The sequence below is a fragment of the Micromonospora echinospora genome (genome assembly GCF_900091495.1).
In the GTDB taxonomy this organism is placed as follows: Bacteria; Actinomycetota; Actinomycetes; order Mycobacteriales; family Micromonosporaceae; genus Micromonospora; species Micromonospora echinospora.
The window spans coordinates 2,622,605-2,680,275 of record NZ_LT607413.1 but is presented as its reverse complement, the minus strand read 5'-3'; the positions used below and the strand labels follow the sequence as shown (position 1 = coordinate 2,680,275).

General features: G+C 73.5%; 45 protein-coding genes and 3 pseudogenes (2 of these 48 running past the window's edge). 21 read left to right on the top strand and 27 right to left on the bottom strand.

What is annotated here, in order from left to right:
- Positions 1-113, top strand: the 3' portion of a protein-coding gene (locus GA0070618_RS12210; protein ID WP_088981742.1) for a hypothetical protein. 487 nt of this gene lie to the left of the window's left edge; only the last 113 of its 600 coding nucleotides appear in the window; its start codon lies beyond the left edge, outside the window; its stop codon occupies positions 111-113.
- Positions 114-119: 6 nt separating this feature from the next.
- Here the strand turns inward: GA0070618_RS12210 and GA0070618_RS12205 are convergent, their stop codons facing one another.
- Positions 120-548: a hypothetical protein gene (locus tag GA0070618_RS12205; protein WP_231931715.1), complete on the bottom strand. Its 429-nt coding sequence runs from the start codon at positions 546-548 to the stop codon at positions 120-122.
- Positions 549-890: 342 nt separating this feature from the next.
- On the opposite strand from GA0070618_RS12205, the pseudogene GA0070618_RS12200 reads away from it, so the two are divergent.
- A pseudogene (locus GA0070618_RS12200) lies at positions 891-3,887 on the top strand (FtsK/SpoIIIE domain-containing protein); the annotation flags it as partial.
- A 118-nt stretch (positions 3,888-4,005) separates the two neighbouring features.
- The gene (locus GA0070618_RS12195; RefSeq protein WP_088981740.1) at positions 4,006-4,731 is read left to right on the top strand and encodes a hypothetical protein; all 726 of its coding nucleotides are present in this window, start codon (positions 4,006-4,008) and stop codon (positions 4,729-4,731) included.
- Between the two features lie 20 nt (positions 4,732-4,751).
- Here GA0070618_RS12195 and folE read toward each other — a convergent pair whose 3' ends face one another.
- From folE to GA0070618_RS34005, 4 genes and pseudogenes are all read right to left on the bottom strand, one after another.
- A complete protein-coding gene (gene folE / locus GA0070618_RS12190; RefSeq protein WP_088981739.1) occupies positions 4,752-5,417 on the bottom strand; it encodes a GTP cyclohydrolase I FolE in 666 nt (221 codons plus the stop codon).
- Positions 5,418-5,530: 113 nt separating this feature from the next.
- Positions 5,531-7,537: pseudogene (gene ftsH / locus GA0070618_RS12185) on the bottom strand (ATP-dependent zinc metalloprotease FtsH); the annotation flags it as partial.
- A gap of 456 nt (positions 7,538-7,993) precedes the next feature.
- A complete protein-coding gene (hpt, locus tag GA0070618_RS12180) occupies positions 7,994-8,569 on the bottom strand; it encodes a hypoxanthine phosphoribosyltransferase (protein WP_088981737.1) in 576 nt (191 codons plus the stop codon).
- A gap of 112 nt (positions 8,570-8,681) precedes the next feature.
- A complete protein-coding gene (locus GA0070618_RS34005) occupies positions 8,682-8,819 on the bottom strand; it encodes a hypothetical protein (RefSeq protein ID WP_170107860.1) in 138 nt (45 codons plus the stop codon).
- Positions 8,820-8,968: 149 nt separating this feature from the next.
- Here GA0070618_RS34005 and GA0070618_RS12175 point away from each other — a divergent pair, with 149 nt between their 5' ends.
- Positions 8,969-9,931, top strand: a complete 963-nt coding sequence (locus GA0070618_RS12175; protein ID WP_088981736.1) for a GlxA family transcriptional regulator — start codon at positions 8,969-8,971, stop codon at positions 9,929-9,931.
- A gap of 7 nt (positions 9,932-9,938) precedes the next feature.
- Here GA0070618_RS12175 and GA0070618_RS12170 read toward each other — a convergent pair whose 3' ends face one another.
- The 4 genes from GA0070618_RS12170 to dacB all read right to left on the bottom strand — a co-directional run bounded on the left by GA0070618_RS12170 (position 9,939) and on the right by dacB (position 15,282).
- Positions 9,939-11,582 carry a gamma-glutamyltransferase family protein gene (locus GA0070618_RS12170; protein WP_088981735.1) on the bottom strand — a complete coding sequence of 548 codons (1,644 nt, stop codon included), beginning with the start codon at positions 11,580-11,582 and terminating at the stop codon, positions 9,939-9,941.
- Positions 11,583-11,621: 39 nt separating this feature from the next.
- Positions 11,622-12,638, bottom strand: a complete 1,017-nt coding sequence (gene tilS, locus GA0070618_RS12165; RefSeq protein ID WP_088981734.1) for a tRNA lysidine(34) synthetase TilS — start codon at positions 12,636-12,638, stop codon at positions 11,622-11,624.
- Positions 12,639-12,648: 10 nt separating this feature from the next.
- Positions 12,649-13,716: a zinc-dependent metalloprotease gene (locus tag GA0070618_RS12160; protein ID WP_088981733.1), complete on the bottom strand. Its 1,068-nt coding sequence runs from the start codon at positions 13,714-13,716 to the stop codon at positions 12,649-12,651.
- Between the two features lie 93 nt (positions 13,717-13,809).
- A complete protein-coding gene (dacB, locus tag GA0070618_RS12155; RefSeq protein WP_231931885.1) occupies positions 13,810-15,282 on the bottom strand; it encodes a D-alanyl-D-alanine carboxypeptidase/D-alanyl-D-alanine endopeptidase in 1,473 nt (490 codons plus the stop codon).
- Positions 15,283-15,729: 447 nt separating this feature from the next.
- Between dacB and GA0070618_RS12150 the strand changes: the two genes are divergently transcribed.
- Positions 15,730-16,236, top strand: a complete 507-nt coding sequence (locus tag GA0070618_RS12150) for an inorganic diphosphatase (RefSeq protein ID WP_088981731.1) — start codon at positions 15,730-15,732, stop codon at positions 16,234-16,236.
- A 38-nt stretch (positions 16,237-16,274) separates the two neighbouring features.
- Here the strand turns inward: GA0070618_RS12150 and eccD are convergent, their stop codons facing one another.
- Positions 16,275-17,678 (bottom strand): type VII secretion integral membrane protein EccD, encoded by a 1,404-nt coding sequence (eccD, locus tag GA0070618_RS12145; RefSeq protein WP_088981730.1) that lies wholly within the window; start codon positions 17,676-17,678, stop codon positions 16,275-16,277.
- Between the two features lie 95 nt (positions 17,679-17,773).
- Here eccD and eccCa point away from each other — a divergent pair, with 95 nt between their 5' ends.
- The 3 genes from eccCa (at position 17,774) to GA0070618_RS12130 (ending at position 24,352) form a co-directional block, all read left to right on the top strand.
- Positions 17,774-21,742 (top strand): type VII secretion protein EccCa, encoded by a 3,969-nt coding sequence (gene eccCa, locus GA0070618_RS12140; protein ID WP_088981729.1) that lies wholly within the window; start codon positions 17,774-17,776, stop codon positions 21,740-21,742.
- 101 nt (positions 21,743-21,843) lie between these two features.
- Positions 21,844-23,211 (top strand): type VII secretion-associated serine protease mycosin, encoded by a 1,368-nt coding sequence (mycP, locus tag GA0070618_RS12135; RefSeq protein WP_088981728.1) that lies wholly within the window; start codon positions 21,844-21,846, stop codon positions 23,209-23,211.
- Between the two features lie 208 nt (positions 23,212-23,419).
- Entirely contained in the window at positions 23,420-24,352 is a 933-nt protein-coding gene (locus GA0070618_RS12130; protein WP_088981727.1) for a hypothetical protein, read from the top strand.
- An 82-nt stretch (positions 24,353-24,434) separates the two neighbouring features.
- Here GA0070618_RS12130 and GA0070618_RS12125 read toward each other — a convergent pair whose 3' ends face one another.
- The 6 genes from GA0070618_RS12125 to GA0070618_RS12100 all read right to left on the bottom strand — a co-directional run bounded on the left by GA0070618_RS12125 (position 24,435) and on the right by GA0070618_RS12100 (position 29,764).
- Positions 24,435-25,613 (bottom strand): MarP family serine protease, encoded by a 1,179-nt coding sequence (locus GA0070618_RS12125; protein WP_088981726.1) that lies wholly within the window; start codon positions 25,611-25,613, stop codon positions 24,435-24,437.
- Positions 25,614-25,676: 63 nt separating this feature from the next.
- Positions 25,677-26,369 carry an NUDIX hydrolase gene (locus GA0070618_RS12120; RefSeq protein ID WP_088981725.1) on the bottom strand — a complete coding sequence of 231 codons (693 nt, stop codon included), beginning with the start codon at positions 26,367-26,369 and terminating at the stop codon, positions 25,677-25,679.
- Positions 26,366-27,037 (bottom strand): TlpA family protein disulfide reductase, encoded by a 672-nt coding sequence (locus GA0070618_RS12115; RefSeq protein WP_088981724.1) that lies wholly within the window; start codon positions 27,035-27,037, stop codon positions 26,366-26,368. The genes GA0070618_RS12120 and GA0070618_RS12115 overlap by 4 nt, the downstream gene beginning before the upstream one ends.
- Complete coding sequence (gene nth, locus GA0070618_RS12110) at positions 27,034-27,822, bottom strand: endonuclease III (protein ID WP_088981723.1); 789 nt, start codon at positions 27,820-27,822, stop codon at positions 27,034-27,036. The genes GA0070618_RS12115 and nth overlap by 4 nt, the downstream gene beginning before the upstream one ends.
- Before the next feature lie 41 nt (positions 27,823-27,863).
- Positions 27,864-29,027, bottom strand: a complete 1,164-nt coding sequence (locus GA0070618_RS12105) for a CapA family protein (protein ID WP_088981722.1) — start codon at positions 29,025-29,027, stop codon at positions 27,864-27,866.
- An 11-nt stretch (positions 29,028-29,038) separates the two neighbouring features.
- Positions 29,039-29,764, bottom strand: coding sequence for an adenosylcobinamide amidohydrolase (locus GA0070618_RS12100; protein WP_088981721.1), 726 nt, complete (start codon positions 29,762-29,764; stop codon positions 29,039-29,041).
- A gap of 217 nt (positions 29,765-29,981) precedes the next feature.
- Here GA0070618_RS12100 and GA0070618_RS12095 point away from each other — a divergent pair, with 217 nt between their 5' ends.
- From GA0070618_RS12095 to GA0070618_RS12065, 7 genes are all read left to right on the top strand, one after another.
- Complete coding sequence (locus GA0070618_RS12095; RefSeq protein ID WP_088981720.1) at positions 29,982-30,659, top strand: Crp/Fnr family transcriptional regulator; 678 nt, start codon at positions 29,982-29,984, stop codon at positions 30,657-30,659.
- A 103-nt stretch (positions 30,660-30,762) separates the two neighbouring features.
- On the top strand, positions 30,763-31,512 hold the full coding sequence (locus GA0070618_RS12090; protein WP_088985476.1) for a metallophosphoesterase family protein: 750 nt from the start codon (positions 30,763-30,765) through the stop codon (positions 31,510-31,512).
- Positions 31,513-32,153: 641 nt separating this feature from the next.
- Positions 32,154-32,696, top strand: coding sequence for a TetR/AcrR family transcriptional regulator (locus GA0070618_RS12085; protein WP_231931880.1), 543 nt, complete (start codon positions 32,154-32,156; stop codon positions 32,694-32,696).
- A gap of 59 nt (positions 32,697-32,755) precedes the next feature.
- A complete protein-coding gene (locus GA0070618_RS12080; protein ID WP_088981718.1) occupies positions 32,756-34,462 on the top strand; it encodes an acyclic terpene utilization AtuA family protein in 1,707 nt (568 codons plus the stop codon).
- Positions 34,459-36,060, top strand: coding sequence for an acyl-CoA carboxylase subunit beta (locus tag GA0070618_RS12075; RefSeq protein ID WP_088981717.1), 1,602 nt, complete (start codon positions 34,459-34,461; stop codon positions 36,058-36,060). The genes GA0070618_RS12080 and GA0070618_RS12075 overlap by 4 nt, the downstream gene beginning before the upstream one ends.
- Positions 36,061-36,130: 70 nt before the next feature.
- Positions 36,131-38,107 carry an ATP-binding protein gene (locus GA0070618_RS12070; protein ID WP_088981716.1) on the top strand — a complete coding sequence of 659 codons (1,977 nt, stop codon included), beginning with the start codon at positions 36,131-36,133 and terminating at the stop codon, positions 38,105-38,107.
- Positions 38,107-39,270, top strand: coding sequence for an acyl-CoA dehydrogenase family protein (locus GA0070618_RS12065; RefSeq protein WP_088981715.1), 1,164 nt, complete (start codon positions 38,107-38,109; stop codon positions 39,268-39,270). The genes GA0070618_RS12070 and GA0070618_RS12065 overlap by 1 nt, the downstream gene beginning before the upstream one ends.
- An 8-nt stretch (positions 39,271-39,278) precedes the next feature.
- Here the strand turns inward: GA0070618_RS12065 and GA0070618_RS12060 are convergent, their stop codons facing one another.
- Entirely contained in the window at positions 39,279-40,373 is a 1,095-nt protein-coding gene (locus GA0070618_RS12060) for a hypothetical protein (protein WP_088981714.1), read from the bottom strand.
- Positions 40,370-41,305: a transporter substrate-binding domain-containing protein gene (locus GA0070618_RS12055; RefSeq protein WP_088981713.1), complete on the bottom strand. Its 936-nt coding sequence runs from the start codon at positions 41,303-41,305 to the stop codon at positions 40,370-40,372. The genes GA0070618_RS12060 and GA0070618_RS12055 overlap by 4 nt, the downstream gene beginning before the upstream one ends.
- A 200-nt stretch (positions 41,306-41,505) precedes the next feature.
- Here GA0070618_RS12055 and GA0070618_RS12050 point away from each other — a divergent pair, with 200 nt between their 5' ends.
- The gene (locus GA0070618_RS12050) at positions 41,506-41,826 is read left to right on the top strand and encodes a hypothetical protein (RefSeq protein ID WP_143740336.1); all 321 of its coding nucleotides are present in this window, start codon (positions 41,506-41,508) and stop codon (positions 41,824-41,826) included.
- 38 nt (positions 41,827-41,864) lie between these two features.
- Here the strand turns inward: GA0070618_RS12050 and GA0070618_RS12045 are convergent, their stop codons facing one another.
- From GA0070618_RS12045 to GA0070618_RS12015, 7 genes and pseudogenes are all read right to left on the bottom strand, one after another.
- Positions 41,865-43,379 (bottom strand): serine/threonine-protein kinase, encoded by a 1,515-nt coding sequence (locus tag GA0070618_RS12045; protein ID WP_088981711.1) that lies wholly within the window; start codon positions 43,377-43,379, stop codon positions 41,865-41,867.
- Positions 43,380-43,409: 30 nt separating this feature from the next.
- On the bottom strand, positions 43,410-43,868 hold the full coding sequence (locus GA0070618_RS12040; protein WP_088981710.1) for a hypothetical protein: 459 nt from the start codon (positions 43,866-43,868) through the stop codon (positions 43,410-43,412).
- A 215-nt stretch (positions 43,869-44,083) separates the two neighbouring features.
- Positions 44,084-47,665, bottom strand: a pseudogene (locus GA0070618_RS12035) (adenylate/guanylate cyclase domain-containing protein); the annotation flags it as partial.
- On the bottom strand, positions 47,662-48,498 hold the full coding sequence (locus tag GA0070618_RS12030) for an MBL fold metallo-hydrolase (RefSeq protein WP_088981708.1): 837 nt from the start codon (positions 48,496-48,498) through the stop codon (positions 47,662-47,664). The pseudogene GA0070618_RS12035 and the gene GA0070618_RS12030, both read right to left, overlap by 4 nt.
- Before the next feature lie 135 nt (positions 48,499-48,633).
- The gene (locus GA0070618_RS12025) at positions 48,634-49,095 is read right to left on the bottom strand and encodes a RidA family protein (protein ID WP_088981707.1); all 462 of its coding nucleotides are present in this window, start codon (positions 49,093-49,095) and stop codon (positions 48,634-48,636) included.
- Complete coding sequence (locus GA0070618_RS12020; protein WP_013289021.1) at positions 49,092-49,247, bottom strand: DUF4177 domain-containing protein; 156 nt, start codon at positions 49,245-49,247, stop codon at positions 49,092-49,094. The genes GA0070618_RS12025 and GA0070618_RS12020 overlap by 4 nt, the downstream gene beginning before the upstream one ends.
- Before the next feature lie 46 nt (positions 49,248-49,293).
- Positions 49,294-49,770: a hypothetical protein gene (locus GA0070618_RS12015; protein WP_088981706.1), complete on the bottom strand. Its 477-nt coding sequence runs from the start codon at positions 49,768-49,770 to the stop codon at positions 49,294-49,296.
- 665 nt (positions 49,771-50,435) lie between these two features.
- Between GA0070618_RS12015 and GA0070618_RS12010 the strand changes: the two genes are divergently transcribed.
- The 3 genes from GA0070618_RS12010 to GA0070618_RS12000 are packed head-to-tail and all read left to right on the top strand — an operon-like array spanning position 50,436 to position 53,191.
- Positions 50,436-50,984, top strand: coding sequence for an Rv0361 family membrane protein (locus GA0070618_RS12010; protein ID WP_088981705.1), 549 nt, complete (start codon positions 50,436-50,438; stop codon positions 50,982-50,984).
- 26 nt (positions 50,985-51,010) lie between these two features.
- Positions 51,011-51,988: an ArsA-related P-loop ATPase gene (locus GA0070618_RS12005; RefSeq protein ID WP_088981704.1), complete on the top strand. Its 978-nt coding sequence runs from the start codon at positions 51,011-51,013 to the stop codon at positions 51,986-51,988.
- 54 nt (positions 51,989-52,042) lie between these two features.
- On the top strand, positions 52,043-53,191 hold the full coding sequence (locus tag GA0070618_RS12000; protein ID WP_172900283.1) for an ArsA family ATPase: 1,149 nt from the start codon (positions 52,043-52,045) through the stop codon (positions 53,189-53,191).
- A gap of 67 nt (positions 53,192-53,258) precedes the next feature.
- Here the strand turns inward: GA0070618_RS12000 and GA0070618_RS11995 are convergent, their stop codons facing one another.
- Positions 53,259-53,576: a WhiB family transcriptional regulator gene (locus tag GA0070618_RS11995; protein WP_088981702.1), complete on the bottom strand. Its 318-nt coding sequence runs from the start codon at positions 53,574-53,576 to the stop codon at positions 53,259-53,261.
- Between the two features lie 400 nt (positions 53,577-53,976).
- On the opposite strand from GA0070618_RS11995, the gene GA0070618_RS11990 reads away from it, so the two are divergent.
- A complete protein-coding gene (locus GA0070618_RS11990; RefSeq protein ID WP_088985475.1) occupies positions 53,977-56,418 on the top strand; it encodes a penicillin-binding protein in 2,442 nt (813 codons plus the stop codon).
- 127 nt (positions 56,419-56,545) lie between these two features.
- On the opposite strand, the gene GA0070618_RS11985 is transcribed toward GA0070618_RS11990, so the two are convergent.
- The gene (locus GA0070618_RS11985) at positions 56,546-57,001 is read right to left on the bottom strand and encodes a GatB/YqeY domain-containing protein (RefSeq protein ID WP_088981701.1); all 456 of its coding nucleotides are present in this window, start codon (positions 56,999-57,001) and stop codon (positions 56,546-56,548) included.
- A 25-nt stretch (positions 57,002-57,026) separates the two neighbouring features.
- Here GA0070618_RS11985 and GA0070618_RS11980 point away from each other — a divergent pair, with 25 nt between their 5' ends.
- A protein-coding gene (locus GA0070618_RS11980; protein ID WP_088981700.1) for a metallophosphoesterase crosses the window boundary here: on the top strand, positions 57,027-57,671 show its 5' portion. Its footprint extends 249 nt past the window's final position; only the first 645 of its 894 coding nucleotides appear in the window; its start codon is at positions 57,027-57,029; its stop codon lies beyond the right edge, outside the window.

The window sequence follows — 57,671 nt, the reverse complement described above, 5'->3', positions numbered from 1 at the left end:
ACGGGGACATCTGCGTACGGGTGACCGCCGAGCTGGACTGGTACCGCTGGGCCTGGCGCGGTCAGCCCCCGACCACCCTCGAAGTGCCTGTCCACCTGCTCTGGATCGAATAGAAAAAATCAGGCCAGTTCGGCGCGACAGACACGCCAGCCATCGAGGTCCCGCAACTCGAAACGCCACCCGTCAGTGAGGCTCTGTTGAAGACCATCGACGGAGGCACTCCTCCTAACCACCGCTGCCACGACTGCGTCCGAGGATCCTGCCTTGGAGACAGTCACCTTCTCGATATTGATCGAGAAGGTGACTTCGAGTTCTCGCTCACGAGTCACGATCTCATCGCGGAACCGTTTGATCGCGCCTAGACCCGTGGAATCTTGGCAGGTGTGAGCCTCGGCTCGCGCGTCATTACGGTCAATCAGAAAGGCCTGCAGGTAGTTCACCACGGTGACTTCTGGCGACGTTCGATCGGGGGCGCTGGCGCGGCTGTAGAGGATGTAGACGGTTACGGCTCCGCTGAGGCAGAGCACGGTGAGCACGACGCCCGCCACCGTCAGAACCGTCCGCAGCCGGCGACGCGGCGGCACTGGGACCGGCTGGACGGGAGGTGGTGCCAGGTCCTCCTGCGGGGTCCGCTGTGCCGGTACGCGGGACACCTGGGAACCGGCGGGGGGCTGCACTGATTCCACCCCCTGAGGTTATCGGCTGGACGCCTGGTACCCAATGCCCCGGAAGCCGCCGATCTTCACCTGGGTCGTCCCGCTTGGCCGGATCAGCACGGTTCGCGATCTCCCTGCGCGCACCGCCGTCGCACCTCCCGGACGGCCGCCCCGACCTGGGATACCGTCTCTGCTCGGGGAGGTTCTTCCGGCCTCGGAAAGAGAGGTGGAGGGGTGGCCGACATCAAGGGGTCCACCGGCCGTGCCGCCGCCCTGCACCGCCGTGCCGCCGCCACCGCGACCGCCGCCGCCACCGTTCTCGACGACACCCGGCCGATTCCCGCCGATCAGCGTCGACAGTACGAGCTGACCGACCGGCTCCGCCGGGCGGCCGAGACGTTGGCGCCGGGCTGGGCGGGCGACGCACTGGAGTCGCTCACCCCGGACGTGCCATCCGGTGACGAGGTACCCGCCTTCGTCCGGGTCGGTACCGCCGGCCCATTGGACGACGCGCGCTTCCCGGCTCTGGTGCCCCTGCCCGGCACCGGCCATCTGGTCATCGACACCGACGTCCGGGACCAACGGGTCGCGGGTCTCCTCCGTGCCGTACTGCTCCGGCTGCTGGCTGCCTCGCCCGCCGGGTCCCTGCTGGTACGCGCGGTGGACGGCAGCGCCGGCACGTTGCGCCACGTGTCGGCTGCGGCACCCGTCCCCGTGGCCTCGGGTGTGTCCGCCCCCGGGGTGGCTGACGTGACGTCCGACCCGTCCGTCGAGGGACGGGCCGGCGGTCCGCCTTGTGACGCGAGGAGCAGACCGGCAGCCGACGTACCCACCGCCGGCCAGGGCGTCCCGGCCTCGGGGAAGACCACTGGCGGCAGCGGACGGGCGTCGACGGGGCCCTCGGACGGCAGCGGACGGGCGCCCGCCGAGCCGGCCGGCGATCCTGCCGGAGGACCGACTGGATCCGGTGCCCGGGTGTCCCCGGCGAGCTCCGGTGGAGCCGGACCGGTCGCGGAGCGGACCAGCGGGACCTTCGCCGGGTTCGCGCCGCTCGCCGACGCCGGTCTGCTGCCCCCGCCCGCCACCGATTCCGCCGGCCTGCGGGCGGTGCTCAGCGAGGCCGAGCAGTGGGTGGCCTCCGGTACCGCCCGTCAACGCCGACACGACCGCACCATGCTGCTGGTGATCGCCGCGCTGCCTGTGGGGGTCGAGCCGAATGACCTGGCACGGATCGAGGCTCTGGCCAGGTGCGGTCACCAGGCCGGCCTGCACCTGGTCGTCGCCGGCTGGCCGCCGTCGGCAGCCGGCCATCCCCCACCGGCAGACGCCACCGACACCACCCGGGACGGTACGCCACGATCCCACGCGACCGACCCGAATTCCGTTTCACGGGACACGGTCCGGACCGGCGCACCGGCGCTGCCGTACGCGACGGAGATCGCGATCCGGAACGCGTACGCGCTGCTGGGCGACCCGCCCGGCACCTCGTTCGCCGGTCCCGGCGCGGAACCGCCGACGGGTCTGAACGCCCCGGTCCTCGTCGAGGAGGATCCGCCGGTCGAGTTGGTCGAGGCGGTCTGCCGCCGGCTGGCTCGCCGGGTGGCCGCCGGTGCCCAGCTCACGCTCGCCACCCTGCTGCCGCCCGCCGACGCGCCCCGCTGGGAGGCGAGTTCCGCGACCGGCCTCGCCACGGTGGTGGGGGACGCGGACGGGCGGGCGGTGACCCTCGGCCTCACCGAACTGACCCCGCACTGGTTGATCAGCGGACGGCCGGGCAGCGGACGGGCGGACTTCCTGACCAACGTGCTGTTCGGCCTGGCTGCCCGGTACGGACCGGACGAGATGCTCCTGCATCTGGTAGACCTGGCCGACAGCGAGTCGTTCACCGAGTTCCTCCAGACGCGGCGGGACCGGTCGTGGGTGCCGCAGGTCGCGACGGCCGCGCTCGCGGCCGACCGGGAGTACGTGCAGGCACTCTTCGGTCACCTGGAGACGGAGCTGCGGCGCCGCGAGGAGGCGGGACACCGCGCCGGTGGACAACGTTTCGTCGAACTGCGCCAGCACCGACCCCTGCCTCGGATCGTCTGCGTGATCGACAACGTGTCCTTACTGTTCCGGGACGGCCGTCCCGGACACCGGCCGGGGCAACGTGACCGGCTCGGCGCCGACCTCGCCGGCCGGTTGGAGACCCTGGCCCGCGCCGGTCGGGCGTACGGGATCCATCTGGTCCTGGCCGGGGAGGGTGACCTCGGTCTCGGTGCCGGGGCCGCCTCCCGGGACTCGGTGCTCGGCCAGTTCCCGGTACGGGTGGCGTTGCCGGGCGGCGGCGCGGTGCTGGAGCCGACCAACGACGCCGCCGCCGGCCTGGCGGTGGGCAGCGCGGTGGTCAACACCGCCGGCGGGCTCGGTGGTCCGCGCGGCGCCACCCGGGGGCACGAGCGGATGGTGCGTTTCCCGGATCCTCTCGACGATCCGGCCGCGCTCGCCGCGCTGCGGCGCGACCTCTGGGCGGCCCGTCCCGCCGGGTCGTCGCCGCCCGTGGTCTTCGCCGGGTACGCCCGGCCGGTGCTGGGTAACGACCCGTGCTACCGGGCCGCCGTGGGCGGCCGGACCCGGACCCCGGCCGCACTGCTCGGTCGGGCGGTGGACGTGTCCCGGACGACGGTGTCGGTGCCGCTCGTTCCGGCGGCCGGCCGGAACCTGGTGGTGCTCGGCACCGGTCCGGAGTCCGCCTCGCTGCTGTCCAGCGCCGTGCGGAGCGTCGCCGCGCACCACAGGTCCGGCAGCGCCCGATTCGTCGTCGCGGCCCTGACCAGAAGCGCGGAGGATGCGGCCGCCGCTCTGGCCGCCGAGTTGGCCACCCGGCACACCGTCGAGACGGTCGACCTGTCCGGTCTGCTCGCCGTCCTGGACGACGACCGCCCCGGCTACCTGGTGCTGTTCGGGGCGGACGGCCCGGGCGGTGTGCCGGACGGACCGCTGCGTGCCCTGCTGCGGGACGGCCCGCCGGGCGGACGGCACGTGCTGGGCTGGTGGCGTTCGGCGTCGGCGTTCGGTGCACTGCTCGACCCGGAGGACGGGGTAGGCAAGGTGGCGTCGGTGCTGGTGATCGACGTGCCCGCCAGCCAGCTGACGCCGATCGTCGGCCGGTCGGTGCAGTGGTCGCCCCGGCCGGGACGGGCGCTGCTCTGGGAGGGCCCGGACGGGCCGGGCACGGTCCTGGTGCCGTTCGCCGCCGACGGGGACGGCGAGTCGGCATGACCAAGGACGGCGAGTCGGGATGACCGGGGGCGGGGAGACGACACGACCGGGGACGGCCAGGCGGGACGAGCGGAGTCGGGGAGGCGGGATGACCGGGGTCGGGAGCGCGCCGACGCAGCGGGCCGCACCGGAGGAGACGCCGTCCGATCCAGTCGCCGCCGCGTGGACCGAGTACCTCGCCGCCGCCCGGCAGCTCGACGGGGTTCGCCGTGGCGCGGCCACCGCCGCGGGCGCGCAGGCCCGGTCGGTCCAGGACGCCCGGGAGGAGTTGACCGCGGTACGGGCCCGCCTGGCGGCACAGCAGTCCCGTCTGCGTGAGCGGGGCGTACCGGCGATGGCGTTGGTGCCGTCTCCGCCGGAGGTGACGGCGGCGGCGCGGTCGATGGCGGCCGGTCCGGCGGCGGCGCTGACGGCGCTACGGGCCGCCGGGGAGTGCGCGGACGCGGCCGATGGTGTGCTCGACGCGCGCGGGTGGGCGACGGTGGCCGGCCTCTGGCGCGGGTCCCGGCCGGAGGGGTGGCCCGCCCGGCTGCGGAACCTCCTGGTCTACGGGCCGGTGGCGCTGGTGACGCCGGTGCTCCAGATCGTCCTCGTGCTGACTGGTTCCGGAGCCCGGACCGCGCTGGCGGCGGTGCTGGTCGGCCTGTTGCTGCCGGCGGTGGCGTTCACGGTGGGCATGGCCGGCGTGGGCCGGCTCTTCCGTCCGGGCCCGGCGGGACGGACGGACCGCACCCCACGTTTCGGGCTGCTGGTGTGCGGAGTCCCGGCGGCGCTGAGCACCGCCGGGACCCTGGTGGTCGTGCTGGCCGGCTGAGTCCTACCGCCGCCGTCGGGTCAGCGGGGGATGATCAGGGCCATCGCCTCGGCGCGGGACTTCGCGTCACGCTGGAGGGTGCCACGCACCGCCGAGGTGATCGTCTTGGCGCCGGACTTCTGGATGCCGCGCATGGCCATGCACATGTGCTCGCATTCAAGCACCACGATGACGCCGCGTGGGTTGAGCCGCTCCATCAGCAGGTCGGCGATCTGCGAGGTGAGCCGTTCCTGCACCTGCGGACGGCGGGCGAAGACCTCGACCAGCCGGGCCAGCTTCGACAGCCCGGTGATCCGGCCGTCCGGTCCGGGGATGTAGCCGATGTGCGCGCTGCCCCGGAAGGGAAGCAGGTGGTGCTCGCAGAGGCTCATCACGTCGATGTCCCGGACGAGCACCAACTCCTCGTGGTTGGCCTCGAAGGTGGTGGTCAACACCTGCTTCGGGTCGACCCGGAGGCCGGCGAAGAGTTCCGCGTACGCGCGGGCGACGCGGGCCGGGGTCTGGAGCAGCCCGTCGCGGTCGGGGTCCTCTCCGACCGCGATCAGGATCTCGCGTACCGCCCTCTCGATCCGGCCGAGGTCGACGGCGTTCTCCACCGGACGACCGGTGAGCTTGCCGTTGATCAGTCGGGCGGCGAGGTAGTCCAGGGCCTCGTCGCCGTCGGGTTCGGTCGACGAGGCGGCCAGCGCAGGAGTGTCCTGGCTGGCCGCCGGTTCGCGCGTGTTCAGTGGGTACCGTCCGAGCTGTTCGCTGTGCCACCGATGTTGTTCGAGGACGTGCCGAGGTTGTTCGAGGACGTGCCGAGGTTGTTCGAGGAGACACCGCCGCCGACCGCGGCGTGGACACCGTCCGCCTCGGCCTGCGCCTTCAGCGCCTCCTGCTCGGCGGGGGTGAGCACGGGAGGCTCGGTGGAGGGCTGCCGCTTGCCGAAGCCGTTGTACGGGGCCATCGGCGGACGCTTCACCACCCGGGCGCAGATCCGGGCCATGTCGGCGGTGGAGAGGGTCTCCTTCTCGATCAACTCGAGGACCAGGTTGTCCAGGACGTCCCGGTACTCGACCAGGATCTCCCAGGCCTCGTCGTGCGCCAGCTCGATCAGTGCCCGCATCTCACTGTCGATCTCGGCGGCCACCGCGTCCGAGTAGTCCCGCTCGTGGCCCATGTTGCGGCCGAGGAACGGCTCGTCACCACTGGTGCCGTACTTGATGGCGCCGAGCTTCGAGCTCATGCCGTACTGCGTGATCATCGCGCGGGCGAGCTGGGTGGCCTTCTCGATGTCGTTGCCGGCACCGGTGGTCGGCTCGTGGAAGACCAGTTCCTCGGCGGCCCGGCCGCCGAGCGCGTAGGCGAGCGTGTCGATCATCTCGGCCCGGGTCTGGGTGTACTTGTCCTCGGTGGGGAGCACCAGGGTGTGTCCCAGCGTCCGGGCACGGGACAGGATCGTCACCTTGTGCACCGGGGCGGCGTGCGGCAGCGCCCAGGCGACCAGCGCGTGCCCACCCTCGTGGTACGCGGTGATCTTCTTCTCCTGGTCGCCCATCACCCGCGTCCGCCGCTGCGGACCGGCGAGGACCCGGTCGATCGACTCCTCGAGCGAGTCGTTGGTGATCGCCCGCTGCTCCTTGCGCGCGGTGAGCAGGGCGGCCTCGTTGATGACGTTGGCCAGGTCGGCACCGCTGAAGCCGGGCGTCCGGCGGGCGACCGAGTCGAGGTCGACGTCGGGCGCGAACGGCTTGCCCTTGGCGTGCACCCGGAGGATCGCCTTGCGGCCCTCCATGTCGGGCGCGTCCACCGGGATCTGCCGGTCGAACCGGCCCGGACGCAGCAGCGCCGGGTCGAGGATGTCCGGCCGGTTGGTGGCGGCGATCAGGATGACGCCGCCCTTGGTGTCAAAGCCGTCCATCTCCACGAGGAGCTGGTTGAGCGTCTGCTCGCGCTCGTCGTGGCCGCCGCCCATGCCGGCACCCCGGTGTCGGCCGACCGCGTCGATCTCGTCGACGAAGACGATCGCCGGGGCGTTCGCCTTGGCCTGCTCGAAGAGGTCACGGACCCGGCTGGCGCCGACACCGACGAACATCTCGACGAAGTCGGAACCGGAGATCGAGTAGAACGGCACCCCGGCCTCGCCGGCGACCGCGCGGGCGAGCAGCGTCTTACCGGTACCGGGCGGACCGAAGAGGAGCACGCCCTTGGGGATCTTGGCACCGAGAGCCTGGTACTTCGCCGGGTTCTGCAGGAAGTCCTTGATCTCGTGCAGCTCCTCGACGGCCTCCTCGGCCCCGGCCACGTCCGCGAAGGTGGTCTTCGGAGTGTCCTTGGTGATCATCTTCGCCTTGGACTTGCCGAAGTTGAGCACCCGGGAGCCGCCACCCTGCATCTGCGACATGAAGAACAGCAGCAGGAGCACGAGCAGGGCGATGGGCAGCAGGTTCACCAGCAGCGTGACGAGGACGCTGTCCGACGACACCTCGGTGTCCGCCGGGCCGGTGATGCGGTTGGCCGCCTTGGCCGCGAGGACCTGCTCCCAGACCCGGTCGCCGACCTCGTACGGGAACTGCGCCTCGATCTTGTCGGTGGTGGTGTCACCGAACTTGGCCTTGTCCTTCAGGTCGATCTGGAGCGTCTGCTCCTTGTCCTGAAAGATGACCTTGTCGATCTGCGCGGTGTTGAGCCGGTCGAGCGCGACCGACGTGTCGACCTTGTGGTAGCTAGGTCCACCTGTAAACAGCTGACTGAGCAGAATCGCGCCGGCGATCACCAGGATGATCCAGACCACCGGGCGGCGGAAGAAACGCGTACGTTCCATACTGTTGTCGAGCGCCGAGGCGCCCGGACCCTCCTGATCGACGTCCTGACCGTCTGATGGCTGTTCGCCGCCGAGGCGGCGGCCGGGGCCGCCGCTCTTCGGGCTGGCCTCGACCCCGAAACGCGTAATCGCCGCGTCGCGGTCATTCGACGGTACACCGTGCGGACGACGAGCGAGCTCGCGAGGGCCGCAGTCGCGCATCGCCGGTATGACACGGCGTGACCGTCGGCTCCACCAGCCCCTCACCACCCACCCGGGTTCCGGGCGAGAGCCGGCGTGACGTCGGCGCCGCTCCCGGCCGCCGACCGGTGGTCGACGAGCCCGGTCGCGGGACTACTCCCACGTCACCGAACCACCACCGTAGTCCGGATACCTGAGAGCGCGCTGTACGTCCGCTCGATGTCGGCCGATACTACCTGCTCAGGGCATCGGCAGCAGCGCCCGGAGGGCGACCGGTCAGGACCGGGCGTACACCTGCGGCTTCAGCACGCCCACGTAGGGCAGTTCGCGGTAGCGCTCCCCGAAGTCGAGGCCGTAGCCGACGACGAACTCGGTCGGGATGTCGAAGCCGACGTACTTCACCGGGACCTCGACCTTGACCGCGTCGGGCTTGCGGAACAGGGCCACCACCTCGACGCTCGCGGCCGACCGCGACTCCAGGTAACGGAGCAGCCAGGAGAGCGTCAGCCCGGAGTCGACGATGTCCTCCACCACCACCACGTGCCGGCCGGCGATGTCGCGGTCGAGGTCCTTGAGGATCCGGACCACGCCGGACGAGGTGGTGCCCTGGCCGTACGAGGAGACGGCCATGAACTCCAGCTCGGCGGGGGGACCGTGCCGTCCGAGCGCCCGGGCGAAGTCGGCCATGAACATGACCGCGCCCTTGAGCACGCAGACCAGCAGCAGCCCGTCCTCGACGTCGGCGTAGTCCGCCGAGACCTGCTTGGCCAGCTCCGCGGTCTTCTCGCGGATCTGCGCCTCGGAAATGATCACGTGGTCGATGTCGGCGTCGTACCAGGAGCCGTCAGCCATGCCCCTTAGCCTGCCGTACGCCGCTCGGTCGCCGTCGGCGGGGCCGCCCTTTCCACGCGTCCCGGCCGACACCCCGGACCCGCTGGTCCGTCCGGCCGGACGGACCAGCGGCTCAGCAGGGCCGGGATCGCCAGCGTCGACCGTCCTCGGTCGGCTTCCAGTCGGCCGAGTCCCGGCTGTCCGCGGTGAGCCCGAGCACCGAGCCGGCCGCGAGGGCGAGGAGAAAGAGGAGGAACAGGAGGAATTCCATGGCGGCGCTCGCTTTCCGTGGGTGTCCGTCGTTCTCGCCGCCGGTGCGCACCGGACCGATCCAGTCTGCGACCGACCGGAGAAGCGGAACAGTGGCAGGATTGCCACCGAACCTCGATTTCCTGCCACCTGTGCCGTTACCCTGGTCACATGCTCCGTACCGTCGCCGTGGTCGCGCTGGACCGGGTCGCCCCGTTCGAGCTGGGCGTGCTCTGTGAGGTCTTCGGCACCGACCGGACGGCCGACGGGCTCCCCGGCTACCGGTTCACGGTGTGCGGCGTCGACGGGGCTCCGGTGCGTACCTCGTCGGGGTTCACCCTGCTCCCGTCGGCCGACCTGGCGCCGGTCGACGAGGCCGACCTGGTCGCGGTGCCGGCCCACGGCAGCGACGCCGAGGTCCCACCGGCGGTGCTGGCCGCGCTGCGTCGGGCCGCCGACCGGGGCGCGTACGTGTTCAGCGTCTGCTCCGGGGCCTTCGTGCTCGGCCAGGCCGGACTGCTCGACGGCCGCGACTGCACGACCCACTGGCGGTACGTCGACGACCTGCAGGAACGCCATCCACTGGCCCGCGTCCGGTGCAACGCGCTCTACGTCCAGGACGGTCCGCTGCTGACCAGCGCGGGCACCGCCGCCGGCATCGACGCCTGCCTGCACCTGGTCCGGCAGGAGCACGGCTCGGCGGTGGCCACCCGGCTCGCCCGCCGGATGGTCGTCCCGCCGCACCGCGACGGCGGGCAGGCGCAGTACGTCGAGGCGCCGATTCCCCGGGCACCGGAGGCGCCGACCCTGGAGCCGGTGCTCACGTGGCTGATGGGACACCTGGACCGACCGCTGACCGTGGAGGAACTGGCCGAACGCGCCGGCATGAGTCCCCGCACCTTCGCCCGGCGGTTCCGCGCCGAGACCGGCACCACCCCGCACGACTGGCTGACCAACCAGCGGGTGCTGCTGGCCCGACGGCTGCTGGAGGAGACCCGGCTGAGTGTGGAGGCGGTGGCCGGGCAGGCCGGGTTCGGCGACGCCGCCGCGCTGCGGCACCACTTCACCCGCCGGGTCGGGGCCACCCCGGCGGTCTACCGGGCGACCTTCCGGGAGCGGGTCCCCATCGCCTGAGAAGCGCTCACCAGCCCATCGCCGCGCCGTCCACCCGCGGCTCGGAGCCGACCACGTACCCTCCGTCGCCGTGTCGCCAGATCGCCTGTCCGTACCCGAAGACGCCCGGCTCCTCGGCGACGGCGATCTCGTGGCCGCGCCCGCGCAACGTCTCCACCGCCGCCCGGCCCTCGGCGGTCGCCGTCAGGTCCGGCTCGACCAGCACCGACCGGCCGGCGTGCCAGTACCATCGCGGCGCACCGAGGGCGGCCTGCGGGTCCAGGCCGCCGTCCAGGGTGGCCGAGACCAGCTGGACGTGCCCCTGTGGCTGCATGTGCCCGCCCATCACCCCGAACGGCCCCACCGGTGCGCCGTCCCGGGTCAGGAACCCGGGGATGATCGTGTGGAACGGCCGCCGCGACGGCCCGACCACGTTCGGGTGGGCCGGGTCGAGACGGAAACCGGTGCCCCGGTTCTGTAGCCCGAAGCCGTGGCCGGGCAGCACCACGTGCGACCCGAAGCCCAGGTAGGTGGACTGGATCAGGCTCACCATCATGCCGCCGGAGTCGGCCGCGCAGAGGTACACCGTGCCGCCCCGCTCCGGGTCACCGGCGGCGGGTGCGGCGGCCCGGTCGGTGACCAGGGCCCGTCGGGTCGCCGCGTACGCCGGGTCGAGCAGGGCCGCCGTCGGCACCGCCGCGTGCTCCGGATCGGCCACGTACGCGTGCGCGTCGGCGAAGCCGAGCTTCACCGCCTCGATCTGCCAGTGCAGCCGCTCGGCCGGCGGAAGCGCCGCGAGGTCCACCCCGTCGAGGATGTTCAGGACGAGCAGCGCGGCGATCCCCTGACCGTTCGGCGGCAACTCCCACACCTCGTGCCCCCGGTAGCGGGCGGACACCGGGTCCACCCACTCCGACCGGTGCGCGGCCAGGTCGTCGGCGGTGAGCAGGCCACCGGTACGGGCGGCGTACGCGGCCATCGCCTCGGCGATCCCGCCCCGGTAGAAGTCGGCCGCCCCGGTGGCGGCGATCCGGCGCAGGGTCCGGGCCGCGTCCGGGTTGCGCCACCGCTGCCCGGCCCGGGGTGCCCGCCCGTCGACCGTGAACACCCGGGGCCACTCGGCGAACTCCGGTCCGACCAGCCCCTCGTGCAGGGCGGCGGCCCGGGCCCAACCGGCCGCCACGCTGGTGGAGACCGGGTAGCCGTGCTCGGCGTACCCGACGGCGTCGGTGAAGAGGTCGGCGAACGGCAGCGAGCCGAACCGGTCGTGCAGGTCCCGCCAACCGGCGGGCGCGCCGGGCACGGTCACCGGCAGCCAGCCCCGGGCGGGCATCGCCGGGCCGCGCGCCTGGGCTCCGCCGAGGGCGGCCACCGGGTCGGCGCCCCGGCCGCCGGTCGCGGCGAGGACCACGTCCCGGGTCAGCGCCGCCGGGGAACGGCCGGAGGCGTTCAGGCCGTGCAGCCGTTCGCCGTCCCAGACGATGGCGAACAGGTCACCGCCGATGTCGTTGGAACCCGGCTGGACCACGGTGAGGGTGATCGCGGTGGCCAGCGCGGCGTCGACGGCGTTGCCGCCGCGCCGCAGCACCGCCAGCCCGGCCGCCGCGGCGAGCGGTTGGCTGGTCGCGACGGCGCCGTGCGGGGCGAAGAGGGGCGGTCGGGGGTGCGACATCCGCCATGTCTACCGCACTGCGGACCGGGCCAGGGGGCGTCAAAGGGGCACGAGGTGACCGTCGTGGCGGGTGACCCGCAGCGCGCCGGGCAGGTACACCGCGCCCTGTCCACGCCAGTCGGTGACCAGCGCGTCGAGCGCGGCGACGTGCCGGTGCGACAGCGCCGCCGCCGGGGCGCCCAGTTCGCGGGCCCAGGCGTGCAGCACCCGGGTGCGCAGCGCGGGCGCGAGCCCGGCCAGCACCGTCACGACCAGCCCACCGGGAACCGGCCGGTCCCCGGTCGCCCCGCCGTCGGTCGGCACCCGGGCCTCGGCCAGCGCGGCGGCGGCGAGGTCGTCGAGGGCGGCGGTGTCGGCGGCCACCAGTCGGGCCGTCCGGGCGAGGTTCTCCAGCACCGCCGGGCCCAGCGCCGCGACCAGCGCCGGCAGCACGTCGGCACGGACCCGGGCGCGGGCGTACGACGGGTCGACGTTGTGCGGGTCCTCCCACGGCGTGAACCCGAGCACCGCGCACGCCCGACGGGTCTGCTCCCGGGTGACGTCGAGGAACGGGCGCAGCAACGGCACCCCGGACAGGTCCCGGCGGGGCGGCATCCCGGCCAGGCCCCGTGGCCCGGAGCCCCGGGCCAGGGCGAGCAGCACCGTCTCCGCCTGGTCGTCCCGGGTGTGGCCGGTGAGCAGGGCGCTCGCGCCGTACCGCCGGCCGGCCTCGGCCAGCGCCTGGTAGCGGGCCTCGCGCGCGGCACCCTCCGGACCGCCGGGGCGGCCCGCGACACGTACCCGGACGGATTCCACCGGGGCGAACCCGGTCTCCTCCGCCCACCGGGCCACGGCGGCGGCCCGCTCGGCGGAGCCGGCCTGGAGGCCGTGGTCGACGGTGACCAGCCCGGCCGGGCGGCCCAGCCGGGGCGCGACGAAGGCGGTGGCCGCGGCGAGGGCGAGCGAGTCGGCGCCCCCCGAACAGGCCACCAGGACCGGACCGGCGGCCGGCAACCCGACCAGTGCCCGGCGGACGGCGACCCGGATCGCGGCTACCGCCGGTGCGAGCGCGGCCACGGCCCGGCGGTCAGCCGGCCGTCGGCAGCGGGCCGGCCGGACCGTGCACGCGGGCCACCCAGGCGTCCGGGTCGCCCAACTCCTCCAGCCGGGGCAGGGTCAACGGGGAGCTGAAGATCCGGTTGAAGCCGGCCATGCCGACCCGTTCCACCACGCCGTGCACGAACTTGCGCCCCTCGGCGTACTGGCGCATCTTGACCTCCACCCCGAGCAGCCGGCGGATCGCCTTCTCCAGCGGGTTGCCCGCCTCCCGGCGCCGGTTGAACCCGGCCCGGATCCGCTCCACGCTCGGGATGACCTCCGGGCCGACGCCGTCCATGACGAACTCGGCGTGCCCTTCGAGCAGGGTCATCAGCGCCGTCAACCGGTCGAGCACCGCACGCTGGCCCGGCGTCTGGACGATGTCCAACACGCTGGCCCGGCTCTCCGGGTCCTTGATCGCGTCGGAGAGGGTGGCGACCCCGCGCCGCAGCCGCTCCAGCAGGTGCTCGCCGCCCTGGGAGGCGTCGACGAAGGCCTGCACCTCACCGAGGAAGTAGGCCCGCATCCACGGCACGGCGGTGAACTGGGTCCGGTGGGTCACCTCGTGCAGGCAGACCCAGAGGCGGAAGTCGCGCGGGTCGGCCTGAAGCTTGCGCTCGACCTCCACGATGTTCGGGGCGACCAGGAGCAGTTGGCCCGGGTCGGCGGAGAAGACCTCGTACTGACCGAGCACCCGACCGGAGAGGTAGGCCAGCACGGTTCCGGCCTGCACCCCGGTGAGCCGGGAGCCGATCGCCTCGGTGAGCGCGCCCGGCTGTTTGTCGCCGGAGAGCCGGCTGACCAGCGGGGTGATCACCTCGCGCAGTCCGGCGATGTTGGTGGCCGCCCAGTCCCGGCGGTCCACCACCCGCACCGGCGGGTGCGCGACCTGCGCGCGCAGACCGGTGTACTCGGCCACGTGCTCGGCCGCCTCGTCGGTCAGCCGCCGCAGGTCGCCCACCACCTCGGTCGCCTCTGCGTACGAGACCCGGGGCCCCGACTTGCCCAGTGCCCCCGCGGTGGCGGCGGCCAGATCCCAGTCCACGAACTGCGCCATGCACCCCACCGTACCCGCGCCGGTACACCCCCACCCGGGCTCGCGCCGTCGGCGGCCGGCCCAGGCCCGCTGGCCCGGCCCGGCCCGGCGGGGTCAGCGGCAGCCGCAGCCGGCCAGCGCCGCCCCGATCCGGTCGAGGGCCAGCCGGGTGGCGTCCGGGGCGTTCGGCGGGGTGCGGTCGGTGAGGATCGCGAAGCTGAGCAGGCGTCCCTCGGCGGTGGTGACCAGTCCGGCGATCGCGTGCACCCCGGTCAACGTCCCGGTCTTGGCCCGCACCACGCCGGCGCCAGCGCGGGTGGCCTCCGTGCCGAACCGGTCGTCGAGGGTGCCGGACCAGCCGCCGACCGGCAGGCCACCGAAGATCCCGGCCAGCTCGGGCCGGGTGCCGTTGCCGGCCAGCGCGATCAGGTCGGTGAGCAGGGACGGACTGATCCGGTTGGTACGCGACAGCCCACTGCCGTCGGCCAGCGCGAGCTCGTCGGCGGGCAGCCCGAGCTCGGTCGCCACCTGGTCCATCGCGGTGGCCGCCCCGACGAACGACGCCGGCTGGTCGCGGGCGAGCGCGACCTGGCGGGCCAACGCCTCGGCGACCACGTTGTCGCTGTCCGTGATCATGATGTCGACCAGCCGGATCATCGGGGGTGACTCGACCTTGCCCAACTCGGTGCCAGGAGCGGGCGTCCCGGCGGGCGCGGCCTCGCCGCCACCGGTCGGGGCCTTCCCCCGCTCGACCTCCGTCCCGGCCGGCACACCGAGGAGCTTCGCGAACGCCCGTGCCGCGGCGAGGTCGGGGTCCCGGTAGCGCTCGGCGCCCTTCGGGCCGGCGTCCGGGTCGCGGCGTGCCCCGTCGGTCATCAGCGCGGTGATCGCGCTGCCGTACCCCCCGGTGGGGATGTCGGAGTCCCAGCCCGGCTCGTGCACGGGGCCGGGAAAGAGCGTCGAGTCGACCGTCACCTTGCTGGGGGGAGTCCCCCCGAGGGCCTGCTTCACCTGCTCGGCGAGGAGATCCAGTCGGGCCGCACCGGGATAGAAACCGTTGGCGTCGATGGCCAGCGTCGGGTCACCCCCGCCGACGATCACCACCTCGCCGGGCGCCGCACCGGCCACGGCCCGGGTGCCGATCCGGTAGGCGGGGCCGCGTGCGGCCAGTACGGTCACGCCGGTGACCAGCTTGGTGACCGAGGCGGGCACGGTGCCGTCGTCCGGGCCCCGGCCGTAGAGCTCCTGGCCGGTCACGACGTCGGTGACCGACACGTTGACCCGGCTGCCCAGCGCCGGCGCGCCGACCAGCGGTTCGAGCACGGCCCGCATCCCCTCCATGGTCGGCACGGGGGCGGTGCCGGCCGGCAGCGCCAGCACGGGAACGGGAGCGGCCTCCGGCGCCCGGGCGTCCACCGTCGGTTCGGCGTCGTCGCCGAGCCAGCCGGCCACCGGGCCGGGCCGGACCACGACCAGGCCGACCCCGGCGACGACCAGCAGCAGGACGGTCGCCAGCACCGACACCAGGGTGCGCCGTCGACGCGGGGTCGTCCCGCCGCCGTCCGGCGGCGGGTTCCCCTCGGCCACCGGCGGCGGAACGGGCGGTCCGGGCGGCGCGGCCCCGGTCACGGCCGGCGCCCCGGGGGACACCGGGAAGGCACTGCCGGGGTTCGGGGTGGTGTCGGCGGGCCGGGCCGGCGGCCGGTAGACCGGGGGCGGCGGCTGCCCGGTGCCGGGGGCCTCCGGTCGGGGGTGGGTGCCCGTCGGGGCGGGCGACACCTGCGCGGGACCGTGCGCCCCGGGTACCGCCACCCGACCGGTGGCCCGCTCGGGGCGACCCGGAGCATGGTCACCCCCCACGCGGTAGTGTGAGTCTTCCCTCCCCACAGCCCCCTCCTCCCCCACGAAAATCGGCTTGGGCGACACTACTTCGGTCCGAAGACTATGCGGCGTCCGACGCCGGCGGGTGCGCATCGCCCCGTCCGGGGGTGTCGCTGTTCGTTAGCCAGCGTCGGCAAACGTAGGGAGCGTGAGATGGATTTCGACGTCACGGTTGAGATCCCCAAGGGTCACCGCAACAAATACGAGGTGGACCACGCGACCGGCCGGATCAGGCTGGACCGCACGCTCTTCACGTCCACGCAGTACCCGGCCGACTACGGCTTCATCGAGGGCACCCTGGGTGAGGACGGCGACCCGCTGGACGCTCTGGTGCTCGTGCCCGAACCCACCTTCCCGGGCTGCCTGATCCGCTGCCGCACCATCGGCATGTTCCGGATGACCGACGAGAAGGGCGGCGACGACAAGGTCCTCTGCGTACCCTACGAGGACCCGCGCCAGGAGCACCTGCGCGACATCCACCACCTGGGCGAGTTCGACCGGCTGGAGATCCAGCACTTCTTCGAGGTGTACAAGGACCTGGAGCCGGGGAAGTCGGTCGAGGGCGCGACCTGGGTGGGGCGTACCGAGGCCGAGGCGGAGATCCGGGCGTCGTACCGGCGGCACCAGGAGGCCGTGGCGCGCGGCGAAGCCACGCACTGACGGTAACCCGACAGTCTCGCACCGGGCCCGGGGGCCGCTCAGCCGAGCAGCCCCCGGGCCCGGTCGTACAGGTCGAGCACCGCGCAGGCCACCGGGACCACCGCGACCACCAGCAGCGTGTCGGTCAGGTCGGCCGCCCGACCGAGGTACGGCGAGACCGGACGCCGCGAGTACGTCGCGCCGGCCGCCACGGTGAGCAGGGCGACCACCAGCCCGGCGGCGACCAGCCCGAGCAGGGCCACCGGGCCGGCCCGGTCGACCAGGGCGACGCCCAGCACGGCGAGTGTCGCCAGTCCGGCGGAAAGGGTCGGCACCCGCTGCCGCAGCGCCACGAAGAGGCGCGCCCGCAGCAGCAGCACCGCCGCGGCGACGGCGACCAGGATCCGGCCGGCGAGCCCCCCGGTCGCGGTGAGCACGAGCGCGGCGGCCACCGTCAGCACCGCGTGCCCGAGCAGCATCCCGGTCAGCGTCTCCTCGGTGCGGGCCACCGCCGCGTGCACCCGACCGGTGTCCGGCAGGTCGCGGACACCGGGGCCGTACCCGCCGTCGGTGGTGGCCGGCAGCGTGATCGGGGGCAGCGGCACCTTGCCGAGGCGGATGGCGAGCAGGGGCAGCATGCCGACCACGAAGACCAGGGCGCTGAGCAGGACCGCGGCGGCACCGGCGGGGGTGAGGACGAGGCCGAGCAGGGCGCTGGCCGCGCCGAGCAGCCCGACCGTGGCTCCGGCGACGAAGACCCGCAGCCTTGCGGCGACGCCGAACAGGCCGAGCACCGCCACGAGGAGCAGGGTGACCGAGCCGGCCAGCAGTTCGGGCGCGCCGAGCCAGCGCAACGGGCCGAGCGGGGAGACCGGGTCACCGGAGCTGACCAGCAGCGCACCGGCGGCGAAGGCGTACGGCAGGGCGTATCCGCCCAGGGTGGCGCCGGCCGGGCCGTCCCCGTACGCCCGGGAGGCCACGCCGCCGGCCATCGCGAGCAGGACGGCCACCGCCGCCGCGACCAGCCAGTCCGCCGGGTGGTCGGGACCGCTGGCGGTGAGCGCGACCAGTCCGACGGCGAGCGGCACGGCGGCCCCGGCCAGCGCGGCGGCCCGGGTGGCGGCCGGTGACCAGGCGGCGCCCCGGCGACGCGCACCCTCGGCGATGACCTCCACCACGTCGTCGTACTCGAGTTCGGGCCAGTGCGCGTGGGCCGGGACGAGGTGCAGCACCTCGCCGTCGCGGACGCCCTGGGCGTGCAGGGCCTGACCGGTCGCCAGCACGGCGCCGTCGGTGCGGCGCAGCACCCAGCCGCCGTGTCGTTCGCCGTCGTCGGCGAGCCCCTCACCGGCGTGCCGGAGCACCTCGGGGAGGAGTTCAGCGAGGGGCACCTGCTCCGGCAGCGCCACGTCCAACCGCCGCTGCGGCGCGCTGATGGTGACGCGGGCGAGCCCGGCTGACATCGACGTCTCACTCCCCGTCAGGTGGCGTGCGCGGACGGCAGCACTTTACCTACCATGAGCCAGGCTCGGGTTACCGAGCGCACCGGGGAGGGTGAGTGTCCACTGTCGTCATCAAGCGACCGCCGCGACGCCCGGCTCCGGAGATCCCGGTCGGCGAGCTCCCGGTCGAGGCGCCCCCGGAGATCCCCGAGGTCACCGGCGGCCGGTGGCAGCAGTTGCTCATGCTCCTGCCGATGCTCGGCGGGACGGTGGCCATGGCGATGATGTTCGGCCGGGGCGGCGGCGCGTACTCCTACGTGGTCGGTGGCATGTTCGGGCTCTCCTCGCTGGCCATGCTGGTCACCTCCTGGGGCAGTGCCGCCGGCACCCCGAAGAAGTCCGAGATGATGGCCGCCCGGCGGGAGTACCTTCGCCACCTCTCCGTGCTGCGCCGCCAGGTCCGCCGGAACGCCGGCCGGCAGCGCGCCGGCCTGTTCTACCGGCACCCCGACCCGACCCGGCTCTGGTCCACCGTCGACAGTCACCGGGTGTGGGAGCGCCGCCCCACCGATCCGGACTTCGCCGTCGTCCGGGTCGCGCTCGGGCCGCAGACCCTGGCCACCCCGCTGGTGCCACCGACCACGCGGCCGCTGGAGGAGCTGGAGCCGATGACTGCCGGCGCGCTCCGCCGGTTCCTCGACGCCTACTCGGTGGTGCCGGACCTGCCGGTGGCCCTCTCGCTGCGCAGCTTCGCCCGGGTCCACCTGCGCGGTGACGTGGGCGACCCAACGGTCCGGACGACCGGCTCGCCGTCGGCGCAGGCGCTGGCCCGGACGATGCTGACCCAGCTCGCCGTCTTCCACGCCCCGGACGAGCTGCTCGTCGCGGTCTGCGCCGGCCCGGAACGGCGGAGCGCCTGGGAGTGGGTCAAGTGGCTGCCGCACGCCCACCACCCGGGGCGGACCGACGCGCTCGGCCCGGTCCGTCTGGTCACCAGCGCGGCGACCGACCTGGAACAGCTCCTCGGCGAGGTGCTGGGCAACCGCTCGCGGTTCAGCCCGACCGGGCCGGCGACGCACGGGCCGCACGTGGTGGTGGTGCTCGACGGCGCCGACCTGACCGGTGCCACCCAAATCACCTCCGACGGTGGCATCGACGCGGTCACCGTGGTCGACCTGGACACACCGCCGCCGCGCCTGCTCGACCGGACCACCCTGGTGCTGGAGGTACGGGACGGGCGGCTGCACTCGTACGCGGCCGACACGCACGCCGAGGTGGGCGTCGCCGACCAGCTCCCGATCACCGACGCCGAGGCGGTGGCCCGGCGACTCGCCCCGCTGCGGCTGGCGACCACGGCCACGGGGTCCGACACGCCGCACCGCACCGAGCCGGGCCTGCCCGAGCTGCTCGGCCTCGGCGATCCGGAGAACTTCTCGGTCGAACAGGGCTGGACGCCCCGGGCCCCGCGCGACCGGCTGCGGGTGCCGATCGGTGTCGGCACCGACGGCGGCGCGATCGAGCTGGACCTGAAGGAGTCCGCACAGGACGGCATGGGTCCGCACGGGCTGCTCATCGGAGCCACCGGGTCGGGCAAGTCGGAGCTGCTGCGCACGCTGGTGCTGGGGCTGGCCGCCACGCACAGCTCGGAGGTGCTCAACTTCGTCCTGGTCGACTTCAAAGGCGGGGCCACCTTCGCCTCGTTCGACCGGCTGCCGCACACCGCCGCCGTGATCACCAACCTGGAGGACGCGCTCCCACTGGTGGACCGGATGGCCGACGCGCTCAACGGTGAGCTGACCCGCCGCCAGGAGCTGCTGCGCCGGGCCGGGAACTTCGCCAGCCTGCGCGACTACGAACGGGCCCGCGCGGCGGGCACGCCGCTCGCGCCGCTGCCGTCCCTGCTGGTGATCTGCGACGAGTTCTCCGAGCTGCTGTTCCACAAGCCGGACTTCATCGACCTGTTCGTGCAGATCGGCCGGCTGGGCCGGTCCCTCGGGGTGCACCTGCTGCTCGCCTCGCAGCGACTGGAGGAGGGTCGGCTGCGCGGGCTGGACACCCACCTGTCGTACCGGATCGGGTTGCGGACCTTCTCCGCGCTGGAGTCCCGGACGGTGCTCGGTGTGCCGGACGCGCACGAGCTGCCCCGCTCCCCCGGCCACGGATACCTCCGCTTCGGCACCGAACCGCTGGTGCGGTTCCGGGCCGCCTACGTCTCCGGGGCGGCCCACCGCCACGGCGCCGGCACGGGTGTCGACAGCGCCGGCACGGCCCGGTTGCTCGCCTTCTCCACCCACCTCGTGCCGGTGCCGGAGCCCGTTCCGTCACCCCGGCCGGTCGAGGAGGAACGGGACGGTGGCGAGACCCTGCTGGATGTGCTGGTCGGGCGGATCGCCGGTCAGGGCCCCCCGGCCCACCAGGTGTGGCTGCCCCCGCTGGAGTCCTCGCCGACTCTGGACGACCTGCTCGGCCCGGTCGGCGTCGACCCGGCCCGTGGCCTGACCTTCGGCAACCCGGAGCTGCACGGCGCACTCCAGGTGCCGGTGGCCCTGGTCGACCGGCCGTACGACCAGCGTCGTGACCTGCTCTGGCTGGCCCTGGACGGCGCGACCGGGCACGTCGCCGTGGTCGGCGCGCCACAGAGCGGCAAGTCCGGCCTGCTGCGTACGCTGATCTGCACGCTCGCGCTCACCCACACCCCGCACGAGGTGCAGGTGTACTGCCTGGACTTCGGCGGCGGTGGGCTAGGCGCGCTGCGCGACCTGCCGCACGTCGGTGGGGTCGCCGGGCGGGCCGACCCGACCTCGGTGCGCCGTACCGTCGGGGAGGTCGCCGCCCTGCTGGCCGAGCGGGAGCAGCGCTTCGCCGAGCTGGGCGTGGAGTCGATGGCCGCGTACCGGCAGCGACGGGCGGCGCTGGCCGCCACCGGACAGCCGGTGTCGGACCCGTTCGGCGACGTCTTCCTCGTGGTGGACGGCTGGGCCACCCTGCGCGGCGAGTACGACGACCTGGAGGGGCCGGTCACCGACCTGGCCGGCCGGGGCCTGGCGTACGGCGTGCACGTGGTGGCGACCGCACTGCGCTGGCTGGACTTCCGGCCGGCGATCCGGGACCTGTTCGGGTCCCGGTTGGAACTGCGTCTCGGCGACCCGTCCGACTCGGGCGTCGCCCGGCAGGCGGCGGCGAACGTGCCGGAGAACAGCCCGGGGCGGGGGATCACCGCGGAACGGCTGCACTTCCTCGGCGCGGTACCACGGCTGGCCACCCCGGGTGGGGACACCGGTGACCTGGTGAAGGCGGTCGCCGGGGCCTGGGCGGGCCCGGCCGCCCCGGCGGTACGGCTGCTCCCGCCGGTGCTGTCCTATGCGGAGCTGGACCTGTCCCGGTCGACCGGGCTGCGGCTGCCGGTCGGCATCGCCGAGGCGGACCTGTGCCAGGTGGTGCTCGACTTCGCCGCCGAACCGCACTTCGTGGTCTTCGGGGACGCGGAGTGCGGCAAGTCGTCGTTCCTGCGCGCGCTGGCCACGTCGATCACGCGGCGGTTCACCCCGGAGCAGGCCCGGGTGATCCTGGTCGACTACCGGCGCAGTCTCCTCGGCGCGATCGGGACCGACCACCTGATCGGCTACGGCACCGCGGCGGCCGGCACCGCCGAACTGATCGAGTCGGTCGCCGGCTACATGCAGCGCCGGATACCCGGCCCGGAGGTGACCGCCGCGCAGTTGCGGGAGCGGTCCTGGTGGTCCGGGCCGGAGCTGTTCGTCCTGGTCGACGACTACGACCTGGTCGCCACCGGCCCGGCGAACCCGCTGCGCGCGTTGGAGGAGCACCTCCCGCAGGCCCGGGACGTGGGGCTGCACCTGGTGCTGGTCCGGCGGTCGGGTGGCGCGGGCCGGGCCCAGTACGAGCCGATCGTCCAGCGGCTGCGGGAGCTCTCCACCGCCGGTCTGGTGATGACCGGCAGCCCGGAGGAGGGTGCGTTGGTCGGGCCGGTCCGGCCCGGCCCGCTGCCGCCGGGGCGGGGCCGGCTGGTGACCCGGCGGGAGGGCGTCCGGCTCGTGCAGCTCGCGTACCTCCCTCCGATGTGACCCTCCGGGGCAGTTGATTACGGCGAAGAGGAGCCGGAGTGGACCGGAGAACAGGTAACCTCCGAGCATCATGTGTCCGGCGCGACGAATGGGCTGAGGCTGTGACTGCGGTGCGGCAGAGACGCGCTACCGGGCCCCGGAGGCTTGCCGGCCGTGCGTTGCTCGCCGTGGCCGCGACCGCCGTACCGCTCGTCGTGTTTCCCGTGGCATCCGCGAACGCCGCCCCGCCCTCGCGGACCGCGCCCGTCGCGTACGCCGCTCCGGCCCGGCAGGTCGCGACGGTCGGGACGCCGCTGCGGCCCGGACCGGTCGCCGTCGACCCGGTCCACGCCCCCGCCCGCGCCGACCAGGTGCGCGACGACCAGTGGCAGCTCGACGCGCTCGACGCGGAGACCGTCTGGCGGACGTCCACCGGACGCGGGGTGACCGTCGCGGTGATCGATTCCGGCGTGGACGCCACCCACCCGGACCTCGTGGGCCAGGTGCTCCCCGGTCTCGACCTGGTCGCTCCGGACGGGACGGCCGAGCCGGACCCGGTGGGACACGGAACCACGGTCGCTGGCCTGATCGCCGGCCGGCGGGACGACCGCCGTGGGGTGGTCGGCCTCGCGCCGGACGCGAGGATCCTGCCGGTCCGGGTGCTCGACGAGGAGAACCGCTACGACGACGCGCTGGTCGTGGCCAAGGGGGTCCGGTGGGCGGTCGACAACGGGGCCCGGGTGATCAACCTGTCGTTGGGCGGGGGCGGGGACAGTGCCGCCCTGGCGGCGGCGCTGGACTACGCCTTCGCGCGGGACGTGGTGGTGGTCGCCTGCACCGGCAACGTGGCGGTCTCCTCTGGCTCCCGGGTCTGGTATCCGGCGCGGGAGCCCGGGGTGATCGCGGTCGCCGGCCTGGAGCGCGACAGCGACAATCTCTGGTCCGGCTCCATCAGCGGCCCGGAGACGGTGTTGACCGCCCCGGCGACCGGGCTGGTGGGTGCCCGACCGGGCGGCTACTGGCGTGTGCAGGGGACGAGTTTCGCCGCACCCCTGGTGACCGCCACCGCCGCGCTGCTGCGTGCCCGGTGGCCACAGATGTCCGCCGGTGACGTGGTGAACCGGCTGATCACCACCGCCCGGGACATCGGCCCTGCCGGCCGGGACGACCGGTTCGGATTCGGCCGGCTCGACCCGGTCGCCGCGCTCACCGGGGACGTCGGCGCGGTGCCGCGCAACCCGCTCGACGACCACTCCTCGCCGGGCGAGGTGGGTTTCGGTCGGGCCCCGGGCGTGGCCGAGACGTCCGGGACCGACGCCGACCGGCTCGGTCTCACCGGCACGCGGGGCGACGGGTGGACGGCCCGCGCCGCCGGCGACGGCGAGGCGGCGGGACCGGCACGGCTGTGGGGTGGCGTGGTCCTCGGTGTCATCCTGGTCACCGGCACGGCCCTGGTGGCCCGCCGGTTCCGTCGTCCGGAGCGTCGCTGAGTCACGTCGGGGCAGATATCGGGTGACGTGATCATGACCCTGAGCCACCTGCGAAGTCGTTCGGCCCACTTTTTTACTTAACGGTCGCTAAGCCTGCCTTTCGGCTCCCCGAATACAGGAGATGCCGGTGAGCAGGCAATTTGCATCGCTGTTTATCGTGACAGTGATTCGGGTGCCAGCGCACCGCCGACAGCGATAAGGGCCAAAGATGAGCGACAGTCACCCTCCGTACGGAGGACCGTCCGATCCGAACGCCGGGCAGCCCTGGGGACCGCCTCCGGGCCAGCCGGTCTCCGGGCAGCCGTGGGGGCCGCCGCCCGGTCAGCCGATCTCGGGGCAGCCGGACCCGTACGGCGGGTACGGCCAGCCCGGCTACCAGCAGCAGCCTGGATACGCACCGCCGCAGTACGCCGCCCCGGTGCAGCCGCCGAAGAAGAACCGGGGCCTGATGATCGGCCTCGGCGTCGGTGCCGCGACGGTGGCGCTGCTGGCGCTCTGCGGCGTCGGTGTCGGCGTCATCGTCGCGAACGGCGACGATGACGACCCGACCCCGCCACCGATCGCCACCTCCTCGGCCCCCGGCGGGGACACCAACCCGAGCACCGCCCCGTCGCCCAGCGAGAGCCAGGACGACGTGCCGAACAACAACAACGCGGTGACCGCCCGGTACTCCAGCGACTTCGACGCGGTCTGCGCGGGCAACCCGGTCCTCAACGCGGCGGCCTACTCCGCGCCGGCCGGTTCCAAGGCGTACACCTTCTACAACTCGCCCACGCGGCTGGAGAGCTGGTCGCTCCGCTCCACCGGCTACGGCAAGTCGTACTACGCCAAGAGCGACGAGTTCGAGAAGGTCAGTGTCGTGGGCTGCCTGAAGTACCAGGACGGCAGCGAGGGCGAAGGCCGCAAGTGCCAGCTCAAGGACAGCGACGACAAGATCATCACGGTCGACTACGTGTCGTCCCGGTACACCCTCACCTTCTACGCGGCGAAGACCGCCCAGAAGATCGGCGACGGCGGCACCATCAACGCCCCGGCCGTCCGCTGCCCGTCCTTCGTCACCTACAACAAGGCCACGATGAAGGCGTACGCCTCGCCGGACAGCGGCGCCATCGAGGCTGCCATGGACAAGTTCCTGGGCTGACCGACCCGAGTGACTCGGTGCCGGGGAGGGATGGACGCCATCCCTCCCTCCCCCGGCCCGGGTGGCGCGGCGGGCCGCCGGTTCAGGTGCAGTCGCCGGTGTCGACCGCGCGGGTCCGTTCCGCACCGGCCAGCGCCACCGGGCGGGCCTCCTCGGCGGTGACCGCGAACCCGGTGTTCGGGTCGTCCGCCGCCGCCGCGAAGATCACCCCGAGCACCAGGCCGTTCGGCGCGACCAGTGGACCGCCGGAGTTGCCGCTGCGCACCAGGGCGCGGATCGTGTAGACCTCCCGGGTGACGTCCCCCGAGGAGTAGATGTCCGGGCCGGTGATCCGGTCGACGTCCCGCACCCGGGCCGACTGCGCGTCGTACGGCCCGTCCAGCGGGAAACCGAGGACGATCGCGTCCGCCCCGCTGGCCGCCTGGTCGGCGGCGAACCGCATGGCCGGACCCGGCAGGTCCGGTACGTGGATCACGGCCAGGTCCCGGTCGGGGTCGTAGACCACCACGCGACCGTCGTACCGCTCGCCGTTCTGTTCCACCGAGACGTCGCGGGTGCCGGCGACGACATGCGCGTTGGTCATCACCCGGTCGTCGGCGTAGACGAAACCGGAGCCCTCGATCCGGCGGCTGCAACTCGGCGCGTGGCCACGAACCTTGACCACCGAACGTTGGCCGTTGGCGACCACCGGGGAGCCGGCGAGCGCCGGATCGGGAGGCGACACCTGACGGGCCCGGGTGGGCGCCAGGTCACCGAAGACGTCCGGGAAGCCGTTGGTGTCCACGGTGTCCCGCAACGCGGTGGAAAGCTGCTGGGCCTGGTCCGGCATCACCCGGTCGACCACGGTGAGCAGGGCGCTGTTCCGGACCGATGAGGCCAGCCAGGGGAACGACGACGACCCGAGCGGGACGGCGACGAGCCAGGCCACCAGGATCACCGCGAAGAGCGAGACGAACGCGCCCCCGATGTCGTCGGCGCGGCGGCCAACCCGACTGGTGATCGCGTGCCGCAGGTGCGAGCCGATCCAGCCGGCGAGGGTCTGTCCGAGCACCGCCAGTCCGAAGACCGCGACCAGCGCGACGATCACCCGGGTGGCGCTGTCGGCGAGCCGCTCCGCCAGCAGGGGGCCGACCTGGAGGCCGAGCAGGGCCCCGAGGAAGAAGCCGGTGAAGGAGAGCGCCCCGATGACGAACCCCTGGCGATATCCGCTGATCGCGAACACGAGCATGAGTAGCAACAGGACGAGATCAACGGCGGACACCCGTCCAGCGTACGGGCACCGGACAGCGGCGACGACGCTCGTCGCGGAAGCCGACCACCGCCGTCAGCGGTCGACCATCTCGTCCGCGGAGTCGGTGCCGGCGGAGGGGGCCGGGGTGGCGTCCGTCGGTGGCAGGTCGACGATCCGGTCCCGGTGCCAGGGCCGGGCCCAGCCGCCCATCTCGAGCAGGGTGGCGAGCACGCCGGCGGTGAACCCCCAGACCAGCATGCCGCGCGCGGAGAAGGCCGGCCCCGTCCAACCGCTCGGATGGCGTACCCGCATCCGGTTCTCCGGGTCGACCAGCTCGGCGACCGGGAGCCGGGCGACGTGTGCGACCTCGGCCGGTTCCCGGGGGTGCACCGGGTGCGGCCGGTGCCACCAGCCGAGGACCGGAGTGACCACGAAGTCGCTGACCGGGATCCAGAGTTTCGGCAGCTCGGCCAGGACGGTGACGGTGGCCGGGTCGAGACCGACCTCCTCGTTCGCCTCGCGCAGCGCGGTCGCGGTGGCGTCGGCGTCCTCCGGGTCGGCGGCCCCTCCGGGGAAGGCCGGCTGACCGGCGTGGTTACGCAGGGTGGCAGCCCGTTGCAGGACGAGGACGTCCGGTCCGACGTCCGGTTCCTCGGCGAGCAGCACCAGCACGGCGCTCTGCCGGCCGCCGCTGGTCGGGGTGTGCAGCGGGGTGAAGTCCTCGGAGCGGGCCGTGCCGAGCCGGGCGAGCAGCGGGTCCATCCACCCGGGCAGCGGACGGGTCATGCCGGTACGTCCAGGCCGAGGTGGCGGCGGACCAGGTCGGCGAGGAGGGCGTCGTCGATCGCACCGGAGACGTCCTGGTGCCGGACCCGCCCCTGCCCGTCGACCAGGAGGGTGATCGGCAGGACGTTCGGCGCCAGCGCGCGCTGCAACCGCTGGTCGGTGTCGACCAGGGTCGGGAAGGTCACGCCGAAGTCCTCACCGACGGAGACCGCCCGGGGCCGGTCGTCGCGGGTGTTCACGCCGATCACGTGCACCTGCCCGGCCATCCGCTCGTGCAGGCGCTGGAACGCGGGAAGTTCCTTCCGGCACGGCGCGCACCAGGAGGCCCACAGGTTGATCACCGCAGGTCCGCGTACCGCCCGCAGGGAGACCTCGGCCCCGCCGGTGAAACACGCGAAGCTCAGGTCGGGCAGGTCCCGGCCCGTCCCCGGCGCGCCGGGGGTGGGGTCCGGCGAACCTGCGGGTGCGCTGCCAGGGTCGGAGGGTCGGACCGACGGTCCGGCTGACGCGGGCGGAGCCGACGGGGCTGCGGTCAGCGCGGCGCAGTCGGCGAACGGTGAGCTCTCCGTCGCGGCCGACGGCGCGGCGTCCCGGTCGGGCTCCCCGGTGGTGCAGCCGGCGACCGCCAGCAGCGGAGCGAGGAGAGCTGCGGCCATCCGTCGGTTCACGGCACCTCCACGGCGACGGCCTGGGCGGGGACCAGGTCGGGGTCGAGCCCGGCGGCGACCGCCAGGTCCCGGGCCCGGGGCCCCTTGAGCAGCTTCGCGGCGGCGGCCGGCTCGGTCGGCCCGGTCCCGTACGACGGGCAGAGCTTCGTCAGCGTGCAGGCACCACAGGCGGGCTTGCGGGCGTGGCAGACCCGCCGCCCGTGGAAGATCACCCGGTGCGACAGCATGGTCCAGTCGCGCTTCTCGAAGAGCGCCCCGACCGCGTGCTCGATCTTGACCGGGTCGGTCTCGGCGGTCAGCCGCCAGCGGTGCACCAGCCGCTGGAAGTGCGTGTCGACGGTGATCCCGGGGACGCCGAAGGCGTTGCCGAGGATGACGTTGGCGGTCTTGCGGCCGATCCCGGGCAGGGTCACCAGGTCGGTCAGCCTGCCGGGGACCTGCCCGTCGTACCGTTCGACGAGAGCCTGGCCCAGCCTGATCAGCGAGTCGGTCTTGTTCCGGAAGAAGCCGGTCGGCCGGATCAGCTCCTCCAGCTCGGTCCGGTCGGCGCCGGCGTAGTCCGCCGCGCCCGGATACCGGGCGAAGAGCTTCGGGGTGACCTCGTTGACCCGCTTGTCCGTGCACTGGGCGGAGAGGATCGTCGCCACGGCGAGTTCGAGCGCGTTGGAGTGGTCGAGTTCGCAGTGCGCGTCGGGGTGGGCGTCGGTGAGCGCGCGGCCGATCCGCCGGGCCCGCCGCTTACGGCCCAGGTCGGTCTCCGCCACGCTGGGAGAGCTGGTGGTCACGCCGGCCAGCCTACGTCGCCGGACGGACGGACCGGTCCGGCCTACCCGGCGTCCGGAGCGGAGATCGCCCCGTCGGCGGCGAACCGGGCCCCGGTCTTCGGGAAGTCCTGACCGGTGAGCGTCTTGAGCAGGCCGAGTCCCCGATCGTCCGGATCCGTGACCGGCTTGCCGATGCTGTTCATGTACGTCGAGGCGAACGAACCCTCGACGAAGGTGCCGTCCGCCTTCAGCGACACCTTGAGCACCCCACCCCAGCCGAGCCGGCCGTTGTTGCTCAGCGAGTTGCCGCCGCCGGCGAAGTTGCCGAGGCTGTAGGCGATCAGCCGGCCCTGGTAGAACTCCATGGCCCGGAGCACGTGCGGGCCGTGCCCGACGATCAGGTCCGCTCCGGCGTCGATCATCGCCCGGGAGAACTTGACCGGGTCGCCCCGGTTCTCGCCGAGGAACATCTCCGTGCCGGGCTTGACCCGGGTCTTCTCCGACCCCTCGGCGCCCATGTGCACCTGCACGACGACCAGGTCGGCCATGGTCGCCGCCTTCTCGATCACCTTCGTGGCGGCGTCGATGTCGACCAGGCTGTTCGACCAGACGTAGGACGAGAAGCCGGCGACGGCGACCTTGACACCCTTGACGTCGACCACGGTGATCTGGTCAGGTGCGCCGGTGTGCTTGAGGCCGTGCTCCTCCAGCGCCTTCTGGGTGTTCTTGTAGCCGGCCGGGCCGTAGTCGTACCCGTGGTTGTTCGCCTGGTTGAGCAGGTGGAACCCGGCGTCGGAGAGGTGGGCGGCGTACTCCGGCGGGGCCCGGAACTGGAAGCAGCGGGTGGAGTTCGCCCCGCACTTGCCGGCACCGGTGTCGACGGTGAGCGGCTCCTCCAGGTTGCCCATCACCAGGTCGGCCTCGAGCGCGGTCTTGACCCCGTCGAAGAAGCCCTTGCCACCGTTGGGGGGCAGCCGGTTCGGCGCGTTGCCGATGATGATGTCGCCGGTGGCGGAGAGCGAGACGACCTTCTCCTCCTCCGCCGCCGGGGGAGCGCTCGGGCTCGCCGGGGCGGGGGCGGCGGTCGGATCGTCGGCGGGCTGCCAGGCGGGGCTCTCGGCGGCCGGACCGCATCCGGTGGCGAGCAGCAGGGCGAGGAGCACGCCCAGCGCGGCCGCCGGGCGGCGGCGGGAGCGGCGGGCGTCTCGGAAGGCGGCGGCGTACATCGTCCGCGACCCTACCGGTCGGCAGGGCTTCCGGGGACGGCCGATCGGTTGAAAGGCGCCGATCCGGTGGCCTCCTCCAGGCGCAGCCGATCCGACCACGGCACCACCTCGTGCGCGCCGCCGGCCAGGACGGCCGCGTGCACCGCGCGGGCGAGCGGGGCACCCCACCGCGAGCGGGGCCCGCCGTACGGGTCGACCGGGCCGTCCGTCGGGCAGAGCACGGTCACCGCGTCGGTCGGGGTGCCGGTGGCCGGCAGCCCCAGTTCGACGATCGCCTGGGTCTTCGCCTCGGTCGCGGTGGCCACGGCGTTGACCAGCGCGGCATCGCCGAGCCGGACGGGCAGCAGGACGACGATGTTGACCGTGCCGACCGGCTCCACGGCGGCCGGGGTCGCCGGGGCGGCGGCCTGGACCGGGGTGCCCAGCCCGACCGTCGCCCAGACCCGTACCCCGTCGTCGGCGCGGGCCACCACCTCGGTGACGTCCACGCCGGTCAGCAGGCCGACCCCGGGCCCGTCGAGGCCGAGCCGGTCGGCCAGGCCGGCGAGGTGCTCCGCCGGGTCGTCCCGGTGGTACGACATCGGCACGGTCGCGTTGACCACCCAGTGCCGGACCCCGACTCCCCCGCCGAGCGGGGCGGAGCTGACCCCGTACAGCGGCCGGTCGGCGCGCCAGTACAGCAGCGGGACGTCCCGGCCGTCCTCGGACCGGGTGGTCAGGAAGGGTTCGCTCAACACGCGGGTGACCCTACGACCGACGCCCGGCGGAGCGCTCCCCCGGCCTTCGCGGCGGGGGATCATAGCGGTTGATCAGGTCCGTTTCGTTACGTCCAACGATCACGTTCCAGGGGTGCACCTCTGATTACTGCTCACATGCGCCTAGACTGGCGTCGCGCGAGGGATCAGCGGACGGCGGACCCAGCCGACGGACGGCACGCGCAGGCGGAGGTGCGCGATGGACGAGGTACTGGCCCGTAGTGGGATCTTCCAGGGCGTCGACCCGGAGGCGGCCGAGGCGCTCGCCAAGGAGATGGAGACGCTCGAAGTCCGCAAGGGCGAGGTGGTCTTCAACGAGGGCGAGCCCGGCGACAGCCTTTACATCCTGCTTTCCGGCAAGATCAAGGTGGGGCGGCGGGCCGCCGACGGCCGGCAGAACCTCATCGCGGTGATGGGCCCGTCGGACATGGTCGGTGAGTTGTCGCTCTTCGACCCCGGCCCGCGTACGGCGACCGCCACCGCGGTCACCGACACCCGTCTGGTCCGCCTGCGCAAGCAGGCGCTGCGGCCGTGGCTGAACAACCGGCCCGAGATCGCCGAGCAGCTCCTCCGGGTGCTGGCCCGCCGGCTCCGGCGGACGAACGACTCGCTGGCCGACCTGATCTTCACCGACGTTCCCGGTCGGGTCGCCAAGAACCTGCTCCAGATGGCGGGCCGCTTCGGCACCCGCGACGGCGGCGTGCTGCGGGTGACGCACGACCTGACCCAGGAGGAGATCGCCCAGCTCGTCGGCGCGTCCCGGGAGACGGTCAACAAGGCCCTGGCCGACTTCGCGTCCCGGGGCTGGCTGCGCCTGGACGGCAAGAGCATCATCATCCTCGACCCGGAGCGGCTCGCCCGCCGGGCACGGGTCTGACCCTTTCTCTTTACGGGAGGGCCGCCTCGGGCGCGCCCTCCCGTCGTTCTGCCCGACGCAGAATCCATCGACCGGATCGGTGGCCGGCTGCCAGGCTGACCTGATGCTGGAACGCGTCGCCGTCCTCTCCGACATCCACGGTGTCCTGCCCGCGCTGGAGGCCGTCCTGGCCGAACCGGACGTCGTCGCGGCCGACCTGGTCGTGCTCACCGGGGACATCGCCGCCGGGCCCCAGCCGGTCGAGGTGCTGGACCTGTTGGTCAGCCTCGGCGACCGGGCCGTCTGGGTGGGCGGCAACGCCGACCGTGAACTGGTCTCGCTGCGCGCCGGTCACCCGATTCCGGTCCCGGACGCGGTGACGCCCTGGGCCGCCGGCCAGCTCCGCGACGACCAGGTGGCCCGGCTGGCCGCGCTGCCGCTGCACGTGACACTGCCGGTCGCCGGGCTGGGCCAGGTGCTGTTCTGCCACGCCACCCCGCGCGACGACGAGGAGGTCGTGCTGGTCGACTCCCGGCTCGACCGGTGGAGCGAGGTCTTCGCCACGCTGCCGGCGGAGGTGGGCACGGTGGTCTGCGGGCACACCCACATGCCGTTCGTCCGGCTCGCCCACCGCCGCCTGGTGGTCAACCCGGGCAGCGTCGGCATGCCGTACGGCGCAGCGGGGGCGCACTGGGCCCTGCTCGGCCCCGGCGTGCAACTGCGCCGCAGCACATTCGACCTGGACGCCGCCTGCGCCCGGGTGGCCGTTGAGTCGGCGTATCCGGAAGCAGCCGCCTGGGCCGACGAGTACGTGCGGTCCCGGCACGACGACGCCGAGGCGCTGACCGTCTTCGGCCCGCGCGACGGCCGTTGACGCATACCGCCGTCCGACCCGTCCGAGGAGGCATGGGGCGGCCCCGGCAGGGTCGGACCATAGCCCGTCGCGTCCTTTGGAGCTGCCCCGTCCATGCGCCCGGTCGCCCGTCATACCCATGCGGTCGCCCGGCCCACGCGATCCGCATCGCCCGGTCCTCCGACCTGGCAGGGCGGTTACGCCACCCCGCCCCACGCACCTTCGACGGGCGGCAGCCGTGCGGCGCACCCGGCTGCACCTGGGCCGTGCGGCGCACCCGGTCACACGCGGGCCGTACGGCGCAGCCGGTTTCGCGGGTCGTACGCGCACCCGGCTGCATGCGGGCCGTAAGCGCGCACCCGACTGCAAGCGGGTGACCGTGCCCCGTTCGTGCGGGCAGCTCCAAAGCGTCCGGCCAGCATCGCCCTTCCGCCGGCCACCACAGTCCGATCTGCTTCGGCGGGACGACGACTCCACCGCCAGAAAAAGTCAGTCTTGACTGTTTGTTTCTCCGACGGCACGCTGGCGGGGTGCCCGCCCCGCCGAGCCACGCCCCACGACCGGACCGCGAACCACAGTCGAGCCGCGTTCCGCAGCGGGACGGCGCCGCGCAGTCGAGCCGCGTTCCGCAGCAGGAGCGCAGCCGCGCCACCCGTACCCGGCTGCTGGAGGCGACCGTCGACTGCCTGGTCGAGCACGGCTGGTCCGGCACCACCACCACGGTGGTCGCCGCTCGCGCCGGGGTCTCCCGGGGCGCGCAACTGCACCACTACCCCACCCGGGCGGCCCTGGTCACCGCAGCCGTGGTGCACCTGGCGGAGCGTCGCGCGGCGGAGCTACGGGCCGAGGCCGAGGCGCTGCCGGCCGCCCGGCGACTCGACCGGGTGATCGACATGCTCGCCGCCGCCTTCACCGGTCCGCTCTTCGTCGCCGCCCTCGAACTCTGGGTGGCCGCCCGCACCGACCCGGAACTACGCGCGGCCCTGGTGCCGCTGGAGGCCCGGGTCGGCCGGGAGATGCACCGGCTCACCGTCGCGCTGCTCGACGCCGACGAACGACGTCCCGGGGTCCGCGAGGCGGTGCAGGCCACCCTGGACCTGCTCCGTGGGCTCGGGGTGGCCAACCTGCTCACCGACGACTCGACCCGCCGCACCGCCCTGCTGAACACCTGGAAACGTCAGCTCGCCACCCTGCTCACCCCGTGACCGGAGGCACCCATGGTCGTCCTGTCGGACCTGCCCGTTCGCGCCGCGACGGTGACCGCGTGATCCGGATCGGCAACGCCTCGGGCTTCTACGGCGACCGGTCCACCGCCTGGCGGGAGATGCTCGACGGCGGTGAGCTGGACTTTCTCACCGGCGACTACCTCGCCGAGCTGACCATGCTGATCCTCGGCCGGGACCGGCTCCGCGACCCCTCCCTCGGCTACGCGAAGACGTTCCTCCGGCAGCTGGAGGGCACCCTCGGCACCGCCCTGGAGCGGGGCGTACGGATCGTCACCAACGCCGGTGGCGTCAATCCCGCCGGGCTGGCCACCGCGATCGGGGCGCTCGCCGACCGGCTCGGCCTCACCGTCCGGATCGGGTACGTCGAGGGCGACGCCCTGCTCCGGCCGGACGCGCTCACCGCCAACGCGTACCTGGGGGCGTTCGGCATCGCGGCCTGCCTGGAGGCGGGCGCGGACGTGGTGGTGACCGGCCGGGTCACCGACGCCTCCCTGGTGGTCGGTCCGGGCATCGCCCGGTTCGGGTGGCGGCACGACGACCTCGACGCGCTGGCCGGGGCCACTGTCGCCGGGCACCTGATCGAGTGTGGGACGCAGGTGACCGGCGGGAACTTCAGCTTCTTCACCGAACTGCCCGACGGCGGACGCCGTCCCGGGTTCCCCGTCGCCGAGCTGCATCCGGACGGCTCGTCGGTGATCACCAAGCATCCGGGCACCGGCGGGGCGGTCACCGTGGAGACGGTCACCGCGCAGCTCCTCTACGAGATCGGCGGGCCGGACTACCTCGGCCCGGACGTGGTGACCCGGCTCGACACGGTGGCCCTGCGCCAGGACGGCCCCGACCGGGTACGGGTCAGCGGCGCCCGGGGCACCCCGCCACCGGACACCCTGAAGGTCGGCGTCAACAACCTCGGCGGGTTCCGCAACTCGATGACCTTCGTCCTCTGCGGACTGGACGTCCCGGCGAAGGCAGCGCTGGTCCGGGAGCAGATCGAGGCGGCGATCGGCCCGGAGGGGTTGGAGTTCCGCCTCGCCCGTACCGACCGGGTCGACGCGGACGACACCGAGACGGCGAGCGCACTGCTGCACGTACACGTGAAGGACGGTGACCGGACGCGGGCCGGACGGGCCTTCTCGGGCGCCGCGGTGGAGCTGGCTCTGGCCTCCTACCCGGGCTGCACGCTGACCACCCTGCCGGGCGATGCGACGCCGTACGGGGTCTTCACCTCCGACACGGTGCCGCAGGGAGCCGTCGCGCACGTCGCCGTGCTCCCCTCGGGGGTACGCGTGCCGATCCCACCCCCGCCGCTGACGTGCGAGCAGGGGTCCCCTGCAGAGCAGAAATCACCTGCAGGGGGCCCTTCCTACCACCCGACGAGGCGGGGTGCGCTCGGGGAACTGGTCGGGGCCCGCTCGGGCGACAAGGGCGGCGACGCGAACCTCGGGGTGTGGGCGCGCACCGACGCGGCGTACGCCTGGCTGCGCGGCTGGCTGACCGTCGAGCGCCTCGGCGAGCTGCTGCCGGAGACGGTCGGGCTGACCGTCGAGCGGCACGAGCTGCCGAACCTGCGCGCGGTGAACTTCGTGGTCCGGGGCCTGCTCGGCCAGGGGGTGGCCGCCTCCACCCGGTTCGACCCGCAGGCCAAGGCGCTCGGGGAGCTGCTCCGGGCCCGGATCGTCGACCTGCCGGCGGAGCTGACGTCGGGCGGGACGAAAGCACCCGCCGGGACGGGGGGCCGCCCGTGACCACGTTGCGCAGCACCGTCGACCCCACCTCCGCCGCCCACCGGGCCAACCGGGAGGCGCTGCTCGCTCGGCTGGCCGAGCTGGACGAGGCCCTGGACGCCGCGCGGGCCGGCGGCGGCGAGAGGTACGTCGCCCGGCACCACCGGCGCGGCCGGCTCCTGCCCCGGGAGCGGATCGAGCTGCTGCTCGACCCGGACAGCCCGTTCCTGGAGCTGTCGCCGGTGGCCGCGTACGGCACGGACTTTCCGGTGGGGGCGAGCGTGGTGACCGGGATCGGGGCGGTCGAAGGGGTGGAGTGCCTGGTCCTCGCCAACGACCCGACCGTACGCGGCGGCGCGGTCAACCCGTGGGCGCTGGCCAAGACCCGACGGGCCGGGGAGATCGCGCTGGCCAACCGGCTGCCGATGGTGAACCTGGTCGAGTCGGCCGGCGCGGATCTGCCCACCCAGTCGGAGATCTTCATCCCGGGCGGCCGGGTGTTCCGGGACCTGACCCGGCTCTCCGCCGCGAAGATCCCCACGGTCAGCGTGGTCTTCGGCAACGCCACCGCCGGTGGTGCGTACATCCCGGGCATGTCGGACTACACCATCATGATCCGGGGCCGGTCGCAGGTGTACCTGGCCGGGCCGCCGCTGGTGAAGATGGCGACCGGCGAGGACGCCGACGACGAGTCGCTGGGCGGGGCGACGATGCACGCCACCCGGTCCGGCCTGGCCGACTTCCTCGCCGAGGACGAACCCGACGGCATCCGGCTGGCCCGACGGTGCGTACGCCGGCTGAACTGGCGCAAGCAGGGGCCGCCGCCCCGCACCCCGGACCCGGCCCCGCCCCGGTACGACCCGGAGGACCTGCTCGGCATCGCCAGCGCCGACCTGAAGGTGCCGTTCGACCCGCGTGAGGTCCTGGCCCGGGTGCTCGATGGCAGCGACTTCGACGAGTTCAAGCCGGCGTACGGCACCGCGCTGGTCACCGGCTGGGGTGAGCTGCACGGCTACCCGGTCGGTGTGCTGGCCAACGCCCGGGGCGTGCTGTTCAGCGAGGAGGCGCAGAAGGCGGCCCAGTTCATCCAGCTCGCCAACGCCACCGACACCCCGCTGGTCTTCCTCCAGAACACCACCGGCTACATGGTCGGCACCGAGTACGAACAGCGCGGCATCATCAAGCACGGCGCGCTGATGATCAACGCGGTGTCGAACTCGACCGTGCCGCACCTGACGGTCAACCTCGGCGCGTCGTACGGGGCGGGGAACTACGGCATGTGCGGGCGGGCGTACGAGCCGAGGTTCCTGTTCACCTGGCCGAACGCCAAGTCGGCGGTGATGGGGCCGGCGCAGTTGGCCGGGGTGCTGTCGATCGTGGCCCGGCAGGCCGCCGCCGCCCGGGGCCGGGAGTACGACGAGGACTCCGACGCGGCGATGCGGGCCATGGTCGAGCAGCAGATCGAGTCGGAGTCCGGGGCGCTCTTCCTCTCCGGCCGGCTCTACGACGACGGGGTGATCGACCCCCGGGACACCCGTACCGTCCTCGGCCTCTGCCTCTCGGCCATCCACAGTGGTCCGGTCGTCGGGGCGGACGGCTTCGGCGTCTTCCGGATGTAGAGACCGTGGGCGCGAGGAACGCAGCGAAGCGGAGTCCCGCAGTCGCGAACGAAGGGCAGGCTCAGCACAGATGATCACCAGACTGCTGGTCGCCAACCGGGGGGAGATCGCCCGCCGGGTCTTCGCCACCTGCCGGGCGCTCGGCGTCGAGACCGTCGCCGTGCACTCCGACGCGGACGCCGACGCGCCGTTCGTCGCCGAGGCCGACCACGTCGTACGCCTGGCCGGGAACACGCCCGCCGAGACGTACCTGCGGATCGACCTGATCCTCGACGCGGCCCGCCGGTCGGGCGCGGACGCCGTGCACCCCGGCTACGGCTTCCTCGCCGAGAACGCCGGGTTCGCGACGGCGGTGACCGACGCCGGGCTGACCTGGGTCGGCCCACCGGCCGCCGCGATCGCCGCGATGGGCGACAAGATGGCGGCCAAGGAGTTGCTCGCGAGGGCCGGCGTGCCGGTGCTGCCGACCTGGACCGACCCGGACGCGGTCACCGACTTCCCGGTGCTGGTCAAGGCGTCCGCCGGTGGCGGTGGGCGGGGCATGCGCGTGGTCCGGGACGCCGCCGACCTGGCCGGGGCGCTCGCCTCCGCCCGCCGCGAGTCGGCGGCGGCGTTCGGCGACGGCACGGTCTTCGTCGAGCGGTACGTCGAGCGCGGTCGCCACGTCGAGGTGCAGATCTTCGGTGACCGCCACGGCACGGTCGCCGCGCAGGGGGTACGCGAGTGCTCGATCCAGCGACGACACCAGAAGCTCGTCGAGGAGGCGCCCGGTGTCCTCGCGCCCGACCTGCGGGAACGGCTGCACGAGGCGGCGGTGGCCGCCGGACGGGCGGTCGGCTACGTGGGCGCGGGCACGGTGGAGTTCCTGCTCGCTCCGACCGGCGAGTTCTTCTTCCTGGAGATGAACACCCGGCTCCAGGTCGAGCACCCGGTCACCGAACTCACCACCGGCCTGGACCTGGTCCGGCTGCAACTGCTGGTGGCCGAGGGTGAGCCGCTGCCGTTCGCACAGGCCCCGCCGGTCAACGGTCACGCGATCGAGGTACGCCTCTGCGCCGAGGACCCGGCACACGGCTGGCGACCGGCGACCGGCACCCTGCGCCGGTTCGCCGTGCCCGGGGTGGCCGTCGAGTTCGGCGGCCTCACGCGCCCCGGCCTGCGGTTGGACTCCGGCGTGGCGGCCGGCTCGACGGTCGGGGTGCACTACGACTCGATGCTGGCGAAGCTGGTGGCCTGGGGGCCGACCCGTACCCAGGCGGCCCGGCTGCTGGCCGGCGCGCTGGCCCGCGCCGAACTGCACGGCGTGACCACCAACCGGGACCTGCTGGTCCGGGTGCTGCGCAGCCCCGAGTTCCTGGCCGCCGAGGTCGACACCGGTTTCCTCGACCGGCACCCGGAGGTCTTCGCCCCGCTGCTGCCCGCCGACGAGGTGTCGCTGACCGCGCTCGCCGCCGCGCTCGCCTCGGCCGCCGCCCGCCGCGCCGCGGCGCCGGTGCTCGGTTCCCTCCCGTCCGGCTGGCGGAACGTCCCCGCGTCCCCCCAGGTCACCCGTTTCGCCGGGGCGGACGGCGAGATCGAGGTCCGGTACCGGCTGGACCGCGCCGGCGGGCTCGCCGAGTGGTCCATCGACCCGTCGGACGAACGGGCCGTCGCCCTGGTCGGGGCCGCCCCGGATCGGGTGGTGCTGGACGTCGACGGGGTCCGGCGGGCGTACCGCGTGCACCGGGTGGGGTCGGAGGTCTTCGTGGACGGCCCGGAGGGGGCGACGAGCCTCACCGAGCTGCCGCGCCTGCCGCTGCCCACCGCCGAGGTGGCGGCCGGCTCGCTGCTGGCCCCGCTGCCCGGCACGGTCACCCGCCGGCACGTCGAGGTGGGTCGACGGGTCACCGCCGGGGACCTGCTGCTGACCCTGGAGGCGATGAAGCTCGAACACCCCGTGCTCGCCCCGGTCGACGGCGTCGTCACCGACCTGCCGGTGCCGGCCGGCGGGCAGGTCGAGACGCGCACCGTGCTGGCCGTGGTCGACCCGATCCAGGAGGACGCGTGATGAACTTCGACCTGACCGACGAGCAGGAGCAGCTCCGCGACGCCGTCCGGGCGCTGGGCCGGCGGTACGGCCACCGGTACTTCGTGACGAAGGCGAAGGCCGGCGAGCACACCTCCGAACTGTGGGACGAGGCCGGCCGGCTCGGCTACCTGGGGGTCAACATCCCCACCGAGTACGGCGGCGGGGGCGGCGGCATCACCGAGCTGGCGATCGTCTGCGAGGAGCTGGCCGCCGCCGGCTGCCCGTTGCTGCTGCTGGTGGTCTCGCCCGCCATCGCCGCCACGGTGATCGCCCGGCACGGCACCGACGGGCAGCGTGCACGTTTCCTGCCCGGACTGGCCGACGGTTCGCTGAAGGTGGTGTTCGCGATAACCGAGCCGGAGGCCGGGTCGAACTTCCACCGGCTCGGTACGGTGGCCCGGCGGGACGGCGACGACTGGCTGCTCTCCGGGCGCAAGTGCTACATCTCGGGCGTCGACGAGGCGGGCTACGTGCTGGTGGTGGCCCGGACGGAGGATGCCGCCTCCGGGAAGCTCAAGCCGGCGCTCTTCGTCGTGCCGACGGACGCGGCCGGGCTGACCTGGTCGAAGCTGGACATGGAGATCGTCTCCCCGGAGAACCAGTTCCTGCTCTACCTCGACGACGTGCGGGTGCCCGCCGACGCGCTGGTCGGCGGGTCGCTCGACGCCGGCCTGCCGGCGCTCTTCGCCGGCCTGAACCCGGAGCGGATCACGGTCGCCGCGATGGGGGCCGGCACCGGCCGGTACGCGGTCGAGCGCGCCTCGGAGTACACCGCCACCCGCGCGGTCTGGGGTGGCCGGAGCATCGGCTCGCACCAGGGGGTGTCCCACCCGCTCGCGCACGCGGCGATCCAGGTGGAACTGGCCCGACTGATGATCTACAAGGCCGCCGCCCTCTACGACGCCGGACGGGACCTGGAGGCCGGGATCTCCGCGAACATGGCCAAGTACGCGGCCGGGGAGGCCGCCGCGCTCGCCGTGGACACCGCCGTCCAGGTGCACGGCGGGGCAGGCATGACCACCGAGTACGGCGTCGCCACCCTGCTCGGGGCGGTTCGCGCCGGTCGGATCGCCCCGGTCAGCCGGGAGATGATCCTCAACTTCGTCGCGCAGCACGTGCTCGGTCAGGACCGGTCGTACTGACCGACCGCTCAGACCGGGGTACGGCAGGCGGCGTCGATGCGGTGCACCGGTCGTACCCGCCGGCCCAGCCCCTCCAGCAGCGAGTCCTCGACGTGGAAGTCGTGGATCCGCAGCCGGTGCCGGGGCAGTTCGTCCTCGTTCGGGCAGAGCACCTGCGACTCGACCCGGTCCACCGGGACGAACCGCACCCCGCCGCGGGCTTCCAGGATCGTCATGTTCACGTCGTCGACGGCCACCACGTGCCCCCGCACGTCCTCGCTCCCCCCGGCCGTCGAGGTCACCGTGACCACGGTCAGCGGCAGCACCGGAGTGGTGATCACCGGCACCGCGGCCCAGGCCAGGACGACCAGCACGGCGGTCTGAGTGACCGGGGCGAGCGGGCGGAGCACCGCCCGGGGCAGGGGCCCGGCGACGACGCAGGCGAGCAGCGGCGGCCCGCCGAGCAGCAGCAACGCCACCACGTCCCGCTGGTCCCAGGCGTCGGCCAGGGTGGGCAGGACCAGCCAGCCGTACCCGGCCAGGAGGCCGAGCAGGAGCAGCAGGCGGGGCAGCAGCCGCTCGTGCAGCCGTTCCGGGGTGAGCTGGAACGCGGCGGCCACCGCGGGCAGCAGCAGCGGCAGGTAGAGCAGCTCCCAGGTGACCATCGCGAACAGGAAGCTCGCCAGCACCAGCCAGGCCGGGGTGATGTCGGCCCACCGGGCGAAGAGCGGTCGACGGGCCGGAGGGACGGGACCGGCGGCGTCGGGGGCCGCGTCGGCGCTGACCGCGAAGACCGCGCCGAGGGCGAAGATGGCGACCAGGACCGTGGTGACCAGTTGGGCCGCGGTGGTGAGGAAACCGGCGATCAGGTTCACCGGTCCGACGTTCGCCACCAGCAGCAGCGTGGTCTGGAGTTCGCCCCCGGCCTCCACGGCGAGCCGCAGCACCGAGAAGACCGCCGGCACACCGACGACGAGCGTCCAGAAGGACTGGCTCGCCCGGTCCCGCCGCTCGTCCCGGTCGCGTCGCCCGGCCCCGTTCCCCGCGTGGTCGTCGCCGGACCGGACCGGGGCGGGCTCCGGATCGGGGGAGACGGTCGGGTGGTCGTCGACGGGGGCGCTCATCGCGTCGGTGCCTTGTCGTCGAAGTCCACCAGGTCCGGCACGTTCAACGGCTGCGGCTGGGGCAGGTCCGCCTTCAGCCACGGGCCGAGCGTCTTGTGGTACGCCGTCAACCAGGGGCTGCTGCCGTCCCGGCGTCCCTGCTGGTAGCTCTTGTCCAGGAAGTACGCGACCAGGTCGCGCAGCGCCGGGTCACCGATCGGCACCCCCACGCCGATCCGCTCGCTGGTGCCGAAGGGCATGTCGACGATCTGGAACTCGGTCGGGAACTGGGAGCGGAACCCGGCCAGGATGGCCTCGTCGGAGCTGACCAGGTCGTACCGGCCCTCGCGGATGCCCCGGACGCAGTCGCTGACGTTCTTGACCACCCGGGGCCGGATGCCGTGCTCCTCCAGCTCCGCCTCGCTGGTCGATCCGCCGCTGGCGCAGACCCGCAGCTTGGGGTCACGCAGGTCCTCGATGGTCCGGACCCGGTCCTTCAGCCGGATCGGGATCAGGACCTCCTGGGTGGTCACGAAGTACGGACCGGCGAAGAGGACCTGACTCTCCCGCTCCTTGGTCATCGAGAAGCTGCTGACCACCAGGTCGACCTCGCCGCTCTGGAGGGCGGGGATGCGATCCTCGGTGGCCAGCGGCACCAGGTCGATCCGCCGGTCCCCCTCGTAGCCGAGCGACGCGGCGACGTACCGGGCGATCTCGGCCTCGAAGTTGACGAAGGCGTTCTTCTCCTCGTCCAGCAGCGGATCCAGGATCGCCACGCCGATCCGCAGCTTGGGCTGGCCGTGGACCTGCGTCTCGCGCAGTTTCTCCTGCACGGAGGGGAACTCGGGCTCCTGTCGGCTGTCGCAGCCGGCGACCGCCGCGAGGGAGAGGGTCAGGGTGACCGCCAGCGCGGTGGCGATCGCCCGGAGTTGCTGTCGGGACGGCGTGTTCATGGACGGCCTCCCGGGAGACGACCAGCGGGGCACCCAGGGTATGCGAACGATTCCAGTGCGTGTCGCACGTGGACGGGGACGCGCCTCACGCGCCCCCGCCATGCCCCTCCGGACCGTCCGTGCGGTGGCACAGCGGGTGCCCCCGCCGACGGAGGTGGTCCGGCGGTTGACAGCGGGGGCGGGCGGGCGATGCTGGACGGGTGACTCGTCTTCTCCGATCCCGTGCCCGGATCCTGGCGGTGACCGCCTCGCTCGCGACGGTCTCCCTCCTGGTCACCCTGGTCGTCCTGCGCCGGGCCGACTTCCTGGGCGTGGTGCTGGCCATCCTCGTCGTCCTGCTCGCGATGATCACGGGGGTCGCCGTCGACGCGGCGCGCCACCAGCCACCGGCCGACCCGGCGACCGCGCCGCCGCAGCAGCAGTCCACGGGTGGCCCACACGGGATCGACGCGCCCACCCTGGAGACTCTCGACAATCCGATGATGGTGGCGGCGCTACGGGCCCGGCTCCGCGACCGCTGACCACGCCGTCCCGCCGGGGCCGACGCGGACCGGGTCGATCAGCGCAGGCTGAGAGTCGGCGTCGCCAGGCCGTCGACCCCACGGCCGGCCAGACAGCGGTACGTCTGGTCGGGGTCGGTGTCGTCCGGCGGCAGCACCTCCAGATTCCACCCGTCCTCGTGGGTCAGGCCGCTGGTGAGCCGGAACGTCGTGGGGTTGCAGACCTGCCGGACCGAGTCGGCCGTCTTGACCGTGTCGTGGTCGGCCCCGACCAGTTCGGCGGGGAGATCGCCCTCGGCGTAGCTCTCCCAGGTGTGCCGCCGGTCGCAGCGGACCCGGACGGCCTGGGCCCGGGCGCCCCGGACCCGGACCGGGCCGAAGCACTGCAACTCGTCGGAGCAGCGCACCCCTGCGGGCAACTCGGTCGTACCGTCCACGCAGCCGGGCAGCGTCCCCACGACGGCGGTGTTGGCGGTGGGCAACGGGTCCGGGGTCCGGGTGTTGTCCGCCACCCAGGCCCCGGCGCCCGCCGAGGCGACCAGGGCGAGCACGCCGGCCCCACCGAGGAACCAGCGCCGCCGGCGACGCACCGGAGCCGGCACGGTCGGGTGGTCCTGTTCCTGGGGAGCGCGCGGAGCGGGCTGACCGGTGTGCCCGCGTACCGGATCGTCGCCGGTGCGTTCGGCCGGGCCGGGGGGCCGCCAGGGCCCGACGAAGGACGTCCCTTGGTGGTGCGGGGAGTCCGTCGGGCCGAGTGGCAGTCCGGCCAGCAGGCCGCGCAGTTCGACCGCGGAGGGCCGGGCGCCCGGATCGTTCGACATGCCGAGCCGGAGCACCTCGACCAGTTCCTCCGGCACGCCGGGCAGTCCGGGGATCGGACGGTTGAACATGTCCAGTACGGTGACCAGGCTCGGATTGCGCTCCGACTGCCAGCGCGGGGGCCGGCCGTGCATCACCGCGTACAGGGTCGCGCAGAGGGCGTAGACGTCGACGGCCGGCGAGGGTGGGCTGTGGTTGAACATCTCCGGCGGCGCGTACGCCGGGGTGAGCACCTCCATGGTGACCGTCGGGTCCCGCACCTCGGCCAGCACCGCCAGCCCGAAGTCGGCCAGCACCGCGGAGTTGAAGTGCGAGTGGAGGATGTTGGCCGGCTTCACGTCGCGGTGCAGCACGCCGGCCGCGTGCGAGTGCGCCAGCGCGTCGGCGATCTTGACGCCGAGGTCGCGCGCCTCGACCGGGCCGAGCGGCGAGGTCCGCATCCGCTCGGCGTACGACCCGTCGCAGAGTTCCATGATGAGGTACGGGTGCTGGTCGATGGTGACGCCGACGTCGAAGAGGTCCACCACGTGCGGGTGGGACGACATGCGACCGGCGGCCCGCGCCTCGCGCAGGAATCGGGCCTGGTCCCGTTCGCTGTCCAGGGTGCGGTTCTCCACCTTGACCGCGACCTCACGCCCGACGGAGATCTGGACGGCCCGGTAGACCGTGGCGTAGCCACCCCGGGCAAATACCTGCAAATCCGTCAGACCGGGCACGATTGGCTTCGGCAGGGCGCCGGGCGGGGTGGCGGTCACAGCTCGAAAATACCCAACTCGTCCGGCGACTCAGAGCCCCGCACCGGCGACCAGCGCGGATGACGGCCCGGCACCGCCCGCGCCGCCCGCTCGCCGGCGGGCGTCCACGCGGAGGCCCAGCGCGGTCGCCAACGCTCCCACGCCCTCCCACGCGGCCACCCCGAGGAAGCCGACCGGGGCGACGTCCGCCACCACCACGAGAGTGAACACACAGACGGTGACCAACCGGAACACCACGGTGAAACGGAAGAACGGGCGCCAGTCGCCGACCGCGGCGAGGAGGTAGTAGACCCCCATGTTGAACGCCGCCATGGAGGACGCGACCAGGAAGGTGCCGGTGTGGTCGCCGGACGTCCGGGTCGGCGGCACGGCGAGACCCAACATGCCGAGCAGGGCCGCCGGCCAGAGCAGCCCGAGCACACCACTCAGCAACGCCGTCCCGCCGAAGACCGCGACGGTCCAGCCGGCGGCGGAGCGCGGCAGTCTCATGACGGTCCTTTCGTGGGTACGGCCGTCACTGTGGACCACCGCTGTGGCCCCTCACGCTAATCGCTCCGGCGCGTTCCGGCATCGGCAGAACCGGCAGATCCCGCCGAACCGACCGAGCCCGGCGCGTCGGATGTCGCCGACCTCCCCGGTGCCCCCGTCGTCGCGTCCGCCGGAGCCGCCGACGCGGTGACCGGTTCGGCCACGCCGGGGACGATCAGCCGGTCCCGTAGCGCCTCCGCACCGGCCCGCTCGCTGCGCTGCTCCGTCGCGTACGCCAGCCGGACCGCCTCCTCGGCGGCGGCCAGCGCCTCGACCGGATGTCCACACGCGCTCGACGTCTCGGCCAACACCGTCGCCGCGATTACCTGGCTGCGGACGTCCTCGGCCGGTGCGGCGACCGCCCGGCGGGCCCAGTCCAGCGCCTGCTCGTGCTGCCCCAGGGCGAGCAGCGCCGAAGCGTACCGGGCCAGGGTCTGTCGTCGGGAGATCAGCAGCGCCGAGGTGTTGCCGGCAGTCGCCACCGGGGCGAGCAGCCCCACCGCGGTGGTCGGGTCACCGGCCGCCAGCCGGGCCATCGCCAGCAGCACCCGGGGGGCCACCTGGGCCGGGGCCTGCGGGTTGTGCGGTTCCACGGCGGCGAGCACCGCGCGGGCGTACCGCTCGGCCGCCGCCTGGTCGCCCAGCTCCAGGGCGACGAAGCCGCGCAGTGTGCCGGCCATGCCGGTGAGCAGCGGGTGGGTGGTCCGGCCGGCGTGGTCGAGGGCGTCGGTGAGCAGGTCCGCCGCGTGCTCGGGCTCGCCCAGCCCTCGGGCGATCGCACCGCGCACCACCAGGGCGAAGCCACGTCCCCAGTCGTCCGAGGCGGCGACGAAGTCCCGGTACGCGCGCCGGGCCGACCGGTCCGCCTCGGCCAGCTCGCCCAGCTCGGCGGCGGCGTACGCCTCGACCGCGCGCAGCGTGCCGACCACCCACGCCTCGCCGATCCGCTCGCCGAAGGGCAGGAAGATCCGCGCCAGCCGGTACGCCTCGCGCAGCCGACCGGCGAGCACCCGGGCGAACGCGGTCGTCCCGCGCAGCCAGGCCCGCCCGTACGGGTCCTTGAGTTCGGCGAAGAGCCGGGCGGCCCGGCCGAGCACCGCGTCGGTGCCGGCGAAGTCGCCCCGGGTGGTGGTCACCCAGGCCAGGTTCTGCAACGACCACGCCTGCCCGCGCGGGTCCTGAGCGGCCAGGCTGACCTGGTACGCGGCGGCGAACCGGCTGCTGGCCTGCCCCAACCGCCCGGTGACGAAGTCGGCCATGCCGAGCCGGCGCATCGCCGAGGCACGCAGCGTGGGCAGCTCGGCGGCGGCGGCCACCTGCAACGCCTCCTGCCAACTCGCGACCGCCCGCCCCAGGTCACCGAGGTTCTGGTACGCCTGCCCGGCCAGCAGCAGGGCGTTGGCCCGGGTCGCGCCGTCGTCGGTGGCGTTGGCCGCGATCTTCTCGGCGAAGGCGAGCGCGTCGGCGGCCCGCCCCACCTGGAGCAGCGCCCGGGCGTGCACCACCCGGGCCGTCACCGGCAGCCCGTCCCGGGCCAGCTCGGCGGCGCGTTCGGCGTACTCCACCGCGAGAGCCGGCTCACCGGCGGCGAGCGAGCGACGGGCGGCCCGGTCCAGCGCGGCCACGCCCAGCGGGGCCACCGTGCGGGCCGGCGCGTCCGGACGGAGCCCGACCGCGTCGGCGAGCGCGGTGGCCCGCTCGGCGTGCTCGGCGACGAACTCGTCCCGGGCGGCGTCGGTGAACCCGCCCGGGACCGGGGTGCCGGCGGAGTCGGTCGGCGCGGCCCAGCGGGCCAGGGCCGCGTGCCGGTCGGCCAGGTCGGCCTTGCTGACCCCGGCGTAGGCGGCCTCCCGCATCAGCGGGGTGGCGAAGGAGTAGCCCGTCCGGGTGCGGTGCAGCATCCGGCGTTGCAGCAGTTCCTCCACGGCCCGGTCCAGTTCCACCGCCACCACGGCGGCCGGGCGGCCGTCCCGCCCGGTGCGCCGTTCGCGCAGCGCCTCCAGGGTGCCGGTGGGCACGGTGTCGCCGACCACGGCGGCGTCCCGGAGCACCGAGCGGGCCTCGGTCGGAAGCGCGTCGATCCGGGCCGCCAGGACGGCGGCGAGGTCACGGGAGAGCAACCGGCTGCCGAGGGAGCCCGGGGCCAGCCGCCAGGTCGCCGCGCCGCTGCCGTCCCGCTCGGCCCCGGCGGTCAACGCGCCCCGCTCCATCAGCAGGGTCACCAGTTCGGCCAGGTAGAACGGATTGCCCTGGGCGGTGGCGAGCAGCCGGTCGGCGTCGGCCTGGGGCAGCTTCCCGCCGCTGAGGTACGTGGTCAGCAGCCGGGAGGCGTCCGCGCCGCGCAGCGGCGGCAGCACGTGCACCTCGGCCTCGGAGAGCCGGGTCAGCGTGCCGGCGGTCCGGACCAGTTCGGGGCGGCCCAGCAGCAGCACCAGCACCGGTCCGGCCAGCCGGGACAGGGTGACCCCGAGCGCCCGGATGGTCTCCGGCGTGGCGTCGTGCAGGTCGTCGACGACCACCACCAGTGGCGCCTCGGCGGCGAGCCCGCTGAGCAGGTCCGCCACCGCGGTCGGCACCGCCTCGGCGTCCGGCGGCGGGCTGTTCGCGTTCCACTCGGCGTCGTCGGCCGGGCCGCCGTGCGTGCCGGGCAGGTCGACGTAGCCGAGCAGGGCCAGCAGTTGGTCGGTGGCGAGCGGCGGCGGCACCGGTTGCACCCGGGCGAGCCGCTGTTCGAGGCGGCGCAGCCGTTCCTCCACGGCGGCCCGGGTGACCGCGGTCGCGGCGTCGCCGGGCAGACCCACGGCGGCCCGGACCAGGTCGGCCAGGGGGGCGAGCCGGCGGCGCTCACCGAAGGCCGCACAGCGCACCGAGAGCACCCGCGCCCCGGTGTGCGCGGCGAACCGGCCCGCGCCGACGTCGTACCCGGCGGCGAGGCGTTCCACCTCGGCGGCGAACCGGGACTTGCCGATCCCCGCCTCGGCGGTCATCAGCAGCACCCTCGGCTCGGCGCGGTCGATCACCTCGGCGAGCCGGCCGGCGACCCGGCCCACCTCGGCCTCCCGACCGACGAACGGGGCCTCGTCGCCGAGCCCGGAGCGGGTGCCCGGCGCGTCCAGGAGCCCGAGCAGTTCGTACGCCTCGACCGGCTCCCGCTTGCCCTTGAGCCGCAGCGGGCGCAGCGCCCGCCAGGAGGCGACGTGCCGGGTGGCGGCGGAGGTCCGCGCCCCGGCGTACACCGCCCCGACGGCGGCGGCGTCGGCCAGCCGGGCGGCGGTGTTCACCGTGTCGCCGATGACCGTGTACTCGATGGCGGCCTGGATTCCGGCGATCACGTCCCCGGTGTTCAGCCCGACCCGCAGGCCGAGCGGGGCCCCGCCGCCGCGTTCGTCGTCGAGCACCCGGCGGACCGCCCGCTGCATGGAGAGCGCGGCGCGCACGGCCCGCTCGGCGTCGTCCTCGTGGGCGACCGGCGCGCCGAAGACCGCCATGATGCCGTCGCCGGTGAGCTTGTCGACGTGCCCGCCGAAGGTCTTGACCGCCCCGGCGAGCGCGGCGAGCACCCGGTCGGTGACCGCGCCGACCCGCTCCGGGTCGAGGTCCTCCGACCAGGAGGTGAAGTCGGACAGGTCACCGAAGAGCACGGTGACGACCCGGCGCTCGGCCGCCGGCAGGGTCGCGGCGGCCGGCAGCGCGGCACCGCAGTTGTGGCAAAACCGGGCGCCGGGTACGGCGACGGTTCCACACACCGGGCAGGTCACGGTTGGTCCAACCGCGCTTCTCCGCCGCCGGATTCCCGGGGCGTCACCCCCAGGTACTCCAGCTGGGCCCGGACCGACCACTCGGCGGCCCACCACAGCGAACGGTCCACGTCCGCGTAGACCCGGGCGACCACCTCGGCGGCGGTGGTGTCACCGGCGGCGACCGCCGCCCGGACCTGGTCGAGCCGGGCCCGCCGGTGGGCGAGGTAGTAGTCGGCCGCCGCGCCGCAGTCGGCCAGCGCCGGGCCGTGCCCCGGCAGGGCGACGACCCCCCGGTACGCCGACAGCCGTTCCAGGCTGGCCAGGTAGTCCCCGAGGTCGCCGTCGGGGTGGGCGACCACGGTGGTGCCCCGGCCGAGGATGGTGTCGCCGGTGAGGACCACCCGCTCGCCCTCGTGCTCGACGAGGAAGCAGACCGAGTCGGCGGTGTGCCCGGGGACGGGCACCAGGTCGATCCGGAAGCCGGAGCCGCCGGCGGGCTCCCAGTGCTCGGTGAGGGGTTCGGCGTCGACGGTGTGCGCCGGGTCGGCGGCGAGCACCGGAACCCCGCCGAGCAGCTCGGCCAGGCGGCGGGAGCCGTCGGTGTGGTCCGGGTGCCCGTGGGTGATCAGCACGAACCCGACCGGCGCGTGGGCGGCGATCCGGGCCAGGTGCTCCTCGTCGGCGGGGCCCGGGTCGACCACGACCGTCTCGTCCCGTCCCGGGGCGCGCAGCAGCCAGGTGTTGGTGCCGTCGAGGGTCATCGGGCCGGGGTTCGGCGCGCGTAGCAGCGTCACCCACTCCGGCAGCGAATCGGCCAGCCCGGCCGCCGGCGTCGTCATGTGCCCCGTCATGGCTGCGATCGTACGACCCGACCGGCCAGTCGTCGCGATCTTGAAAGCCGCACCGGCCACCGTACGGCCGGAAAGCCGGTGGGACACGTGACCCCACCCGGCCGGGCCGGGTGGGGTCGCGGCGAACGGAACCGGTCAGCCGACCTCGACGATGACCTCGACCTCGACCGGGGCGTCCAGCGGCAGCTCCGACACTCCGACCGCGCTGCGGGCGTGCCGGCCGGCCTCCCCGAAGACCGTGCCGAGCAGGTCGGAGGCACCGTTGATCACGCCGGGCTGGCCGGTGAAGCCGGGCGCCGAGGCGACGAAGCCGGTCAGCTTCACCACCTTGACCACGTTCTCCAGGCCGACCAGCGCGTCGATCGCGGCGAGCGCGTTCAGCGCGCAGCGCTGGGCGAGGTCCTTCGCCTGCTCGGCGGAGACGCCCGCGCCGACCTTGCCGGTGGCGAGGAGCTTCCCCTCGGCCATCGGCAGCTGACCGGAGACGTAGACGGTCCGCCCGGACTGCACCGCCGGCACGTAGCTGGCCACCGGGGCGGCGACCTCGGGCAGCTCCAGCCCCAGCTCGGCGAGCTTGGCGTACGGGGTGGCGGTCATCCCTTCGGCCGCTTCAGGTAGGCGACGAGCTGCTCCGGGTTCGGCCCCGGGACCACCGAGACGAGTTCCCAACCGTCCTCGCCCCAGTTGTCGAGGATCTGCTTGGTCGCGTGGACCAGCAGCGGAACGGTGGCGTACTCCCACTTCTGCATCGTTGCCGGGCTCCCGTTGTCGTGGGGTGGATGTTCCGTCGACAGCCTACGGCCCGGTCGACGGCCGGGGCACGGGACGCGGCTCGGGGAGCAGCGGTGCCTCCCCGCAGGGGCCCGGGTGCCCGTAGCGCTGGGGGCAGCGTGACCGGTCCGGCAGGAGCAGATCGCAGAAGACCCGGGACCGGTTGTTCTGGTCGTCGGCGGTGGACACGGTGGTCTCCCCGGCGTCCAGCTCGGGCAGGAAGCCGAGGGAGTCGGCCACCTGGTTGGCCAACGCGGTGGCCGCCGCGAGGTCCAGCACCCGGACCGGCAGGTGGATCACGTAGCCCGGCTCGTCGTCGTCCCGACCACGGTCGACCTGCCGGGTCCGCAGGCGCAGCGGTTCCACCTGGTCGGGTGGCCTACGGTACGGCCGCTCGTTGCACGGGGACGGCACCACCGGATCCCCGACCTCCCCCCGGCGCGGGGGCCTGAAGTCGCCGTCGGGAAACTGGGTGCGGGGAGTGTTCTCCGCGTCGCGCATGCAACCGCCTCCGGGCGTCGTACCTGTCCGAATCTGCCGTCTGCGGGGCGGGCGTCACCGCCCACCCGTTCCCCCGCGCCGGGGCCGAACGTAGGGTCGAGATCCGACATCGGCAACTGGACGCGCTCGAATCATCACGGACAGTCATATATGCGACAGGGCAGCCGTCCGGTTGTGGATACCGCCAGCGGCCGGTCCGGGGGTAGGCGGTCCGCGCCCGGCGCGCACCGGTGGAGTGCGCCGATCACCCGGTCGGCACCGGCGGCATTCGCACCGGGACCCCGATCCGCCCCGACGACCGCTACCCTCACGGGCGGGTCGGCGCTCCCGACCCGTCCACCAGAAAGCGTCACCGCCGCCGGTGACCGCGTAGCGCACTCCCGGGGGAGACGATGACCCAACCGCCGCAGGGTGGCCAGTTCCCGCCGCCGAGCGGTCCGCCGTTCGGCGCCGGCCAGCCCCAGCCCGACGCCCCGTACGGCACGCCCGGCCCGGCCCCGCAGCACGGTGGCACGCCGGGATACCCGCCCCCGCCCGGCACGCCGGCCCCGCCGCCCGGGTACGGCGCACCCGTGCCCCCGCCCGGATACGGCGCACCTGTTCCCCCGCCGGTGTCCGGCGCACCCGCGCCTCCGCCCGGGTCCGGCGCACCGGTCTCCCCGTCCATGCCCGGTGGGCCCTACCCGCCCGCCGGATACCCGGCACCGGCCGGCGGCGCCTACCCGCCCGGCGGACCGTTCCCGCCCGGGTACCCGGCACCGGCCCCGCCGCGGAAGAAGCGCGGGCTGCTGATCGCCTCGATCATCGTGGTGGTCGCCCTGCTGCTCTGCGCCGGTGGTGGGACCGCCGCCTTCTTCCTGCTGCGGGGAGCCGACCCGGGCGAGGGCGCGGACGAGCCGACGACTGCGGTCCAGGAGTTCCTCACCGCCGTCTACCAGGACCGCAACGCCGGTCGCGCGACGAACCTGGTCTGCTCCTCCTCGCGCGACCGGGAGAAGATCGCGGCCAAGGTGGCCGAGGTGGAGAAGTACGTCGCCGAGTACGACACGCCCCGGTTCCGGTGGACCGCGCCGGCGGTGGCCGACCGGACCGACGAGCGCGCCACCGTCACCACGAAGCTGACCGTGACCACCGCCGACGAGAAGGTCGCCGACCAGGAGCTGCGATTCACCGTGATCCGGGAGACCGGGTGGTGGGTCTGCGAGGTCGGCTGACCCCGACCGGTGGTTAGGCTCGACGGGTGCGAGCAGCTGAACAGCCGGTCGATCCGGCCGGCCCGGGGTGGCCGGCCCGCCTCCACGTGGTCACCGGCAAGGGCGGCACGGGCAAGACCAGCGTGGCGGCGGCGCTGGCCCTGGGACTGGCCGCCGGCGGCCGGCGCACGCTGCTGGTCGAGGTGGAGGGGCGACAGGGCATCGCGCAGCTCTTCGGCACCGACCCGCTCCCGTACGAGGAGCGGCACCTGACCGACGCGCCGGGCGGCGGGGCGGTCCGGGCGCTCGCGGTGGACGCCGAGGAGGCGCTGCTGGAGTACCTCGACATGTTCTACAAGCTCGGTGCCGCCGGCCGCGCCCTGCGCAAGCTCGGTGCGATCGACTTCGCCACCACCATCGCCCCCGGGCTGCGTGACGTCCTGCTCACCGGCAAGGTCAAGGAGGCGACCAGCCGGACCAGTGGGCAGCGCCGGGCGTACGACGCGGTGGTGCTGGACGCTCCGCCCACCGGCCGGATCGGCCGGTTCCTGAACGTCACCGCGGAGACCGCCCGACTGGCGAAGGTCGGACCGATCAAGACCCAGAGCGAGGGGGTGGCCGCCCTGCTCCGCTCCCCGATGACCGCGGTGCACGTGGTCACGCTCCTGGAGGAGATGCCGGTCCAGGAGACGCTGGACGCGGTCGCCGAGTTGACCTCGTTCGGATTCCCGGTCGGGCGGATCATCGTCAACGCCGCCCGGCCGCCACTGCCCACCGGCCGGCCCACCAGTCAGGCCGAACTACGCCGGGGGCTGCTCGCCGCCGGGCTCCCGGCCGACCGCGCCACGGTGGCCGGACTGCACACCGAGGCGGTCGACCAGGCCGTCCGGCGGGAGCTGGAGGAGACGCTCCGGGGGGAGCTGTCCGAACTCGGCCGGCCGCTGGTCGAGCTTCCGCTGCTCCCGACCGGCGTGGACCGGGCGGGCCTGGAGACGCTGGCCGCCGCGCTCGTCCGGGCGGACTGACTCACATCTGCCGCTGGCACGGCGCGGGGAGCCGCACGAGCCCGATACGCTCGATTGGTGCCTTCCGAAGACGCAGCGCCGCTGCTGGACGTCGACCACATCCTCGCCGACCCCGGCGTGCGGATCGTCGTCTGTTGCGGTGCGGGCGGGGTGGGCAAGACGACCACCGCGGCGGCGCTCGCGCTGCGGGCGGCGGAACGGCACGGCCGACGTACGGTGGTGCTGACCATCGATCCGGCGCGCCGGCTCGCCCAGTCCCTCGGCCTGACCGAGCTGGACAACACGCCCCGCCAGGTCAAGGGGCTCGACACCGACGGCGGCGGTGAGCTGCACGCCATGATGCTGGACATGAAGCGGACCTTCGACGACGTGGTGCTCCAGCACACCGACCCGGCGAAGGCGGCGGAGATCTTCGCCAACCCCTTCTACCAGGCGATGAGTTCGACCTTCGCCGGCACCCAGGAGTACATGGCGATGGAGAAGCTCGGGCAGCTCCACGCCCGGGGCGAGTGGGACCTGATCGTGGTGGACACCCCGCCGTCCCGCTCGGCGCTGGACTTCCTCGACGCGCCGGCCCGGCTCTCCCGCTTCCTCGACGGTCGGATGCTGCGGCTGCTGCTCGCCCCGGCGCGCAGCGGTGGACGGAGCATGTTCAGCCTGGTCACCGCCTCGTTCGGGATGTTCTCGAAGGTGGTGCAGAAGGTTCTCGGGGCGCAGTTGCTGACCGACCTCTCCGGATTCGTCGCGGCGCTGGACTCGATGTTCGGGGGCTTCCGGCAGCGCGCGGAGCAGACGTACCGCATCCTCCAGGCCCGGGAGACGGCCTTCCTCCTGGTGGCGGCGCCGGAACCGGACGCGGTCCGGGAGGCCGCCTACTTCGCCGGTCGGCTGCGGGAGGAGCGGATGCCCCTGGCCGGGCTGGTCCTCAACCGGGTGCACCGGCCGACGGTGACCACCCCGGACGCGACGGAGAGCCTCGCCGCGGCGGAACGGCTGGCGGAGCTGGGTGGCCACGAGGCCACCGTGGACGTGCTGCGGGCCCACGCCGCCCTGCTCCAGCAGTCGGCCCGCGAGCAGCAGGTGGCGGCATCCTTCACCGAGGCGTTCCCGGCGGTGCCGACGGTGTCGGTGACGGCGCAGCCCGCCGACGTGCACGACGTCGACGGGCTGCGGACGATCGGAGCGGCCATCAGCCGCCCCTGACCGGCGGCGGAAGCCCGCCGGCCAGGTGGTGCCGGTCAGCCGGCGTCGAAGGCCGGATGACGGCCGGTCAGCCGGCGTTGACCAGGATCTTGTCCTTGCCCGTCTTCTCCTTGGCGTTCTTCCGCATGGCGGCCTCGAACATCTTGCGCCAGCTCGTCACCTGGGGGTGCCGGCGCAGCAGCGCCCGGCGTTCCCGCTCGGTCATGCCGCCCCACACGCCGAACTCGATGCGGTTGTCGAGCGCGTCGGCCAGGCACTCGTACCGAACTGGGCAGCTCCGGCAGATCCGCTTCGCCACGTTCTGTTCAGCGCCCTGTACGAACAGTGCGTCCGGGTCTCCGTTCTGACACGCCGCCAGCGACGGCCAGTCAGTGATCATGCCCATCTGTACTCGTCCCCCCTTGCAATACCTACCGACTCCATGCGGGTCAGCCGGATTTCCCCCCGGTCATCCGCGCCCGACCTTCCCCAAGGCGGCACGGACGACATCTGGCTCTGTCGCCGCCCTCATCATGCTCTGTAGTCACCCGATTACGCAACGTTGTCGGCCAAATCCATCATTTCGGACACATCGCGCGTCTCGGACTACGGCCCGCCGCATACCCCGGCCGACCGGGTGAAAACCCTGCGGCGTCCTCACTTTCCGGGGACACTCGTCCGCCGGGCGCAACCCCGCACCGGGGGTCGTGCGTTTAGCACAACGAGGGCGGCGCACGCAGGAAATGGGGGAAACCTGCCCCGAAGCCGCCCACTCCCTACTCGCGTACGCTGTCGAGGTGACCTGGATGCGGAAACGTGACCACAATCTTTTGACCAACGCCGCATCGCTACTGATATGCGGCCTGCTGGCCGGGGTGGTGGTGGCGGCCGCCGCGTTCCCTGCGGTGGCGATGTCCGGACTGGCCGCCAAGGCGGGCGCTGAGACGCTCGGAAAGCTGCCACCGGACCTGACCGTCAAGCAGGCCCCGCAGATCAGCTACCTGCTCGCCAGCGACGCCAAGACCCCGCTGGCGACCATGTACGACGAGAACCGCCGCAACGTCAAGCTCAAGGACATCGCCCCGGTCATGCGGCAGGCCATCGTCGCCGCCGAGGACCACGACTTCTACAAGCACAACGGCGTCGACTTCAAGGGTGTCGCCCGGGCGTTCGTCAACAACAGCTCCGGCGCGGCCTCCCAGCAGGGCGCCTCGACGCTGACCATGCAGTACGTCCGGTTGGCGATCGCGTACTCGGCGAGCCACCCGGCCGACGTGGTGGCCGCGACCGAGGACACCACCGCCCGCAAGATCCGTGAGATGCAGTACGCCGTCCAGGTGGAGAAGCAGTTCTCCAAGGACGAGATCATGGAGCGCTACCTCAACATCGCGGCCTTCGGCAACGGCGCGTACGGCATCTTCGCCGCCAGCCAGGTCTACTTCAACAAGACGCCGGCCAAGCTCACCGTCGACGAGGCCGCCATGCTGGCCGGCATGGTGAAGGCGCCGACCAGCTTCGACCCGACCACCAACAGCGGCTACCCGCTCGCGGTGGAGCGCCGCAACTATGTGATCAACAACATGGTGGAGATCGGCGCCGTCTCCAAGGAGGAGGGCGAGAAGGCCAAGGCCGTCAAGCTCACCGTCAAGGGCAAGCGGGCGCCGAACGGCTGCGTACAGACCCGGGACAACAAGTGGGGCTTCTTCTGCGACTACTTCTACCGCTGGTGGCTCCAGCAGGAGGAGTTCGGCGCCACCACGTACGACCGGGAGCGGCGACTCAAGAGCGGTGGCTACAACATCGTCACCACCCTCGACGTCCAGGCGCAGCGGGGCGCGGACAAGGCGGTCCGCAAGGCCAAGTCGGTCAACAGCAAGGAAGCCGCGATGGTGGCCGTGGTCGAGCCGGGCAGCGGCCGGGTGCGGGCGCTGTCGGTCAATCGGAACTTCAAGCTGGACGACCCGAACAAGCCGGAGAACAAACCGCACAGCGACCCGGTGCAGCGGAGCAAGAACAAGAAGCGCGGCAACTACCCGAACACGGTGAACCCGCTGCTCAGCGGCGGTGACGGCATCACCGGGTACCAGGCCGGCTCGACGTTCAAGATCTTCACCATCGTGGCCGCGCTGGAGAAGGGCATCCCGCTCCAGTACACGATCAACTCGCCGAAGCAGTTCAAGTCCGAGTACATCGTCGAGCGGGGCTCTCGGGCCGCCTGCGCGGGGACGCACTTCTACTGCCCCACCAACGCCAACGACAGCATGGCCGGCCCGCACAACATGTGGAGCGCCTTCGGCAACTCGGTGAACACCTTCTTCGTCCCGCTCCAGCAGCAGGTCGGCGCGAAGAACGTGGTCAAGGCGGCGCAGAAGCTCGGCATCACCTTCCGGGCCAGCAACGACGTCACGTTCGCCGCCACCGACCAGGCCGCCAACCAGTGGGGCGCGTTCACCCTGGGCGTCTCGCAGACCACCCCGCTGGACCTGGCGAACGCCTACGCCACCCTCGCCGCGGACGGCAAGTACTGCGAGCCGATCCCGGTGCAGAAGATCACCGGCCCGGACGGCAAGACCCTGGACATCGCCAACCCGCGCTGCGAGCAGCGGATCAGCACCGAGGTGGCCCGCGCCGCCGTGGACGCCGCCCGCTGCCCGGTCGGTGACCGCTCCTCCACCTCCCGCTGCAGCGGTGCCACCGCCGCCGAGGTCAAGCGGGTGGTCGACGCCCCGGTGGCCGGCAAGTCCGGCACCACCGACTCCGAGAAGACCGCCTCGCTGGTCGCGATGACCAAGCAGTACTCGGTGGCCGGCATCATGGCCGACCCGGACTGGCCGCAGACCAACGTCAAGATGAAGCACAAGGAGCGGGACGGCATCAACCCGCCGGTGTACGAGACGCTGCGGGACGCGATGGTAGGCAAGGAACGGATCAACTTCACCCCGCCGAGCGGCAAGATCGTCAACGGCGACCAGCGCTCCATCCCCCGCGTCCGGTGCGAGTCGGTCGACACCGCCCGTAACCGGCTCAAGGGCGCCGGCTTCGAGGTCGTGGTCAGCGACACCAAGGTCTCGTCGAGCTGCCCGGCCGGAAGCGTCGCCGGCACCAGCCCCGACGGGCGCACCATCAAGGGCGGCGTGGTCACCATCCAGATCAGCGACGGCAACGGTGGCGGCACGCCGGGTGACAACGGCGGCGGCACGCAGCCGGGTGCCCCGCCCCGAGGCGGCCCGGACCGTCCCAACCGCTGACCCGGTCGGAGAACCACGAGGGCCCCTGCCGTCGCACACCAGCGACAGCAGGGGCCCTCGTCAGTTCCCGGTCCGTAGTTCCCGGTCCGCCGGCTCCGGGAGCCGGTCGACGACCGCGTCGACCTGCTCAGCCGGCGAGCTGGCGGCGTACCTCAGCGGCCACCCGGCCCCCCTCGGCCCGACCGGCCACCGCCGCCTGGGCCGCCTTCATGGCCGGGCCCATCTGCGCCTTACCGCCGAACCCGCCCGCCGCGAGCGCCCCCGCGACCAACTCGGCCAACTCCTCGTCGGAGAGCTGCTTCGGCAGGTAGCGCTCCAGCACCTCGCCCTCGGCGGTCTCCTTGCCGGCCTGCTCGGTGCGACCCGCCTCGGCGAAGGCGGTCGCCGCCTCACGGCGCTTCTTGGCCTCCTTGGTCAGCACGGCGAGCACCTCGTCGTCGGAGAGCTCCCGCTTGGCCTTGCCCGCGACCTCGGCGTTGCCGACGGCCGCCAGGGCCATCCGCAGGGTGGAGGTGGTCAGCTCGTCCCGGGCCTTCAGGGCGGCCCGCATGTCGGCGGTCAGGCGGTCCTTAAGCGTGCTCATGGTCGGTCAAACTACCCTGAACGGCATGCGAAAGCGCACCTTATTCCGGCTCGCGACCGCCACCGCCGCCCTCGGCGCGGCTACCCTGGCGTACGCCTCGCTCGTCGAGCGCAACATGTTCACTCTCCGCCGGTACGACGTGCCGGTGCTGCCGGCCGACGCCGAACCGCTGCGCATCCTGCACCTCTCCGACCTGCACATGACTCCCGAGCAGGAGCGCAAGCAGCGCTGGGTGGCGTCGCTGGCCGCCCTGGACCCGGACCTGGTGGTGGTCACCGGGGACAACATGGCCCACCCCGACGCGGTGCCCGGTGTGCTCCGTGCCCTCCAACCACTGCTCGACCACCCGGGTGCCTTCGTCTTCGGCTCCAACGACTACACCGGACCGGTCTGGAAGAACCCGTTCTCCTACTTCCTGCCCGACCGGGAGTACGCCGAGGGCGTCACGCTGCCCTACGAGGAGTTGCGGTCAGTCTTCACCGGGGCCGGCTGGGCCGACCTGAACAACGCCCGGACCACGATCAAGGCCGGCGGGCGGGTGGTGGAACTGGTCGGGGTCGACGACCCGCACATCGAACGGGACGACTACTCGCTGGTGGCCGGAACGGTCGCCGAAACCGCCGACCTCTCCATCGGCCTGACCCACTCCCCCGAGCCCCGGGTGCTCGAC

Excerpts from the sequence above, each read along its gene's own strand:
- GA0070618_RS12195 (WP_088981740.1), top strand. The coding sequence starts at position 4,006 with ATGACCGGGGTCGGGAGCGCGCCGACGCAGCGGGCCGCACCGGAGGAG.
- hpt (WP_088981737.1), bottom strand. The coding sequence starts at position 8,569 with ATGGCTGACGGCTCCTGGTACGACGCCGACATCGACCACGTGATCATT.
- GA0070618_RS34005 (WP_170107860.1), bottom strand. The coding sequence starts at position 8,819 with ATGGAATTCCTCCTGTTCCTCCTCTTTCTCCTCGCCCTCGCGGCCGGC.
- GA0070618_RS12175 (WP_088981736.1), top strand. The coding sequence starts at position 8,969 with ATGCTCCGTACCGTCGCCGTGGTCGCGCTGGACCGGGTCGCCCCGTTC.
- GA0070618_RS12170 (WP_088981735.1), bottom strand. The coding sequence starts at position 11,582 with ATGTCGCACCCCCGACCGCCCCTCTTCGCCCCGCACGGCGCCGTCGCG.
- GA0070618_RS12160 (WP_088981733.1), bottom strand. The coding sequence starts at position 13,716 with ATGGCGCAGTTCGTGGACTGGGATCTGGCCGCCGCCACCGCGGGGGCA.
- GA0070618_RS12150 (WP_088981731.1), top strand. The coding sequence starts at position 15,730 with ATGGATTTCGACGTCACGGTTGAGATCCCCAAGGGTCACCGCAACAAA.
- eccD (WP_088981730.1), bottom strand. The coding sequence starts at position 17,678 with ATGTCAGCCGGGCTCGCCCGCGTCACCATCAGCGCGCCGCAGCGGCGG.
- GA0070618_RS12130 (WP_088981727.1), top strand. The coding sequence starts at position 23,420 with ATGAGCGACAGTCACCCTCCGTACGGAGGACCGTCCGATCCGAACGCC.
- GA0070618_RS12120 (WP_088981725.1), bottom strand. The coding sequence starts at position 26,369 with ATGACCCGTCCGCTGCCCGGGTGGATGGACCCGCTGCTCGCCCGGCTC.
- GA0070618_RS12105 (WP_088981722.1), bottom strand. The coding sequence starts at position 29,027 with ATGTACGCCGCCGCCTTCCGAGACGCCCGCCGCTCCCGCCGCCGCCCG.
- GA0070618_RS12095 (WP_088981720.1), top strand. The coding sequence starts at position 29,982 with ATGGACGAGGTACTGGCCCGTAGTGGGATCTTCCAGGGCGTCGACCCG.
- GA0070618_RS12090 (WP_088985476.1), top strand. The coding sequence starts at position 30,763 with ATGCTGGAACGCGTCGCCGTCCTCTCCGACATCCACGGTGTCCTGCCC.
- GA0070618_RS12070 (WP_088981716.1), top strand. The coding sequence starts at position 36,131 with ATGATCACCAGACTGCTGGTCGCCAACCGGGGGGAGATCGCCCGCCGG.
- GA0070618_RS12065 (WP_088981715.1), top strand. The coding sequence starts at position 38,107 with ATGAACTTCGACCTGACCGACGAGCAGGAGCAGCTCCGCGACGCCGTC.
- GA0070618_RS12060 (WP_088981714.1), bottom strand. The coding sequence starts at position 40,373 with ATGAGCGCCCCCGTCGACGACCACCCGACCGTCTCCCCCGATCCGGAG.
- GA0070618_RS12055 (WP_088981713.1), bottom strand. The coding sequence starts at position 41,305 with ATGAACACGCCGTCCCGACAGCAACTCCGGGCGATCGCCACCGCGCTG.
- GA0070618_RS12040 (WP_088981710.1), bottom strand. The coding sequence starts at position 43,868 with ATGAGACTGCCGCGCTCCGCCGCCGGCTGGACCGTCGCGGTCTTCGGC.
- GA0070618_RS12030 (WP_088981708.1), bottom strand. The coding sequence starts at position 48,498 with ATGACGGGGCACATGACGACGCCGGCGGCCGGGCTGGCCGATTCGCTG.
- GA0070618_RS12025 (WP_088981707.1), bottom strand. The coding sequence starts at position 49,095 with ATGACCGCCACCCCGTACGCCAAGCTCGCCGAGCTGGGGCTGGAGCTG.
- GA0070618_RS12020 (WP_013289021.1), bottom strand. The coding sequence starts at position 49,247 with ATGCAGAAGTGGGAGTACGCCACCGTTCCGCTGCTGGTCCACGCGACC.
- GA0070618_RS12015 (WP_088981706.1), bottom strand. The coding sequence starts at position 49,770 with ATGCGCGACGCGGAGAACACTCCCCGCACCCAGTTTCCCGACGGCGAC.
- GA0070618_RS12010 (WP_088981705.1), top strand. The coding sequence starts at position 50,436 with ATGCCCGGTGGGCCCTACCCGCCCGCCGGATACCCGGCACCGGCCGGC.
- GA0070618_RS11995 (WP_088981702.1), bottom strand. The coding sequence starts at position 53,576 with ATGGGCATGATCACTGACTGGCCGTCGCTGGCGGCGTGTCAGAACGGA.
- GA0070618_RS11990 (WP_088985475.1), top strand. The coding sequence starts at position 53,977 with ATGCGGAAACGTGACCACAATCTTTTGACCAACGCCGCATCGCTACTG.
- GA0070618_RS11985 (WP_088981701.1), bottom strand. The coding sequence starts at position 57,001 with ATGAGCACGCTTAAGGACCGCCTGACCGCCGACATGCGGGCCGCCCTG.